Source organism: Mesorhizobium sp. M0808 (assembly GCF_040320025.1).
Classification (GTDB): Bacteria; Pseudomonadota; Alphaproteobacteria; order Rhizobiales; family Rhizobiaceae; genus Mesorhizobium.
Genome location: NZ_JAMYOX010000002.1, coordinates 512,138 through 562,619 on the forward strand (window position 1 = coordinate 512,138; position 50,482 = coordinate 562,619).

At 62.9% G+C, this 50,482-nt stretch carries 45 protein-coding genes, 1 tRNA gene and 1 riboswitch (1 of these 47 only partly in view); of the genes, 23 read left to right on the forward strand and 23 right to left on the reverse strand.

The features are described from left to right. Positions 1-266 carry the 3' portion of a tellurite resistance TerB family protein gene (locus tag NKI25_RS05425; protein WP_023677339.1) on the forward strand. Its footprint begins 145 nt before the window's first position, so the window shows 266 of its 411 coding nt (coding positions 146-411); its start codon lies off the left edge, out of view; its stop codon occupies positions 264-266. A 14-nt stretch (positions 267-280) separates the two neighbouring features. On the opposite strand, the gene NKI25_RS05430 is transcribed toward NKI25_RS05425, so the two are convergent. Next, positions 281-1,132 carry an ABC transporter substrate-binding protein gene (locus NKI25_RS05430; RefSeq protein WP_352826909.1) on the reverse strand — a complete coding sequence of 284 codons (852 nt, stop codon included), beginning with the start codon at positions 1,130-1,132 and terminating at the stop codon, positions 281-283. Positions 1,133-1,403: 271 nt separating this feature from the next. On the opposite strand from NKI25_RS05430, the gene NKI25_RS05435 reads away from it, so the two are divergent. The 3 genes from NKI25_RS05435 to NKI25_RS05445 all read left to right on the forward strand — a co-directional run bounded on the left by NKI25_RS05435 (position 1,404) and on the right by NKI25_RS05445 (position 3,636). Beyond that, entirely contained in the window at positions 1,404-2,135 is a 732-nt protein-coding gene (locus NKI25_RS05435) for a helix-turn-helix transcriptional regulator (protein ID WP_023677341.1), read from the forward strand. 97 nt (positions 2,136-2,232) lie between these two features. Beyond that, entirely contained in the window at positions 2,233-2,871 is a 639-nt protein-coding gene (locus NKI25_RS05440) for an acyl-homoserine-lactone synthase (RefSeq protein ID WP_023677342.1), read from the forward strand. A gap of 15 nt (positions 2,872-2,886) precedes the next feature. Further along, positions 2,887-3,636 carry an enoyl-CoA hydratase-related protein gene (locus NKI25_RS05445; RefSeq protein WP_023677343.1) on the forward strand — a complete coding sequence of 250 codons (750 nt, stop codon included), beginning with the start codon at positions 2,887-2,889 and terminating at the stop codon, positions 3,634-3,636. 24 nt (positions 3,637-3,660) lie between these two features. Here the strand turns inward: NKI25_RS05445 and ppk2 are convergent, their stop codons facing one another. Further along, entirely contained in the window at positions 3,661-4,563 is a 903-nt protein-coding gene (ppk2, locus tag NKI25_RS05450) for a polyphosphate kinase 2 (protein ID WP_352621871.1), read from the reverse strand. 197 nt (positions 4,564-4,760) lie between these two features. Here ppk2 and NKI25_RS05455 point away from each other — a divergent pair, with 197 nt between their 5' ends. From NKI25_RS05455 to NKI25_RS05465, 3 genes are all read left to right on the forward strand, one after another. Further along, positions 4,761-6,023 carry a sensor histidine kinase gene (locus NKI25_RS05455; protein WP_352826911.1) on the forward strand — a complete coding sequence of 421 codons (1,263 nt, stop codon included), beginning with the start codon at positions 4,761-4,763 and terminating at the stop codon, positions 6,021-6,023. 118 nt (positions 6,024-6,141) lie between these two features. Next, entirely contained in the window at positions 6,142-6,867 is a 726-nt protein-coding gene (gene phoU / locus NKI25_RS05460) for a phosphate signaling complex protein PhoU (protein WP_352589138.1), read from the forward strand. A gap of 116 nt (positions 6,868-6,983) precedes the next feature. After that, complete coding sequence (locus NKI25_RS05465; RefSeq protein ID WP_352621868.1) at positions 6,984-7,991, forward strand: magnesium and cobalt transport protein CorA; 1,008 nt, start codon at positions 6,984-6,986, stop codon at positions 7,989-7,991. Between the two features lie 90 nt (positions 7,992-8,081). On the opposite strand, the gene NKI25_RS05470 is transcribed toward NKI25_RS05465, so the two are convergent. Then, positions 8,082-8,606 (reverse strand): GcrA family cell cycle regulator, encoded by a 525-nt coding sequence (locus NKI25_RS05470; protein WP_023677348.1) that lies wholly within the window; start codon positions 8,604-8,606, stop codon positions 8,082-8,084. Positions 8,607-8,961: 355 nt separating this feature from the next. Here NKI25_RS05470 and NKI25_RS05475 point away from each other — a divergent pair, with 355 nt between their 5' ends. From NKI25_RS05475 to NKI25_RS05485, 3 genes are all read left to right on the forward strand, one after another. Next, the gene (locus tag NKI25_RS05475; RefSeq protein ID WP_352826912.1) at positions 8,962-10,161 is read left to right on the forward strand and encodes an aspartate aminotransferase family protein; all 1,200 of its coding nucleotides are present in this window, start codon (positions 8,962-8,964) and stop codon (positions 10,159-10,161) included. A 14-nt stretch (positions 10,162-10,175) separates the two neighbouring features. Continuing rightward, positions 10,176-11,087, forward strand: a complete 912-nt coding sequence (gene argF / locus NKI25_RS05480; protein WP_031211966.1) for an ornithine carbamoyltransferase — start codon at positions 10,176-10,178, stop codon at positions 11,085-11,087. A 162-nt stretch (positions 11,088-11,249) separates the two neighbouring features. Then, a complete protein-coding gene (locus tag NKI25_RS05485; protein ID WP_023677351.1) occupies positions 11,250-12,260 on the forward strand; it encodes an Hsp33 family molecular chaperone in 1,011 nt (336 codons plus the stop codon). A 6-nt stretch (positions 12,261-12,266) separates the two neighbouring features. Here NKI25_RS05485 and apaG read toward each other — a convergent pair whose 3' ends face one another. Further along, positions 12,267-12,659 carry a Co2+/Mg2+ efflux facilitator ApaG/CorD gene (gene apaG, locus NKI25_RS05490; RefSeq protein ID WP_023677352.1) on the reverse strand — a complete coding sequence of 131 codons (393 nt, stop codon included), beginning with the start codon at positions 12,657-12,659 and terminating at the stop codon, positions 12,267-12,269. Positions 12,660-12,885: 226 nt separating this feature from the next. On the opposite strand from apaG, the gene NKI25_RS05495 reads away from it, so the two are divergent. Beyond that, positions 12,886-14,040 carry a glycosyltransferase gene (locus NKI25_RS05495; protein ID WP_352621865.1) on the forward strand — a complete coding sequence of 385 codons (1,155 nt, stop codon included), beginning with the start codon at positions 12,886-12,888 and terminating at the stop codon, positions 14,038-14,040. A gap of 36 nt (positions 14,041-14,076) precedes the next feature. On the opposite strand, the gene NKI25_RS05500 is transcribed toward NKI25_RS05495, so the two are convergent. Then, positions 14,077-15,267, reverse strand: a complete 1,191-nt coding sequence (locus NKI25_RS05500; protein ID WP_352998226.1) for an O-succinylhomoserine sulfhydrylase — start codon at positions 15,265-15,267, stop codon at positions 14,077-14,079. Positions 15,268-15,337: 70 nt separating this feature from the next. Beyond that, positions 15,338-15,415: riboswitch (SAM riboswitch) on the reverse strand. Positions 15,416-15,550: 135 nt separating this feature from the next. Between NKI25_RS05500 and NKI25_RS05505 the strand changes: the two genes are divergently transcribed. Beyond that, positions 15,551-16,645, forward strand: coding sequence for a 2'-deoxycytidine 5'-triphosphate deaminase (locus NKI25_RS05505; protein WP_352826916.1), 1,095 nt, complete (start codon positions 15,551-15,553; stop codon positions 16,643-16,645). Here NKI25_RS05505 and NKI25_RS05510 read toward each other — a convergent pair. The 5 genes from NKI25_RS05510 to chvE all read right to left on the reverse strand — a co-directional run bounded on the left by NKI25_RS05510 (position 16,583) and on the right by chvE (position 22,308). Beyond that, positions 16,583-17,113, reverse strand: a complete 531-nt coding sequence (locus NKI25_RS05510; RefSeq protein ID WP_352756039.1) for a hypothetical protein — start codon at positions 17,111-17,113, stop codon at positions 16,583-16,585. The two genes, NKI25_RS05505 and NKI25_RS05510, sit on opposite strands and share 63 nt — an antisense overlap. A gap of 27 nt (positions 17,114-17,140) precedes the next feature. Continuing rightward, on the reverse strand, positions 17,141-18,133 hold the full coding sequence (gene araD1 / locus NKI25_RS05515; protein ID WP_292659523.1) for an AraD1 family protein: 993 nt from the start codon (positions 18,131-18,133) through the stop codon (positions 17,141-17,143). A 189-nt stretch (positions 18,134-18,322) separates the two neighbouring features. Beyond that, positions 18,323-19,615 carry a multiple monosaccharide ABC transporter permease gene (mmsB, locus tag NKI25_RS05520; protein ID WP_292659525.1) on the reverse strand — a complete coding sequence of 431 codons (1,293 nt, stop codon included), beginning with the start codon at positions 19,613-19,615 and terminating at the stop codon, positions 18,323-18,325. Then, on the reverse strand, positions 19,612-21,144 hold the full coding sequence (gene mmsA, locus NKI25_RS05525; protein WP_352756040.1) for a multiple monosaccharide ABC transporter ATP-binding protein: 1,533 nt from the start codon (positions 21,142-21,144) through the stop codon (positions 19,612-19,614). The genes mmsB and mmsA overlap by 4 nt, the downstream gene beginning before the upstream one ends. 99 nt (positions 21,145-21,243) lie before the next feature. After that, positions 21,244-22,308: a multiple monosaccharide ABC transporter substrate-binding protein gene (gene chvE, locus NKI25_RS05530; RefSeq protein WP_023677360.1), complete on the reverse strand. Its 1,065-nt coding sequence runs from the start codon at positions 22,306-22,308 to the stop codon at positions 21,244-21,246. A 317-nt stretch (positions 22,309-22,625) separates the two neighbouring features. Between chvE and NKI25_RS05535 the strand changes: the two genes are divergently transcribed. After that, complete coding sequence (locus tag NKI25_RS05535) at positions 22,626-23,615, forward strand: LysR family transcriptional regulator (RefSeq protein WP_352448650.1); 990 nt, start codon at positions 22,626-22,628, stop codon at positions 23,613-23,615. 312 nt (positions 23,616-23,927) lie between these two features. Here NKI25_RS05535 and NKI25_RS05540 read toward each other — a convergent pair. Next, positions 23,928-24,001, reverse strand: a tRNA-Gly gene (locus NKI25_RS05540). Between the two features lie 131 nt (positions 24,002-24,132). Here NKI25_RS05540 and NKI25_RS05545 point away from each other — a divergent pair. After that, positions 24,133-24,396, forward strand: coding sequence for a DUF6460 domain-containing protein (locus tag NKI25_RS05545; protein WP_023677362.1), 264 nt, complete (start codon positions 24,133-24,135; stop codon positions 24,394-24,396). A 4-nt stretch (positions 24,397-24,400) separates the two neighbouring features. Here NKI25_RS05545 and NKI25_RS05550 read toward each other — a convergent pair whose 3' ends face one another. Continuing rightward, positions 24,401-25,303 carry a histone deacetylase family protein gene (locus NKI25_RS05550; RefSeq protein ID WP_352826919.1) on the reverse strand — a complete coding sequence of 301 codons (903 nt, stop codon included), beginning with the start codon at positions 25,301-25,303 and terminating at the stop codon, positions 24,401-24,403. Between the two features lie 50 nt (positions 25,304-25,353). Here NKI25_RS05550 and NKI25_RS05555 point away from each other — a divergent pair, with 50 nt between their 5' ends. Further along, on the forward strand, positions 25,354-26,778 hold the full coding sequence (locus tag NKI25_RS05555) for an MATE family efflux transporter (protein ID WP_352826948.1): 1,425 nt from the start codon (positions 25,354-25,356) through the stop codon (positions 26,776-26,778). A gap of 3 nt (positions 26,779-26,781) precedes the next feature. Here NKI25_RS05555 and NKI25_RS05560 read toward each other — a convergent pair whose 3' ends face one another. Continuing rightward, a complete protein-coding gene (locus NKI25_RS05560; RefSeq protein ID WP_352756042.1) occupies positions 26,782-27,858 on the reverse strand; it encodes a quinone-dependent dihydroorotate dehydrogenase in 1,077 nt (358 codons plus the stop codon). Further along, positions 27,855-28,205 (reverse strand): DUF952 domain-containing protein, encoded by a 351-nt coding sequence (locus tag NKI25_RS05565; protein ID WP_352576998.1) that lies wholly within the window; start codon positions 28,203-28,205, stop codon positions 27,855-27,857. The genes NKI25_RS05560 and NKI25_RS05565 overlap by 4 nt, the downstream gene beginning before the upstream one ends. A 126-nt stretch (positions 28,206-28,331) precedes the next feature. Here NKI25_RS05565 and NKI25_RS05570 point away from each other — a divergent pair, with 126 nt between their 5' ends. Next, complete coding sequence (locus tag NKI25_RS05570) at positions 28,332-28,763, forward strand: hypothetical protein (RefSeq protein WP_352756043.1); 432 nt, start codon at positions 28,332-28,334, stop codon at positions 28,761-28,763. A gap of 109 nt (positions 28,764-28,872) precedes the next feature. After that, the gene (locus NKI25_RS05575; RefSeq protein ID WP_502897330.1) at positions 28,873-29,526 is read left to right on the forward strand and encodes a response regulator; all 654 of its coding nucleotides are present in this window, start codon (positions 28,873-28,875) and stop codon (positions 29,524-29,526) included. A 3-nt stretch (positions 29,527-29,529) separates the two neighbouring features. Here the strand turns inward: NKI25_RS05575 and NKI25_RS05580 are convergent, their stop codons facing one another. Continuing rightward, positions 29,530-33,018, reverse strand: coding sequence for a PAS domain-containing hybrid sensor histidine kinase/response regulator (locus NKI25_RS05580; protein ID WP_352756044.1), 3,489 nt, complete (start codon positions 33,016-33,018; stop codon positions 29,530-29,532). 231 nt (positions 33,019-33,249) lie between these two features. Here NKI25_RS05580 and mscL point away from each other — a divergent pair, with 231 nt between their 5' ends. Both mscL and NKI25_RS05590 read left to right on the forward strand, forming a co-directional pair. After that, positions 33,250-33,672 carry a large conductance mechanosensitive channel protein MscL gene (gene mscL / locus NKI25_RS05585; RefSeq protein ID WP_352488570.1) on the forward strand — a complete coding sequence of 141 codons (423 nt, stop codon included), beginning with the start codon at positions 33,250-33,252 and terminating at the stop codon, positions 33,670-33,672. Positions 33,673-33,783: 111 nt separating this feature from the next. Continuing rightward, complete coding sequence (locus NKI25_RS05590; RefSeq protein ID WP_023677370.1) at positions 33,784-34,950, forward strand: pyridoxal phosphate-dependent aminotransferase; 1,167 nt, start codon at positions 33,784-33,786, stop codon at positions 34,948-34,950. Positions 34,951-35,003: 53 nt separating this feature from the next. Here the strand turns inward: NKI25_RS05590 and hemA are convergent, their stop codons facing one another. Beyond that, a complete protein-coding gene (gene hemA, locus NKI25_RS05595; protein ID WP_023677371.1) occupies positions 35,004-36,281 on the reverse strand; it encodes a 5-aminolevulinate synthase in 1,278 nt (425 codons plus the stop codon). 265 nt (positions 36,282-36,546) lie between these two features. Here hemA and galE point away from each other — a divergent pair, with 265 nt between their 5' ends. Together galE and NKI25_RS05605 are read left to right on the forward strand one after the other, a co-directional pair. Next, positions 36,547-37,542 (forward strand): UDP-glucose 4-epimerase GalE, encoded by a 996-nt coding sequence (gene galE, locus NKI25_RS05600; protein WP_023677372.1) that lies wholly within the window; start codon positions 36,547-36,549, stop codon positions 37,540-37,542. Between the two features lie 43 nt (positions 37,543-37,585). Beyond that, positions 37,586-38,836, forward strand: a complete 1,251-nt coding sequence (locus NKI25_RS05605) for a D-amino acid dehydrogenase (protein ID WP_352784748.1) — start codon at positions 37,586-37,588, stop codon at positions 38,834-38,836. A gap of 36 nt (positions 38,837-38,872) precedes the next feature. Here the strand turns inward: NKI25_RS05605 and NKI25_RS05610 are convergent, their stop codons facing one another. The 7 genes from NKI25_RS05610 to NKI25_RS05640 all read right to left on the reverse strand — a co-directional run bounded on the left by NKI25_RS05610 (position 38,873) and on the right by NKI25_RS05640 (position 46,014). Continuing rightward, a complete protein-coding gene (locus tag NKI25_RS05610) occupies positions 38,873-40,243 on the reverse strand; it encodes an FGGY-family carbohydrate kinase (RefSeq protein WP_352589176.1) in 1,371 nt (456 codons plus the stop codon). Further along, complete coding sequence (gene rhaM / locus NKI25_RS05615; protein WP_352448660.1) at positions 40,240-40,557, reverse strand: L-rhamnose mutarotase; 318 nt, start codon at positions 40,555-40,557, stop codon at positions 40,240-40,242. Before rhaM ends, NKI25_RS05610 begins: the two co-directional genes overlap by 4 nt. Next, the gene (locus NKI25_RS05620) at positions 40,557-41,558 is read right to left on the reverse strand and encodes an ABC transporter permease (RefSeq protein ID WP_352589179.1); all 1,002 of its coding nucleotides are present in this window, start codon (positions 41,556-41,558) and stop codon (positions 40,557-40,559) included. The genes rhaM and NKI25_RS05620 overlap by 1 nt, the downstream gene beginning before the upstream one ends. Next, positions 41,555-42,532, reverse strand: coding sequence for an ABC transporter permease (locus tag NKI25_RS05625; RefSeq protein ID WP_352784753.1), 978 nt, complete (start codon positions 42,530-42,532; stop codon positions 41,555-41,557). Before NKI25_RS05625 ends, NKI25_RS05620 begins: the two co-directional genes overlap by 4 nt. Then, entirely contained in the window at positions 42,529-44,070 is a 1,542-nt protein-coding gene (locus NKI25_RS05630) for a sugar ABC transporter ATP-binding protein (protein ID WP_352998227.1), read from the reverse strand. The genes NKI25_RS05625 and NKI25_RS05630 overlap by 4 nt, the downstream gene beginning before the upstream one ends. Positions 44,071-44,153: 83 nt before the next feature. Then, positions 44,154-45,149, reverse strand: coding sequence for a rhamnose ABC transporter substrate-binding protein (rhaS, locus tag NKI25_RS05635; RefSeq protein ID WP_352684493.1), 996 nt, complete (start codon positions 45,147-45,149; stop codon positions 44,154-44,156). 55 nt (positions 45,150-45,204) lie between these two features. Then, on the reverse strand, positions 45,205-46,014 hold the full coding sequence (locus tag NKI25_RS05640) for a DeoR/GlpR family DNA-binding transcription regulator (protein ID WP_023677380.1): 810 nt from the start codon (positions 46,012-46,014) through the stop codon (positions 45,205-45,207). A gap of 187 nt (positions 46,015-46,201) precedes the next feature. Here NKI25_RS05640 and NKI25_RS05645 point away from each other — a divergent pair, with 187 nt between their 5' ends. Next, positions 46,202-48,304, forward strand: a complete 2,103-nt coding sequence (locus tag NKI25_RS05645) for a bifunctional rhamnulose-1-phosphate aldolase/short-chain dehydrogenase (protein ID WP_352784755.1) — start codon at positions 46,202-46,204, stop codon at positions 48,302-48,304. Between the two features lie 179 nt (positions 48,305-48,483). After that, complete coding sequence (rhaI, locus tag NKI25_RS05650; protein ID WP_352784758.1) at positions 48,484-49,776, forward strand: L-rhamnose catabolism isomerase; 1,293 nt, start codon at positions 48,484-48,486, stop codon at positions 49,774-49,776. The last annotated feature ends 706 nt before the right edge of the window (positions 49,777-50,482 follow it).

The following is a 50,482-nucleotide window of genomic DNA, read 5'->3' on the forward strand; positions in this document are numbered from 1 at the left end:
TGGTCGAGGTCGCCCAGGCCTGCCAGAAAATGCTGCATGAAAAGGATGGGCTGGAGGGCGTCCTGGCGCGCGTCGCCGAGGCGCTGCCCGAACGCCTGCGTGACACCGCCTATGCCGCCGCCTTCGAGGTCGCAGCTGTCGATCTCGAAATGCGCCTGGAGGAGGTGCGCGTCCTGCAGCTCGTCCGCCGGGAACTCGACCTCGATGCGCTGACGGTCGCCGCCATTGCGCGAGCCGCCAAGGCCCGCCTTCGCACGCTGACCTGAGCCGGCGGCCAAGCTCAGAAAAAACTGACGGGAAAATAGCGCAGATAGAACTCGGCGAACGTGCCTTTCACCGAGATTTCCTGCAGCGCGTAGTCGAAAGCGGCGGCCAGTGCCGGATCGTCGGCCCTGGTGGCGATTGCCATGCCTGAGCCGAGATATTCGGGCGCCAGATAGGGGCCGCCGGCAAAGCGGCAGCAGCCCGCTGCATCCGAACCGCCGAGCCAGAAGGCGAAACGCATGCCGTCGCCGAAGGCGGCGTCGATCTTGCCGGCTTTCAGCTCGCCATAAAGCTCCTCCGGCTTTGCGAACGGGACGATTTGGACGTCGCCGAAATAATCGCGCAGCATCCGCTCGTGCGCGGAGCCGGCGATCACGCCGACACGCTTGCTGCGCAGCTTGTCGAACATTGGTTCGGTCAGCGCCTGTGTCTTCAACATGATGAAGCGTGCCGGAAATTGCAGGTAGGAGCGTGAAAATGTGTATTTCGACCGCGACTCCGGCGTCGCGGCGATGCCGGCAATGATCGCTTCGCCCTCGCCTTTCCCGAGCGCACCTTCGAGCTCGGCCCAGGGCAGCGCCTGGATCTGGCATTTTTCGGCAATGCCGAGCTCGGCGCAGATGGCGCGCGCCAGGTCGACATGGAAGCCCGACAGCCGGCCTGCCCCATCGAGGAAATTGAACGGCGGGAAATCCGTGGCGGTCAGGAATCGCAGCCGCGGCAGCATCGAAAGGTCCGGCTTTGGCAGCCGCTCCTTGGCGTCCCAGAACACCGGCACCTGCGGCTCCGCGGCGAGCGCAGCAGCCGCAAGCGATTGCGCTCCGATCAATATCGAGATCAATGAAATGGATATGCGCCGAAACGCCACGCGACGACTCCGTCCGGTCTTGCCCCGGCTTTCGTACGAAATAACACAGGTTTTTGTACGAAAAAAACACAGGTACGACGGTTTTTGGTTTCATCATTGCAATTTAGGGATATTGTTTAGTGAGTTTGCAAGTGACTGCGTGATGCCGGCTGAGGAGGAGCAGTAGGACGCACAGGGGAGGCAGCTTTGCAGTCCGGGGTTGATGGCGTGGTGCGGGTTGATCACTGCCATTGGCCTCAAGAGCGGAAGGCAACATGGGGTAGATGTTGCGATGGGTCATTTCGATCGTACGCTGGAGTTGATAGATCAGTTGCAGCACGCCGGCACAGCCGCCGCCGTCTGCGAAAAGCTGCTGGGGGTAACAAGCGGGTTCGGGCTGACGGCGCTGATGGCCGGGACGGTTCCGCAACCTGGCACACCGAGAAACCAGCAAAAGGACCATGTGCTGCTCTGCGACTGGCCGGCTGAATGGCTTGAGCGCTACGTCGCGCGCAACTACGTCGATCACGACCCCGTCGTCAGCCACATGAAGCAGCTTCAAGCGCCATTCCAGTGGCGGGAAGCATCTCAGGGCATCCGCATCGGCAAGAGCGGCGGCGAGGTGATGGGCGATGCCGGCGAATTCAAGCTGCGCGACGGGTTGGCCTTCCCGCTAATCACGCTCGATGGCCAGATCGTCATGGTGTCGCTAGGCGGCGAGGCTGTCGAATTGTCGAGTGCCGAGTTCGGGTTGGTGTCGCTGGTCTCGACTTATGCGATTGGCCGCGCAATGCAGCTCCACACTATGGCGGGCAAAACCATCGATCATGTCGAATTAACGCCGCGTGAGCGCGAATGCCTGCAATGGGCTGCTGTTGGCAAGTCCGAATGGGAGATTTCACAAATTCTCGGCATTTCGGAACACACGTCAGAGAAACACCTTCTTAACGCCAAAAGCAAACTCGGTGCCGTCAACCGGGTCCAGGCCGTCGCGGAAGCGATAAGGCGCGGCTATATTAACTAGGTCGGCCGCGCCGGCCTAGAAATTCTTGCTTGCGTGATCGCGTAATTTTTTTGGGAAAGCACGGCCGTATCTTCCTATTGAAACTAGGAGACGGCAAATGCTTTTTTCCCTCACGACCCAGGAATTGATGGAACGGCCCGACCTCTGGGAGGCAGTTCATCGTTTGCGTTACAGAGTTTTCGTCGAAGAGATGGGATGGACCGATCTGCAGCGCCCTGATGGCCTCGAGATCGATCAATTCGACCACGACGAGGCAGTGCACCAGATCGTCATCCGCAATGGCGAGCTCGCCGGTTATCAGCGGATGCTGCCGACGACCCGGGCACATCTTCTAACCGATGTGCTGGCGGACCTTTATGAGGGAACCCCACCGTCGGGCCCGAATGTCTATGAACTGACCCGCTATGCGGTTGCGCCGGGATTCCGCGACGGTCGGCGCGGCGTGTCGACGGTCGGCACCGAGCTGATCGCCGGCTTCGTCGAGTGGGGCCTGAAGCGCAACGTCAACCAGGTGATCATCGAATTCGAGCCGATGTGGGTGCTTCGCGCGCTGCAGCTGCATTTCCTGGCAACGCCGCTCGGTTACCAGCGTACCTATGGCAACCAGCAGGTGGTTGCCACACTGCTCACCTTCAACGAGCACACGCTCGACGTGGTGCGTTCGCGCCGCAACCATTTTGCGCCGGTGCTGGCCAGAGGGTACCCGGACATGCTCGGACAGAGACGCGCCTCGTGAGATTGGAGAGAGGCCATGAACGTTCACTCAAAAGCAGAATTCCGCAATCACACGCTGATCGTCACGGTATCGTCGGGTGACGGCCGCCCGGTGCTGGACAGGCGGGCCTATGAAAGCCTGGCCAGGACATTCCATGAAGCCGCTGTCGACGACGACGTCCGCGTCGTGGTCCTGCGCGGCTTGGCCGGGTGCTTCTGCCTCGGAGCCGATTTCTCCGAATTTCTCGATGCCACCAAACATCGGCGACTGATCGCCGCCGTCACCGATATGTTCCGCACGCTGGCGACGTTCCCGAAACCGGTCCTTGCCTGTGTCGACGGCGACGCCGTCGGCGTCGGTTGCACCATCCTGTTCCACTGCGACATGGTGATCGCCTCGAGCAAGAGCACGTTTCGGGTGCCGTTCGTCGATTTCGGCCTGGTGCCGGACGCGGCGACCAGCATTCTGGCGCCGCAGAAGCTCGGCTATGCCGGGGCGTTCCGCTTCTTCTGCCTGGGCGACACGCTCGCCGCCGAAGATGCCAGGGCACTGGGCCTTGTCGGCGAGATCGTGACGGACGGCAGCGTCGAGGAAGCCACGTTGGCAAGAGCCAGGCAACTCGCCAAGAAGCCTGTCGCGGCGCTGCTACAGACGCGCGACCTGCTTAGGGGCGACACCGGCGCGCTCTGCGACCGCATCGACCAGGAGATCTCGCTTTTCCAGCAGGCGCTGCAGGACGACACCACGCTGAAGCGACTGCAGCGGATTGCCCGGCTGGCGGCATGAGAGCCGCGTATCGATGAGGTGAGCTTATTTTTCGAGGAAAGTCGGCCCTTCGCCGATGATCTTCTTGTCCTCCTTGCCGATGACGTCGAGGTCGCGGCCGTCATAGGGAAGCGAAAGGAGAATGCGCTGCATGACGGCCAGCCGCGCGCGCCGTTTGTCGTTCGCCCGCACAATGATCCAGGGCGCGAACTCCTTGTGCGTGCGCTCGACCATCAGGTCGCGCGCTTTGGTGTATTCGTCCCATTTGGTGATGCCGGCGATGTCGATTGGCGAAAATTTCCAGCTCTTCAGCGGGCTCCAGCGGCGGTCGTGGAATCGCTCGAGCTGCGTTTCCCGGCCGATGTTCAGCCAGAATTTGAAGAAATGTATGCCCTCGTTGCGGATCATCCGCTCGAAATGCGGAACCTCGTCCAGAAATTGCTCGTGCTGCTCGGGCGTGCAGAATCCCATCACCGGTTCAACGCCGGCGCGGTTATACCAGGAGCGGTCGAAGGTGACGAATTCGCCCGACGTCGGGAAGTGGTCGACGTAGCGCTGGAAGTACCATTGTCCAAGCTCGGTGGGCGTTGGCTTGGTCAGCGCCACGTTGCGCGCCGTGCGAGGGTTCAGATACTGGCGCAAAACGAAGATCGTGCCGCCCTTACCGGCAGCGTCGCGCCCCTCGAACAGCGAAATTACCCGCTTGCCCGTCGACTGCAGCCACGCCTGCGCCTTGACCAGCTCGATCTGCAGCTTCTCTAGCCTCTCGTCATACTCCTCGCTCTTCATCTTCTTGTCGTAAGGGTAACCGCCGGCGGTGAGCTTGCGGTCCTCGACCCAGTCGGGAAGCGCGGGGGCCTCGATGTCGAACGCCCTCTCCTTGCCGTCGATCATGATCTTCAGCGGCCCCGATGAGGGTGCGGCGGGGCTTTCCTTGGCGTTTTTCATCGAGGCGAACCTTTCCAGCTTCCGGACTCGTGCTATTGGGAGCCTTACTGCATCGGCCCGAAAATCGGAATCGATTTTCGGAAAGAACGATGCAGCAGATAAAGTGGTAGAGCGTCCTTTGTGCGCCCAATTGGACGCACTGCGCTCTAGCGCCGGTCCAGCAAGAAGTTCTTGAAGTGGCCGCAGACGGAGCGCAAATGGCCGACATCGGCGCAGAGCGGAGAGGCAGGGCGCAAGCCGTCGCCATGCGGCTGTGGAACAGCCGCTGGCTGCTTGCGGCCGGCCTCGTTGCGGTTCTGATGGTCTATGGTTTTGCCGGCATGTCTGGCTATGTGGTGCTGCTGGCTGGCGCCGTGCTGGTTGCCGCTGCGATGCTGCCGGCCGGCATCGCCCGCCAATCGACCGAAAATGCCGCGGCCATCGAATCGAGCGTGCAACAACTTTCCGGCGAATATCTCGCGGCGGCGGTTGCCGATCCGCTGATCATTTTCGATCGCTCCGCCGCCATCGTCCACGCCAACGCCGCTGCCTTTGCCGCCTTCGGCGGGATTGCCCCCGGCATGTCGCTGTCGCTGAAATTCCGCGCGCCGGAAATGCAGGCCTTGCTGGATAGTATCTTGGCGGGCAACGTCGCTTCGGACAGCGTCGACTACATAGAAAAGCTGCCGGTCGAACGAGCCTATCGGGTGAGCGCGTCTTCAGTCGGCCATGCCACGGATCTCTACGTGCTGGTGTTCAAGGACCAGAGTGAGGCGCGCCGGATCGACAGAATGCGTGCCGACTTCATTGCCAATGCCAGCCACGAGCTGCGCACGCCTCTCGCCTCGATCGCCGGCTTCATCGAGACGCTGCGCGGGCCGGCCCGCAACGACCCCGCGGCGCGCGAGCAGTTCCTGCAGATCATGCAGAACCAGACCAGCCGCATGGCGCGCCTCATCGACGACCTTCTGTCGCTGTCGCGCCTGGAGATGAAGCCCTATCTCAAGCCGGGAACCGAGGTCGACCTGCGCCAGGCCATCGACAACGTCATCGATTCGCTTGGGCCGCTCGCAAAGGAAAACGGCGTCGTCATCGAGCGTGATTTCGCGGAAGGGCCGCTCGACGTGCCCGGCGATCGGGACGAGCTTTTCCAGGTCTTCGAAAACCTGCTGGAAAACGCCTGCAAATATGGTCAGTCGGGCGGACGCGTCGTGGTGTCGATCATACGCAGCGACAGCGATCCCGAACCGGGCATCGACGTCACCATCAGGGATTTCGGCCCCGGCATCCCCGAAGAGCACATCCCGCGCATCACCGAGCGCTTCTACCGCGTCGACGTCGAGAACAGCCGAACCCAGAAGGGCACCGGCCTTGGCCTGTCCATCGTCAAGCATATCCTGACCCGCCACAACGCCAGACTCTCCATCAGGTCGGAGGTCGGCAAGGGTGCGGCGTTCACGGTCCATTTGCCGGCTCGCTAACGTAGTACTATCTCTAGCACATAATGGGCCGTTTCTTTTTTCTGTCATCCGGCTAGCGTATCAGCGGGGATTCGAGGGAACGACTCAACCACGAGATCCCGGGAAAGGCATTTCGTCCATGCAGTCCGTGCATATCGTCAGCGCCTATGACGAGGAGCTGAAATATCTGTCGAAGCGCATCGCGGCGATGGGCGGGCATGCCGAGCGCATGGTCGAGCAGGCGGTCGCGGCGCTGGTCAATGCGGATCCGGGGCTTGCCCAGAAAGTCATTCGGGACGACCTGGTTCTGGATGAGGGACAGCGCGAGATCGACGACAAGGCGATCATCATCATCGCTAAACGCCAGCCGATGGCGACGGATCTGCGCGAGATCGTCGGCGCGATCCGCATCTCGGCTGACCTCGAACGGATAGGCGATCTCGGCAAGAACGTCGCCAAGCGGGTGGTTGCCGTCGCAGACGGGCGCCAGCCGAACAGCCTGTTCCGCGGCCTCGAGGCTTTGGCCAATCTGGCACTGACCCAGCTCAAGGAAGTACTCGACGTCTATGCGTCGCGGTCGGTGGAGAAAATCGGTTTCGTGCGCGACCGCGACGACCAGATCGACGCCATGTACACCTCTCTGTTTCGCGAATTGCTGACCTACATGATGGAAGACCCACGCAACATCACGCCCTGCACACATCTCCTGTTTTGCGCCAAGAACATCGAGCGCATCGGCGACCACGCTACCAACATCGCCGAGACGATCTACTATATCGTCACCGGCGATCAGATGCCGGCCGATCGTCCGAAGGGCGACAAGACGGACAAGATTATTCTTCCCGCAACCCAACCAGCGAAGTGAGTTCTCTCAGCACTGATGCGAATTTCGGATTCGCCACCTGACAGAAAATTGCGCTAAGCTTTCGACGCGCCGACTTCTCAGTTCCGCGATGAAGGCCCCGCCTTCAGGAGGCTGCGATGGAATACGTCCGCGAGTTTGCTCCTGCGCCGCCGATGTCGGGTATAATCGCTTGCGGCGTCTATACGGCTGGGCGGCGCATCGCCGACATTCCGATCGAGGAAGCCGGCGAATGGGCCGGGAAGCCGGGTCACGTGGTCTGGATCGGACTGCTGGAGCCCGACCGCAATTTGCTGCTGCGCGTCCAGGCGCAATTCCATCTGCATGAGCTGGCGATCGAGGACGCCGAGCATCCGCACCAGCGACCGAAGATCGAGCAATATGGTGATGCCCTGTTCATAGTTGCCCGCACGGCGCAGCTGATCGAGAGCCGCGTCACCTTCGGCGAGACGCATCTGTTCGTCGGCGCGGGCTACATTGTCAGCGTCAGGCATGGCCCGTCGACCTCCTACGCCGCCGTTCGGCAGCATTGGGAAAGCTGCCCGCATTCCCTTGCCAAGGGCGAGGATTTCGTCCTCTACGCCATTCTCGATTTCATCGTCGACAACTATATGCCGGTGCTTGAGCAGATCGAAAACGAGGTCGAGGCGATCGAGGACAAGGTTCTGCTGAAACCGATGACCGGCTCCGATATCGAACGGCTTTATATGCTGCGCCGCGATCTCTTGCGCCTGCGTAATGCGGCCCTGCCGCTGGTGGAGGTCTGCCGGCGGCTCACCAGCGCCGATCTGCCGCAAATCCACACAGCCATGCACCCGCTGTTTCGCGACGTCACCGACCACATCCGCACCGTCCAGGAAAAGATCGACAGCCTGCGTGAGGTTCTCGCCTTCGCCTTCGAGGCGAGCCTTCTGGTCGGTCAAAGCCAGGAGACGGCGATCTCCAAGAAGCTTGCCTCATGGGCCGCAATCTTGGCCGTGCCGACGGCATTCGCCGGCATTTACGGCATGAATTTCAGCGACATGCCGGAACTGAGGATGGAATATGGCTACCCGGCCGTCCTGGCGGCAATTGCCCTGATCTGCACGTTTCTTTACTGGCGGTTTCGCAAGAATGGGTGGCTATGAAGTGGGTGAATGGTGAATAGGGCTAGACAAGAGCCTTGCTTTCTTACTCCAAGCTCAGCCCGCCACCATTCACCATTCACCATTCACCATTCACCTGCTCCGCCGCCGCTCCGATGCCGGCTGGAACGCCACGCGGGCGTGGTACTTGCAGTAGGGGCCGGTTTCGGCTGCGTCGTTGCCGCAGAAATGGAAGTCTTCCGAAAGCGGATCGCCGTTCGGCCATTTGCAAGTGCGCTCGTTGAGTTCGACAAGTTGCAGATGCCGCGAGATCGGCACGACGACGTTCTCGACCGGGCGGATATAGTGGCGCGCCACCGGTTCGGCATCGAACTGCGCCTTGAGCGCGGTCGCACCGATCGACATCGAGGTGGTGGCATGGCGCGTGGCGCTTGCTGCCCGGGACACCGATTTCTGGATCGTCGATCCCTGCACCGTCTTCTTCTGGCGTGCCGGTGAGGCGGTCGTGCGTCCGCGACCGGACAGTTTCAGCCGGTGCACTTTGCCGATGACCGCATTGCGGCTGACCCCGCCAAGCTGTGCGGCGATCTGGCTGGCGCTGAGGCCCTCCGACCACAATTTTCTGAGAAGTTCGACTCGCTCGTCAGTCCAGTTCATGAGACCGCGCTCCTGCTGAAACGTGCGGCAATCGGAATCCATTCCCGACCCGGCTTCTGCCGGGCAGACACCACATATATCGGGTGATTAGGTCCGCCGCACGAAATCTAGTTATTTCTCTACTACAATTACCTTATGCGCTGACTCGGTGACAAGAGTCCCAAGGCCAACACGAATCGGTTTTTTCGGTTTTCCCCAACTTGCCCGGTCGCTTATGAGCCGGCGTTATGCTGGGGGGCTTGCCGCGCGACCTTGCGCGACCTTTTCGTTGACTTCACGGCCGAAAAACACGATAAGCCACAAGGGCCGCCGCTTTGGCGGCTTTTTGATTTTTCCGGTTCCGGAGACGCATATAATGAGCGGTTCGGCGCTTTTCGAGACCTTTGTTCGCGCACCCCTGGCTTTCGACCACGGTGAAGGCACCTGGCTGGTCACCGACAAGGGCGAGCGATATCTCGATTTCGCCGGCGGCATCGCCGTGAATTCGTTGGGCTACAGCCATCCGCATCTGGTCGCGGCCCTCACCGAGCAGGCCGCCAAGCTCTGGCACGTCTCCAATCTGTACGAGATTCCTGGACAGAGCCGGCTCGGCGAGCGGCTGGCCGACGCAAGCTTCGCCGACAAGGTGTTCTTCACCAATTCCGGCGCAGAGGCGCTCGAATGCGCCATCAAGACGGCGCGGCGCTACCACTTCGTCAAGGGCCATCCCGAGCGCTACCGCACAATCACCTTCGAAGGCGCCTTCCACGGCCGCACCCTGGCGACCATCGCCGCCGGCGGCCAGTACAAGTATCTGGAAGGTTTCGGCCCCAAGGTCGACGGCTTCGACCAGGTCGGCTTCGACGATGTGGATGCCGCCGAGAAGGCGATCACGCCTGAAACCGCGGCGATCCTGATCGAGCCGGTGCAAGGGGAGGGCGGCATCAGGCAAGTGCCGACGCAATCGCTGAAGCGGCTCAGGCAGCTCTGCGATCAGCACGGACTGCTCCTGATTTTCGACGAGGTCCAATGCGGCGTCGGCCGCACCGGAAAGCTGTTCGCGCATGAGTGGACGGGTGTCACACCCGACCTCATGGCGGTGGCCAAAGGCATCGGCGGCGGCTTTCCGATGGGTGCCTGCCTCGCCACCGACGAGGCAGCGGTCGGCATGACCGCCGGCGTGCACGGCACCACCTTCGGCGGCAATCCGCTGGCAATGGCGGTCGGCAACGCCGTGCTCGACGTGGTGCTGGAAGACGGCTTTCTCGAAGACGTCCGGCGCAAGGCACTGCTGTTGAAGCAGGGGCTCGCTGGCGTCGCCGACGAATTTCCGGATGTTATCGAAAGCATCAGGGGCACCGGCCTGATGCTCGGGCTTAAATGCGCGATGCCCAACACCAAGGTCACGGTGGCACTGCGTGACCAGCATCTCTTGACGGTTCCGGCCGGCGACAACGTTATCCGCCTGCTACCGCCTCTCACCGTCACCGACGCCGAGATCCACGAAGCGCTCGAGCGCATTCGTGCCGGCGCCAAGAGCCTGGCAGATGCCATCGTCGCTGCCGCTGCGAAGTAATCCTGGAATTTCTGATGTCCCTTCGCCATTTCACCGATCTTTCCGCCGTTTCCGAAGGCGATCTGCGCTTCATGCTCGACGACGCAGCGGTGCGAAAGGCAAGGCTCAAGGCCGGCGAACGCAGCAAGCCGCTCGAAGGCAAGGTGCTGGCGATGATCTTCGACAAGCCGTCGACGCGCACGCGCGTGTCGTTCGACGTCGGTATGCGGCAGTTGGGTGGCGAGACGATCATGCTGACCGGCACCGAGATGCAGCTTGGCCGCTCGGAGACCATTGCCGACACGGCCAAGGTGCTGTCGCGCTATGTCGATGCCATCATGATCCGCACCACCTCGCATGACCGGCTGCTGGAACTGACGGAAAACGCTACGGTCCCCGTCATCAACGGGCTGACCGACGAGACCCATCCCTGCCAGCTGATGGCCGACATCATGACCTTCGAAGAGCACCGCGGTCCGGTGGCCGGTAAAACGATCGCCTGGACCGGCGACGGCAACAACGTGCTGCATTCGCTGCTGGAGGCATCCGCGCGGTTCCATTTCAAGCTGAACGTCGCCGTGCCCGAGGGCAGCGAACCGGCCCAGAAGCATGTCGACTGGTCGAAAGCCAATGGCGGCAAGCTGAAATTCAGCCGTTCGCCCGAGGAGGCCGTTCACGAGGCCGACTGCATCGTCACCGACTGCTGGGTGTCGATGGGCCAGGAGCACCGTGCCCGCGGCCACAATGTCTTCCTGCCCTATCAGGTCAATGCGGCACTGATGGCGAAAGCCAAGCCGGACGCGCTGTTCATGCACTGTCTACCGGCGCATCGCGGTGAGGAGGTTACCGACGAGGTCATCGACGGACCGCATTCGGTGGTGTTCGATGAGGCCGAGAACCGGCTCCATGCCCAGAAGGCGGTCTTGGCCTGGTGCCTGGGCGCTTGATACGAGCCGCGGTGATCCGGGCCGGCCTGATCTGCGCCGCCTTGATCTGGGCCGCCTTGATCCGGGAGTTGGTGGTGCCTATCTCAGGCGCATCACGCAAATCGAGCGCGTCTCGTCGCATGCGCCCCGGAGGGCGGCATCGCCGCGCCCCGGAGCTTTGTCATGTTGGAAACTCATCAATTGGCTGAACATAAACCCAAGCTCGGCGAATTCGGCTACGCCGGCGACGACCATGTCGTGCCGTTCGAGGTCGGCCCGCTCGACGTGCGCGGTCGCACCGTCCAGCTCGGGCCGATGCTCGATGCTATTCTCAGCCGCCACGACTATCCCGAGCCGGTCGCCCGGCTCCTGGCTGAAGCCTGTGTGTTGACGGTATTGCTCGGAACTTCGCTGAAGTTCGAGGGCAAGTTCATTCTGCAGACCCGCACCGACGGGCCGGTCGACATGCTGGTCGCGGATTTCTCCACGCCGCACGCGCTGCGCGCTTATGCCCGCTTCGATGCCGACCGGCTGCAGGCTTTGACTTCTGCCGGCGAGACGTCACCGCAGACGCTGCTCGGCAGCGGCGTCCTGGCGCTGACCATCGACCAGGGCGCTCACACACAACGCTACCAGGGCATCGTCCAGCTCGACGGCGTCACACTGGAAGATGCCGCACGCACTTATTTCCGCCAGTCGGAGCAGATTCCGACCGACCTCCGGCTTTCGGTTGCCAAGCTTCTGACGCCCGGCGTCGGCGGTGCCCGCGAGCAATGGCGGGCCGGTGGCCTGCTGGCACAATTCCTGCCGCAGTCGGCGGAGCGCATGCGCGTACCCGACCTTCCCGGTGGCGACGGCGATCCGCGTGAGGAAATCCACGACCCGACCGACAATTCCTGGCAGGAGCTGCTGGCGCTGGTTGGTACTATTGAACCGACCGAGCTGATCGATCCGACGATCGGCGCCGAACGGCTGCTTTACCGGCTTTTCCACGAGCATGGCGTCCGCGTGTTCGGCGGGGTGCCGGTCGCCGACCAGTGCTCATGCTCGAGGGAGAAGATCCACGGCATCCTCGAAGGCTTTTCCGCCGAGGAGATCAGGGACAGCACCGAGGATGGCAGCATTCACGTCGCCTGCGAATTCTGCTCGAAGCAATATGACTTCGACCCGGCGGAGTTTGCAGCGGCCGGATGACGGCCGTCAATTGACGGTGCGCCGCATTCCCGGCAAGTCGAGCGAGAAGGCGGGGATGGCGACGTCGAACGTCTCGCCCCGCTTGTTGCGCATGGTGTAGTGCCCGACCATGATGCCGGACGGCGTCGAGAGCGGGCATCCAGACGTATACTGATAGCTGTCGCCGGGGTTGAGTCCGGGTTGCTCGCCGACGACCCCGGGGCCGCGCACTTCCTCGACCTTGCCGGTGCCGTCGGTAATGTGCCAGTAGCGCGACAGAAGCTGCACGAACTCATCCGACTGATTGTCGATGGTCACCTGATATCCCCAGACATAGCGGTTTTGCGGCGGGTCGGAGTGATCCTCCAGATAGAACGGCCTGACCTGCACTTCGATGTTGCGGGTGACGGCGCTGTACATAAACTGCTCCAAAGCAATGTAGATGGAACTTCGACGCTCAGCGCAGTTTGATCAACGATGCGCGTCATCTCCTTGCCCGACTCGAGCGCAGGTGCCGAAAAACAATGTCATTTAAGTGACACATGACAATGATGGTGTGCAGGCTTGTGCCGGGCGACTCAGCGTTCTGTCGAATTGTTGAAAACGGCCGTCATGCGGCCGGCACTTCTGGAGTGACCAGATCTCGATGGAACCGACATTCGCAGCCGCCCTCCTTTCCATAGCCCTCCTTCTTTCAAATCTCGCCAGCATCCTGTTAGCTTCGCTGAAGCTGAAGCGACCAGGCAGGATCGCACCGCCCGCGGCCAACGCGCCGCCGGTATCGATCGTCATCCCGGCGCGCGGCGTCGAGCCGTTTGCCGAAGAGACGCTGGAGCGCGCCTTCTCACTCGACTGGCCGCGCTACGAACTCATCTTCTGCGTTGCCCATGCCGACGACCCGGTGGTCAAGCCGATCACCGCCGCAATGGCGCGCTTTCCAGCTATTCGCGCCCGTCTTCTAGTCGGTGACGACCGCATCAGCGGCAATCCAAAACTCAACAATTGCGTGAAGGGTTGGGAAGCGGCGCATTATAGCTGGGTCATCCTTGCCGATTCCAACGTGCTTATGCCGAGCGACTACGTCCAGCACCTGATGGCGGCGTGGCGGCACGACACCGGCCTCGTCTGCTCGACGCCGATCGGCTCGCGGCCGGACGGCTTCTGGGGGGAGGTCGAATGCGCCTTTCTCAACACGCTGCAGGCACGCTGGCAGTACGCCGGAGAGGCGCTCGGCCTCGGCTTCGCGCAGGGCAAGAGCATGTTGTGGAATAAGCCGATGCTCGACGCCAATGGCGGCATCTGCGCGCTTGCTGCCGAGATCGCCGAAGACGCCGCCGCGACCAAGCTGGTCAACGGGTTCGGACTGCGGGTCAATCTTGTCGCCTCGCCCTTCGAACAGCCGCTCGGCCGGCGCACGTTTGGCGAGATCTGGTCGCGGCAGGCGCGCTGGGCGCGGCTGCGCCGCGTCACCTTCGCGCTGTTCTTCGCCCCCGAGATCCTGATCGGCGCAGCGCCGCCGCTGGTGCTTGCGCTGATCGCGGCGGCTGACGCCGGCGTCAGCCTGCCGGCAACCGCCATCGCCGTGCTGGTCGCGGCCTACCTGCCGGAATGCGCCTTGGCCTCGGCCAAGGGATGGCACCTGTCGCTGCGCACCATCCTGGCGATGATGGCGCGAGACCTGATGCTTCCCGCCATTTGGGCGCGCGGATGGCTGAGCGGCGCCGTCGACTGGCGCGGCAATGTGATGACTATCCAGACCAAGGCCGTCGCGGAGCTGGAAGAGACCCCGTCCGGCGCCTGATCGGCGCGTCCCCGCTCGCCTCTGTTCGGCCAGCCCTTATCCGGCAACTCTCAGTGCCTGCTCGATGTCTTCGAGCAGGTCGTCGGCGTCCTCAAGGCCAACTGACAGCCTGAGCGTTCCCGGTCCGATGCCGAGCTCGGCGCGGGCCTCATCGGTCAAGTTCTTGTGCGTCGTCGTCGCCGGATGGGTGATCAGGCTCTTGGCGTCGCCGAGATTGTTGGAAATCAGCACGACGTCGAGTGCGTTCTGGAAGGCAAAGGCCGCCTGCTTGCCGCCCTTCACATCGAGGCAAATCAGCGTCGAGCCGCCCGACATCTGCTTCTGGATCACGGCCGCTTGCGGGTGGTCGGCGCGGCCGGGATAGATGACGCGGGCGATTTGCGGGCGCTCGGCCAGGAAATCCGCGATGCGGCCGGCACTTTCCGTCTGCTGGCGTACGCGTAGCGGCAGCGTCTCCAGGCCTTTCAGCAGCGTCCAGGCATTGAAGGGCGAGAGGCTTGGGCCGGTGTGGCGGAAATAGTCATGCAGGTTCTCGTCGATCCATTTCTTGTCCGACAGAACGATGCCGCCAAGACAGCGCCCCTGGCCGTCAATATGCTTCGTGGCCGAATAGACGACGATGTGGGCGCCGAGCTGCAGGGGTTTCTGCTGCAAGGGCGTAGCGAAGACATTGTCGACGATCAGCCTGGCGCCGATCGAATTGGCAAGTGCCGCGACGGCGGCAATGTCGACTACCTCCAGCGTTGGATTGGTAGGGCTTTCCAGGAAAAACAGTTTGGTGTTGGGCTTGACCGCCTTTTCCCAATTGGCGATGTCGGTGCCGTCGACCAGCGTTGCCTCAATGCCGTATTTCGGCGCCAGCGTCTCGACCACCCAGCGGCAGGAGCCGAACAGCGCGCGCGCCGCCACGATATGGTCGCCCGCCTTGGCGCTGCACAGCAGTGCTGCCGTCACCGCCGCCATGCCGGATGCCGTGGCGCGCGCGTCCTCGGCTCCTTCCAGCGCGCACATGCGTTTCTCAAACATGTCGACCGTCGGATTGGCATAGCGCGAATAGATGAAGCCCGGCTCCTCGCCCTTGAAGCGGGCCTCCGCCGCTTGCGCCGTCTCGTAGACATAGCCTTGGGTGAGATACATCGCCTCGGAGGTCTCGCCGAAGCCGGAACGCAGCGTCCCGGCATGCACGAGTGCGGTCTGAGGCTTCCAGCCGCGCTTCTTGGTCATCATTCCATCCAAACACCAAAATTGGTCCAAACAACAAAAAACCGGTCGCGAAAGTCGCAACCGGTCCATATGGCCTTGCGGCCCGACGGTCCTTTAGCGACTTGTTTAACGTGGCTGCAAGCCGACCGGCCAAATCACCACGGGATAACGAGCTTTAGACCCGCGCCACGCTTGCGTCAATTGCCGGCATGATTAAGAGGGTTGTACCAAGCAGGTGCCAAAGGCGTCCACGGTCGGACCTGCGACAGAACAAGACCTCGCCCGGCGTTCGAACGGAGCCAGACCCTTGCGGCAGACAGGCATTCTTCCCGATCAGGATATTTCCACGCTGTTCCAGACGGGCGCGCTGAAATCGCCGCGCACGCTCGATGCCGATCAGATCCAGCCGGCCAGCCTTGACCTCAGGCTCGGCGACAAGGCCTGGCGGGTGCGTGCTTCCTTCTTGCCCGGCCCGGACCACAGGGTTGTCGACAAGCTCGACCGGCTGAAGCTGCACGAGATCAACCTCGCCGAAGGTGCCGTGCTGGAAACCGGCTGCGTCTACATCGTGCCGCTGCTCGAAAGCCTGGCGCTGCCCGCGCACATTTCCGCCTCCGCCAACCCGAAAAGCTCGACCGGACGGCTCGATATCTTCACCCGGGTAATGACCGACCGTGGCCACGAGTTCGACAAGATCGCCGCCGGCTATGAAGGCCCGCTCTATCTGGAGGTCAGCCCGCGCACTTTCCCGATCGTCGTGCGGACCGGCTCGCGGCTGTCGCAGATCAGGTTCCGCACCGGCAATGCGCTCTTGTCGGAAAGCGAGCTGCACGAGTTGCACCGCGCCGAGATGCTGGTCGCCACCGAACCGCCCAACATCTCAGGCGGCGGCATCGCGCTGTCGATCGATCTCGACGGCGACAAGGACGGGCTGGTCGGCTATCGCGGCAAGCACCACACCGGCCTGGTCGACGTCGACAAGCGCGCCGCGCAGGATGTGGTCGATTTCTGGGAGCCGCTCTACAAGAGCGGTGCCGGCGAGCTGGTGCTCGATCCGGACGAATTCTATATTCTGGTGTCGCGCGAGGCGGTGCATGTGCCGCCACTCTACGCCGCCGAAATGACGCCTTTCGACCCGCTGGTCGGCGAGTTCCGCGTCCATTATGCCGGTTTCTTCGACCCGGGTTTCGGCCATTCGGCGTCGGGCGGCACCGGCAGCCGGGCGGTGCTCGAGGTGCGTAGCCACGAAGTGCCGTTCATCCTCGACCACGGCCAGATCGTCGGACGGCTGGTCTACGAGCACATGCTGAAACGGCCGCAGGCGCTCTACGGCACAGATCTAGGCTCGAACTATCAGGCGCAGGGCCTGAAACTGTCCAAGCATTTCCGCACCGCGCGCTGAGCTTGGTCGCAAGACGTCAGCTGCGAAACAGATATTCTTTCGCGGCGCCAAGGCAGCCATGAAACTGACCGACAAAGAGCAGTTCTCGCACTGCCAATCGCTTCTTCCCCCAAATCCTCTGGTTTGCTTCTCGTCGTCAAGTGAGGCGCTTGAGCTGGACTGCAAGGGGAACAACTGCTTGCCGAGACATCCCAGCACATGGGCTCTGGCGGAGTCGATACCGCAGGCTCTGCCATTGTCGTTCAGTCTGTCAGCGCGGAGTGCGGACGTCATGCGATCCGCGTTGCGCATCAGAAAGCTCACTTGCGATTTCGAATAGCCGGTGGCCAGAAGCCGGTTAGTCATCGACATCCGGGCTTCGCGATAGGATTTTGCGCTGCATTGTCCGGCGCTGTAAGCCGCCGGGGAGAAATAGGCGAGGAACAGGACTAAACTTACGGACACAGTGCCAATCCGCAGGCCGTTCATTTTTCGCTCCTGAATTCTGTCACCAGTTTACAACGCCTTCACCGCCACCTTCACCGGCTGCTCGATTTCAAGCGGGTTGCGCAGCGGCAGGCCGAAATCCTGCGCCTCGATTTCGAATACGTCGCCGGCCTCGGTCCTGATGCCGTCGGCGAAGGACAGCGTCGCCGTGCCGAACATGTGTACATGCACGTCACCCGGCTGGCGGAAGGCCGAGTATTTGAAGTGATGATGCTCGAGATTGCCAATGGTGTGCGACATGTTCGCCTCGCCCGACAGGAACGGCTTTTCCCAAAGTAGCTTGCCGTCGCGCAGGATGCGTGAAGCGCCGCGGATATCGGACGGCAGGTCGCCGATCAGGATCTCCGGGCCGAACGAAGCGTTGCGCAGCTTGGAATGGGCGAGGAAGAGATAGTTCACACGCTCGGTGACGTGGTCGGAAAACTCGTTCGACAGGGTGAAGCCGACACGGAACGGGGCGCCGTCGTCGCCGATCACATAGATCCCGGCGATTTCCGGCTCCTCGCCGGCATCCTGGGCGAAGGCCGGCGACATAAGCGCCGCACCGGGCGCCACCGCCATGGTGCCGTTGCCCTTGTAGAACCATTCCGGCTGCACGCCGGTCTGGCCCTTCGCCGGCTTGCCGCCCTCAAGCCCCATGCGGAACATCTTCATGGAATCGGTCAGCTGTTCCTCGCCGTCCGTGCTGAGCTTCTTGTGCATGGAATCGCGGGTCGCGGCGGAGCCGAGATGCGTCAGCCCGGTGCCGGTGAGATGGAGATGCGCCGGATCGGGATGGTTGATCGGCGACAGCAGCCGGCCCTTCTTGTAGGCTGCGTCGAGATCGACGGTTTCGCCGAAGCCCTTGCGCTCGATCAGGGCGACAAGCCCGCTGCCGGTACGCGCGGCTTCCATCGCCAGCGAATAGACGCTGCGGGCGCCGTTGATGACGCGGGTCTTGCCGCCGTTGCGCGCAACGACGCGGATCGTCTCGGCGTCGTCGAGGATTTGTGAGATCAGCATGGTAACCCTCTCTGAATTGTGGGCTGGCCTGCCCTTTCTCGGCAAACCCTGCCCTGCGCGGCCCGGACCCTGTCCGCGCCTCGGTTGAAATTCTCGTCCGGATTGCGCTCGCGGATCAGGTCCCTCGGGGGACTTCTTTGCGCCGCCCGGCAGCGCCGCGATGTGACCCGTATGCCTCCTGGTTGCCTCTCAAGCCTTGTTCTTGTTGTAGACGTCGAAGACGACGGCGCCGAGCAGCACCAGGCCTTTGACCACCTGCTGCCAATCGACATTGACGCCCATGATCGACATGCCGTTGTTCATGACGCCCATGATGAAGCCGCCGACCACCGCGCCGATCACCTGGCCGACGCCGCCCATCGCCGAAGCGCCACCAATGAACACCGCGGCGATGACGTCGAGCTCGCTGCCGAGGCCGGCCGCCGGCACAGCCTGCCCCAGGCGCGCTGCGATAATCAGGCCGCCGAGTGCCGACAGCACGCCCATATTGATGAACACCATCAACGTCAGCCGTTCGGTCTTGATGCCCGATAGCTGGGCTGCCTTGGCATTGCCGCCCATCGCATAGATGCGACGGCCGATCGTCATGCGTTTGGTAACGAAGACGAACAACGCGATCAGCACGCCCATCACCATGAGAACGATGGGGAGGCCCCTATAGGTGGCGAATTGGTAGACGAGAAACAGCGCCAGCGCGCTGATCACCAGGGTCTTGACGACGAACAGCGAGAAGGGCTCGGCTTCGTAGCCATGCTTTTCGCGGGTGCGCCGTGCCCTGAGCCCGAAATAGGCATAGGCGAGCACGGCGACGAGGCCGATCACGATCGTCGTCAGGTGCAGCGTCAGGCCGCTGCCGACAATGGTTTTGCCGGCGGCGTTCACGGTTGGCGGTATCAGCGTCAATGGGCCGATCAGGTCCGGAATGAAGCCGGAACTGAGCGCCTTGAAGCCCACGGGAAGCGGCCCTACGGAAGACCCGCCACCCAGCAGCGCCTGGCAGATGCCGCGGAAGATCAGCATGCCCGCCAGCGTGACGATAAAGCTCGGTATTCGGTGATAGGCAATCCAGTAGCCTTGTGCCGCGCCGATCGCACCACCGACGATCAGGCAGATGATCGACACCACCAGCGGATTGCTCAATGGGCCAAGCGGCCAGATGACCATCATCATCGCCGCCAGTGCGCCGATGAAGCCGGCGACGGAGCCGACGCTGAGATCGATGTGACCCGAAACGATCACCAGAAGCATGCCCAGCGCCATCACGATGATGAAGCTGTTCTGCTGCACGAGATTGCTGAGGTTCACCGGCTTGAACAGCGTTCCGGACGTGGTGAACTGGAAGAACACCATGATTGCGATCAACGCCAGCACCAACCCGTATTCGCGCAGGTTGGTGACCAGCGCCGAGACGGCAATGCGAGGTCCCTGTTGTAGATCCTGGGCAACGCCGGTCTGCGGCCCGGGAGCGCTTTCGGTGCTCATGATGCTTTTCCTTCTCCGCGGACGATGGCGCGCATTATCTTTTCCTGGCTGGCGTCGCTTGCCGCCATTTCGCCGACGATGCGTCCTTCGTTCATTACGTAGATGCGGTCGGTGATGCCGAGCAGTTCGGGCATTTCCGACGAGATGACGATGATTGCCTTACCCTCGGAGGCGAGACGCGCGATGATCGTATAGATTTCATACTTGGCGCCGACGTCGATACCGCGTGTCGGCTCGTCGAGGATCAGCACTTCCGGATTGGCGAACAGCCATTTCGACAGCACCACCTTCTGCTGATTGCCGCCAGAAAGGTTGCCGGTCATCTGGTAGACGCTCGAGGCGCGGATATTGGTCCTGCCGCGATAATCGTTGGCGACCGAAAGCTCGCGCAAATCGTCGATCACGCCGTGGCGCGACACGCCGGGCAGGTTGGCCAGCGTGATGTTGTGCTTGATGTGGTCGATCAAGTTGAGACCGTAGGTCTTGCGGTCCTCGGTAACGTAGGCGATGCCGTGTTCCACCGCCTTGCTCACCGAAGAGACGTCGATCGGCTTGCCGTTGAGGAACACCTCGCCGGTGATGCGACGGCCATAGGACCGGCCGAACAGGCTCATGGCAAACTCGGTCCGGCCGGCGCCCATGAGCCCGGCAATGCCGACCACTTCGCCCTTGCGGGCGTTGAGGTTGATACCCTTGATGACCTGCCGCTCGGCATGGATGGGGTGGTAGACCGACCAGTTTTTCACTTCGAGAACGGTCTCGCCGATCCTCGGCTCGCGCGGCGGATAGCGGTCGTCGAGCGAACGGCCGACCATCGAGGTAATGATGCGGTCCTCCGAGATGTCCTTCTTGGCCAGCGTCTCGATGGTCCGCCCGTCACGGATGATGGTGACCTTGTCGGCGACCCGGTTCACCTCGTTGAGCTTGTGCGAGATCAGGATCGAAGTGATGCCTTGCCGCTTGAATTCGAGCAGCAGATCGAGCAGCGCCTGGCTGTCCTTTTCGGACAGGCTCGCGGTCGGCTCGTCGAGAATGAGCAACTTCACTTCCTTGCTGAGCGCCTTGGCGATCTCGACCAGCTGCTGCTTGCCGACGCCGATATTGGTGATCAGCGTGTTGGGGTCCTCCTTGAGGCCGACCTTCTTGAGCAGGGCGCTGGTGCGCGCCTCATTGGCATTCCAGTCGATGACGCCGTATCTGGCGTGCTCGTTGCCGAGAAAGATGTTTTCGGCGATCGATAGCATCGGCACCAGCGCAAGCTCCTGGTGGATGATGACGATGCCCTTGCGCTCGCTGTCATGGATGCCTTTGAAATGGCACTCATCGCCGCGATAGATGATCTGGCCGTCATAGGTGCCGGACGGATACACACCCGACAGCACCTTCATCAGCGTCGACTTGCCGGCGCCGTTCTCGCCGACCACGGCATGGATCTCGCCTTCCTCGACCATGAGCTTGACGTTCGACAGCGCCTTGACGCCGGGAAACGTCTTGGTGATGTCGCGCATCTCCAAAATCGTCGATGCCATTGAGAATACCACTCCTGCGAGGTCCGCAAACAATACCGGGCTGGCTCGCCAACGAAAAGGGGCCCTGCCTGCGCAGGACCCCAGGCTTTGTAACCGCGATTACTTCAGCTCTTCGGCCTTGATGTAGCCGGAGTCGACCACCAGGGCCTGATAGTTCGACTTGTCGACGTCGTGCGGTGTCAACAGGATCGAGGGAACGACCTTGACGTCGTTGTTGTAGGTCGTGGTGTCGAGGCCTTCCGGCTTGCCGCCCGAGAGCACCTTGTCGACGAGTTCGACCGTCGCCTTGGCGAGTTCGCGGGTGTCCTTGAACACGGTCGAATACTGTTCGCCGGCGATGATCGCCTTGACCGAAGCGGTCTCGGCGTCCTGTCCGGTGACGATCGGCCATGGCTGATCGGCGGTGCCGTAGCCTACGGCGCGCAGCGAAGCGATGATGCCGCGCGACAGGCCGTCATAGGGCGAGAGCACGCCATCGACGCGGCTGCCGTCCGAGTAGTTGGCGGAGAGCAGATTGTCCATGCGGGCCTGGGCGGTTGCCGCCAGCCAACGCAGCGTGCCGACCTTGTCCATGCCCATCTGGCCGGACTTCACGACGAGGGTCTTGTCGTCGATCAGCGGCTGAAGAACCGACATGGCGCCGTTATAGAAGAAGAACGCATTGTTGTCGTCCGGCGAACCGCCGAACAGCTCGATGTTGAACGGGCCCTTCTTCTCGGGATAACCGAGACCCTTGAGCAGCGATTTGGCCTGGATGACGCCGACGCCGAAATTGTCGAAGGTGGTGTAGTAGTCGACATTTGGCGTCTTCTTGATCAGGCGGTCGTAAGCGACGACGACAACGCCGGCGTCATTCGCCTTCTGCAACGCATCGCCCATCGTGGTGCCGTCGATCGAAGCGATGATCAGCGCCTTCGGGCCCTTGGTGATTTCGTTTTCCAGCTGGCTGAGCTGGTTCGGAATGTCGTCCTGCGCGTACTGCAGGTCGACAGTGTAGCCCAGAGCCTCGAGCTGGGACTTGACGGCGTCGCCGTCGTTGATCCAGCGCTGCGAGGTCTTGGTGGGCATCAGCACGCCGATCAGGCCTTCGCCCGCCTGCGCCGGCAGCGTCATGGCCGCGATGCCTAGGGCCGCAACGGCGGCCAGTGTCTTGACAATCTTCACATTAACTCTCCCTGGTTGATGGACGCGTACCCTTGGGTTTCGTGGGCCGCGCAATCGTGCAGGAGCGCCAAACGCGCCGCTGCCGTCAATCGATCTCCGGTATCCTCCCAATCGGCCCCGAGACTCTGGTTTCAATCGATACGAGTTTTCCCTCGTCACCGACCGTCAAGCCTCAGGACGCGCGAAGGGTGTGTCGCTTTGCCATAACTGTCAAATGCGATCTTTGATGGTTGCTATATCGAGACTGATATGGCTTAGGCTAGTGACGACGCTGCCGGATTTTGCCGGGGCGCCGGGCGTAAGAGTAGGGAAGAATCATGGCGGCGCTGCGAAATCCTGATGGAATATCAGCCAGTTACGATGAAATTCCGGGTGATGGCGGAACCTTGCTGCGCAGCGGCTTGAGCCTGCGTCACATGCGCATGATCGCAGCCCTCGACGAGCACGGCCGGGTGAGCGCCGCGGCCCAGGTAATGAACATCTCGCAGCCGGCGGCCTCGCGCATGATCGCCGAGATGGAGGCCGTGCTCGACGTCAAGCTCTGCGAAAGGCTGCCGCGCGGCATCACGCTGACACCCTATGGCAAGGCGTTGGCACGGCGCGCGCGATCGATCCTGCTCGAGATGCGCGAGGTCGACCGCGAGATTTTCGAGCTCAAGGCGGGCAAAGGCGGCTCGGTGTTCCTGGGCGCGGTGACAGCACCGGCGATCGAGCTGGCGGTGCCGGCGATCCGCGAAATCCGGCGCCTTTATCCGCGCATCGAAATCACCATGCAGGTCGAGACCTCGAACGTCCTGGCGCGCGAGCTGATCGCCTCGCGCCACGATTTCATCATCGCCCGCATCCCCGACGACCTCAATCCGCGGCTGTTCGAAGCGCGCGTCATCGGCGTCGAGAAAGCCTGCCTGATCGTGCGCCGCGGCCACCCGCTGACCAAGGGCAAGGCGGTGCGGCTGGAAGACACCGCCGCCTATGACTGGGTTTTCCAGTCGGGCGGCTCGCCGCTGCGCCAGGCGATGGAGAGTAACTTCCTGAACCGAAACATCGCGCTGCCGGACCGCATCCTCAACACCAGCTCGCTGCTATTGACTCTGGTCATGGTCGCGCAATCCGACGCCATCGCGCCGGTGTCGATCCAGGTCGCGAAGTTCATCCAGAACCCCGAAGGCCTGGCCGGCGCTATCGATGTCGTCCAGACTGAATTCGACATCGAGGTCAGGCCCTACAGCCTGATCACGGTGAAGAACCGCGCGCTGTCACCGGCAGCCAAGATGCTGCACGATTTTATTTTGCGAGAGGTGGGCTGAGGGTTGGAGCGGGTAGCGGGCGCATCCCGTGGCCGGCCAGACGACCGGACAGGCCCGCCAGCAGCGGCGCCGATGCACGTCGGCCACTACTGCCTGATGCTCAAAAAAGCCCGCCAGCAGAAGCCAGCGGGCAAAGGGTAGACTTTCCGGTTGGGGTCATTCGAGGCCCCGCCGACCCTCAATGTGAGATATTCCACAAACTGGCACATCGGCCAAACAGATGAAAGACGGCCAGCCGGGCTGTAAAACTGCCTATAAATCCGCTGGTTTTCAGCTTGGCCAGAACAAGTGCAATGCACCGGGGGCAAAAGCTGGAGCGGGTAGCGGGAATCGAACCCGCGCGTTCAGCTTGGGAAGCTGACAAGCTACCATTACATCATACCCGCGCTGGTTCCTCCGATATCATGGCCCGGCGCCGATGCGCAATCCGGTTTGAGGGCTCGGCTTGATGCAGGGCTATCAACTGCGTATTTCTAGGCATGTGCCCGAATCGCGGCACCCGACTGTGGAGACAGGCTTGTCCGCACTGAACCGCTTTCTCGGCGATACGCCGCTCCGGGTGATCCTGAAGCTGCTTGTGGTGTCGTTCCTCGTCGGGCTGGTCATGAATGCCTTCGGCTGGTCGCCGATGGATGTGCTTTATGGCATTCGCAAATTCTTCATCGACCTGTGGAATTTGGGCTTCCACGCCATCGACCGCTTTCTCGGCTACATCCTGCTCGGTGCCGCGATCGTCGTGCCGGCCTTCATCCTGCTCAGGATCGCTAACTACCGGAAGTGAATTTTCAGGCGTAGCCCGCCGCCACCTCGAACAGGATGGCGTGCCGTGCAGCAAGTGCTGCGACATCCGTCGAATAGCCTCCGCCGATAACGCCGCATACCGGTATGCCAAGCGTGCGGAAATGGCGGATCACCATATCGTCGCGGGCGCGCAGCCCGTCATCCGTGAGCGACAACCTGCCGAGCCGGTCCTCGACATGGACATCGACGCCGGCATTGTAGAAGACGAGGTCCCAGCGCCTTCGCGCCGACAGCTCCGGCAGGATGGCGTCCAGCAGCTCCAGATAGGCTGCATCGCCGGCGCCGTCGGGCAGGGCGACATCGAGATCGGAGGCGATCTTGCGCGCGGGGTAGTTGCGGTCGCCATGCATGGAGAAGGTAAACACGCGCGGCTCGTCGTTCAGGATATCCGCCGTGCCGTCGCCCTGATGCACGTCGAGGTCGACGACCAGGATGTTTTGGACAGCAGCTTCGGCGAGCAGCACCAGCGCGGCAACGGCTACGTCGTTGAAGGTGCAGAAGCCGGCGCCTTGCGCGCGCCGTGCATGATGGCTGCCGCCGGCGGTGTTGCAGGCGATGCCGTTCAGCAACGCCAGCCGCGCTGCCAGCACCGTGCCGGCCGTTGCGAGCTGCGCCCTCAGCGAAACCCGCGGTCCCACGGGAAAGCCGATCTCGCGCTCGATCGCCACCGGCACTTCGCAGTCAAGCACCTGGTCGACATAGTCGACCGCGTGGGCAAGCTTCAGCCATGATGGCCGCGCCGCCTCCGGCATGTTGAGCGCTTCGGGCTGCGCCAGGCCGCGTGCCCGCAAGGCATCCATCAGCAGCGGATATTTGCTCATCGGGAAGCGGTGGTTGACGGCGAAGCCGGCGTCGTAGTCGGGATGATGAACGATCTGCAAGGGCATGGGACGGGCGGTGCGCCAGAGGCGGGTTTCGGTTGACCATAGCGGGGTGGATGGTTGCGCGAGGTCCGCAAACTGGGGCACATCGGCTAGCCGATCAAGCCGCAACAGGAAGCAACACGCGTTTGGAGCAGGCTTTACCCACCGAAGTCCACGCCACCGAAGCCAGGGCCTTCGTCGTCACCAACCGCTTGGTGCTCGCCATCGCCGTGCCGATGACGCTTGCCTATCTGACGACGCCGTTGCTCGGAATTGTCGACACGGCGGTGGTTGGGCAGTTCGGCGACGCCGCCCTTCTCGGCGGCCTGGCGGCCGGCGCCCTGATCTTCGACGTCGTTTTCACGACCTTCAACTTCCTGCGCTCCGGCACCACCGGCCTCGTCGCCCAGGCCTTCGGGCGCGGCGATGCGCTGGAGGAGCAGGCGGTGTTCTGGCGCGCCGTGCTGATCGCGGTCGTCGCCGGCGTCGTGCTTGCCGCGCTTGCGCCGCTGGTCTCCACCGCCGGGCAATGGTTCATAGGCGCCGAACCACGCGTCAGCGCGGCGATGGACGTCTATATCCGCATCAGGATGCTCGCAGCACCGTTCTCGCTGATCAATTACGCCATCCTCGGTTACGTGCTTGGGCGCGGCGAGGGCGGGCTCGGGCTGATGCTGCAGTTGATACTGAACGGCATCAACATCGCCCTCTGCTTCCTGCTTGGCCTGGAGCTCGGCTGGGGCGTTGCCGGCGTTGCCTGGGCAACGGTCACCGGCGAATTCGTCGCCATGCTGCTTGGTCTCGCCATTGTCGGCCGGCGCTTTTGGGCGGCGCCCAAGCTGCCGCGCCGCCGCGTCCTCGATCTGCCGGCATTCCTGCGCATGATGTCGCTCAATCGCGATATCATGATCCGCTCCTTTTCGCTGCTCGCCGCCTTCGCGCTGTTCACGCGCCAAGGCGCGCAATTCGGCACTCTGACGCTGGCCGCCAACGCCGTGCTGATGAACCTCTTCCTGGTTGCCGGCTATTTCCTCGATGGTTTCGCCACCGCCGCCGAGCAGCTCGCCGGGCGCGCCATAGGCGCCCGTGCCGCCACGGCGTTTGACCAGGCGGTGCGGCTGACGCTGCTTTGGGGGCTCGGGCTGGCGGGCGCGGCGACGCTCTTCTTCCTGCTGGAGGGCACCGATCTCGTCGCCCTGATCACGACCGCGACGGACGTCCGCGCCATTGCCGACATCTACTTGCCCTGGGCGGCGTTCACCGCGCTCAGCGGCGCGCTGGCTTTCCAGATGGACGGGGTTTTCATCGGCGCGACGTGGTCGCGCGACATGCGCAACATGATGCTGTTGTCGTTCCTGGCGTTCAGTGCCGCGCTGCTGATCCTGGCGCCGGCCTTCGGCAATCACGGCTTGTGGGCGGCGTTGCATGTCTTCCTGCTTGTACGCGGCTTCAGCCTGCTCGCCATATTGCGGCTGCGGGTGCGCGCGGTCTTTGGCTGATCGCTAAAACGGTTTCGCCGCCCATTGATCGAGGCGGCTGTCGCGAAGCTCGCGCAGCGACTTCAGCCGTTGACTGTCCATGAAACGGACCATGCCGGAAAGAATACGCCCCGGCAGCGCAGGCCCGGCATAGATCATGCCGGTGTAGAGCTGCACGAGGTCGGCGCCGGCACGGATCTTTTCCAGCGCCGTCTCGGTGGAATCGACGCCGCCGACGCCGATGATGGTGGGATCCGGGCCAAGCAGTTTTCGCATCTTAGCCAGCATGATCGTCGAGCGTTCGAACAAGGGTTTCCCCGAAAGCCCGCCGGTCTCGCCGGCAAAGCCGGCGCTGCTCAGGCCGGCTCGCGCGATCGTTGTGTTGGAGACGATGACGCCGTCCATTTGCTTATCGCTGATCTCGGCGGCGATGTCCTCAAGCTCGGCCTCGACCAGATCCGGCGCGATCTTGAGGAACACGGGCGGTTTTGCCGGTGCCGCCGCACGCGCGGCCATGACCCGCGACAGGAGGTCGCCAAGCTGTTCGCGTGCCTGCATGTTGCGCAGGCCCGGCGTGTTCGGCGAGGAGATGTTGATTGCCAGATAACTGGCATATCGCGCGAACCGGACCACGCCGCGTTCATAGTCACTGACGCGGTCGGTGCTGTCCTTGTTGGCGCCGATGTTGACGCCGACGATGCCGGCACGGCCCATGCGGGCGGCAAGGCGCTTTTCCGCGGCGTCGTGGCCCTCATTGTTGAAGCCCAGCCGGTTGATCACCGCCCCGTCCGAAGGCAGCCGGAAAATGCGCGGCTTCGGATTGCCGGTCTGCGGCAGCGGTGTGATCGTGCCGACCTCGGCGAAGCCGAAGCCGAGGCCGAGCAGCGCGTCCGGCACTTCGGCATTCTTGTCGTAACCCGCGGCCATGCCGAGCGGGTTCGGGAAATCGAGTCCGCAAAGGCTGACCTTTAGCCTGTTGTCCTGCGGCGGACGACGGGCGACCGGCAGCCCGCATCTCAGCGCGGCAATCGACAGCCCATGCGCGGTTTCCGGATCGAGCGTGAACAGCAGTTTCTGGCCGATCCGGTCGAACGCGCTCATTCGGCCTCCAGCGCCGGGAATTCATGCCGGCCGTCAGCGCCGAGCGGCAATGCCTGCACCGAAACGACCGCATCGAGGCCGAGCCCGCCATAGAGATGCGGGAACAGGGCGCCGCCGCGCGAGACCTCATATTTCAGCGCATCGCCGAGGCGCGCGCTATCGACGGCGACCAGCAGCAACCGGCTTTGGCCGGCGAAATGTTTGGCCGCCGTTTCCCGAACCTGCCCGGCGGTGGAAAAATGGATGAAGCCGTCGGCGACGTCGATCGGCGCGCCGGTGAAGCCGCCTTCTCTTTCAGCCTCGCGCCACAACACCTCGGGAACTATCTTGTAGATGATCTCGGACATCGTTGCGCTATAGTCCGAACCGACCACGCGGGGAAGGGCAGGCCCGTGTTCTTCCCCATTTCAGGTTCGTCCCCATTTCAGGCGCAAACTGTGATAGATTGCGCTGACTGGCTCATGGAGGAAAACATGCGTCTGAAACACGTCTTGATCCCCGCAGCACTGGTGTCGCTTGTCGCGGCGTCGGCCTTTTCCGAGGAAGCCGATCGCTACCGGTTGGAGAAATCGGCCAATGGCTATGTCCGCATGGATACACAAACCGGCGCCATGTCGCTCTGCGAGGAACGCTCCGGCCAGCTCGTCTGCAAGACGGCGGCCGACGAACGTGCCGCCCTCCAGGATGAGGTCGACCGGCTGCAAAATTCGGTGAAGGCGCTCGACGAACGCGTCGCCAAGCTCGAAAATTCGCTTGCCGCGCGTTTCGAATCGACTTTGCCCAGCGAGGAGGATTTCAACAAGACGATGGGCTACATGGAGCGCTTCCTGCGCAGCTTCATGGATATTGTCAAGGACATGGACAAGGACGAAGACGGCGCCAAGCTCAATTCGCAAAAGACCTGAGGACCTGGAATCGCCTACGGCATGCCGCTCGAAACAGCTGGCGCCGCCGCATAAGTTCAGGTCCCGTAAGGCGGAAATCGCCTATGGGATTCGGGGAGGAATACCACTGTTGGGCTATACATTCGTCATTGCCGACGATCACCCGCTTTTTCGCGGTGCATTGAGGGAGGCACTCGCGGGCATCGGAGATGTTGCCGCCATTCACGAGGCTGGCGATTTCGAAAGCGCCAAGGCGCTGGTCCTGGCCAATGAGGATGTCGATCTGGTGCTGCTCGATCTCTCGATGCCGGGGGCAAGCGGTCTTTCCGGCCTGATTTCGTTGCGCGGCATCCATCCGGCGGTGCCGATGATGGTGGTCTCGGCGCATGACGATCCGGTGACGATCCGGCGCTCGCTCGATCTCGGCGCCTCCGGCTTCATCTCCAAATCGGCCAGCATGGAGGAGATCCGCAATGCGGTGCAGTCGGTGCTCGCAGGTGATATCGCGGCACCCGCCGGGGTCGATCTCGGTGTCGAGCGCGATCCCGAGATTTCCGACCTGATCAAGCGCCTGCAAGCGCTGACTCCGCAGCAGACGCGCGTGCTCGGCATGCTGGCTGAGGGACTGCTCAACAAGCAGATCGCCTATGAGCTCGGGGTCTCCGAAGCGACGATCAAAGCGCATGTCTCGGCCATCCTGCAGAAGCTCGGCGTCGACAGCCGCACGCAGGCGGTGATCCTTTTGTCCAAAATCGGCAGCGACCCGCTGGAGGCGGCCGGCTGATTCCTATTCGGCCGCCGGCGCCAGCGGCCTGACCCTGGCCATCATCGAGCGCAGCATCGCCGGTTTCAGTGGTTTGCTGATCACCGGCACGTCGAGCCTGCCGGCAGCGGCGCGAACCTCGCTGGAGCGGTCGGCGGTGACCAGCACGGCCGGCAGGTCCTCGCCATGGATCGCACGCAACTGGGCGATCAATTCGAGGCCGGTCTTGTCGTCGAGATGATAGTCGGCAAGCACGATGTCCGGCCGATGCATGCCGGATCTCTCGAGATCCTCCGCGCCGGAAAGCGTGTCGACGCTGCAGCCCCAGCCCTCGAGCAGCAGCCGCATGCCGTCGAGGATGCGGGCGTCGTTGTCGATGCAGAGCACATGGAGCCCGGCAAGCGAGGCCGCGGCACGGGCAGGCGGCTTCGCCTCGGCCTCGCGCCGCGGTGCCTGCACGGCCACCACCGGCAGCAACACGGAAAAGCGTGTGCCCTTGCCTGGGTTGGAGAAGATCCGGATTTCGAGGCGCAGGACGCGGGCGATGCGGTCGACAATGGAGAGCCCAAGGCCGAGGCCTTCCGCCTCGCGTGCGCCCTCGTCCAGCCGGGTGAATTCGCGAAACACGGTGTTCAGCTGGTCGCCGGCAATGCCGATGCCGGTGTCGATAACCTGGATCTCTGCCAGTTCGCCGCGCCGCCGCGCGCCGACCAGGATGCGGCCACGGCGCGTATACTTGATGGCGTTGGAAACCAGGTTCTGGATCAGCCGGCGCAGCAGATTGCGGTCCGTCATGACGCTGAGCGACGACGGCATGATCGAGAGTTCGAGCTTCTTTTCGGCGGCAAGCGGCCGGAAGTCGTTGCCGATCTGGCGCAGCAGCCCGTCGAGGCCGAAGCTCGTATCGTCCGGCTTCATCGCGCCGGCATCGAGGCGCGAAATGTCGAGCACCGCGCCGAGGATGGTCTCGACCGATTCCAGCGACGATTCGATGTTCATCGCCGCCTTGCCGGCAGGTCCCTTGCCGGTCTTCTCGATCAGCGACGAGCAATAGAGGCGGGCGGCGTTCAGCGGCTGCAGGATGTCGTGGCCGGCGGCAGCGAGGAAGCGGGTCTTGCCGAGATTGGCCTCCTCGGCCAGCATCTGCGCCTGAGCCAGCTCCTCATTGACGCGGGTGAGCTCGGCGGTGCGGCTCTTCACTCGCTGTTCCAGGGATTCGTTGGCGCGCTTCAGCGCCAGATCCTGCTCGACACGTCCGGAAATGTCGGCGTAGGTGGCGACGATGCCGCCGTCCGGCATCGGATTGGAGCGCAATTCCAGGATGCGCCCGCTTGTCTTCAGCTCCATCTGCCATGGACTGACGAAGCTGGTCAGGCGGTTGAGCATGGTGACGCGCTGGTCTGCCGGTATGTCACCGCGCTCGGCAAGGTGGCGCAGGATACGATCGAGTGAGACGCCGACCTGGCCCATCTCGTCGGGCAGGTCGAACAGCGCCCGGTACTGGCGGTTCCAGCAAATCAACCGGAAATCGCGGTCGAAGACAGTGATGCCCTGTTCCATCTGGTCGAGTGCGATCTGCAGCAGATCGCGATTGTGCTGCAGCGCCTCGGTGGCATCGTCGAGCAGGCGGAAGGCGTCCTTGGATTCGCGGTCGTTGCGGCGCAGCAGCAGCGACAGGATCAGCCGCGCCGAGGATGAGCCGACGGCACTGGCCAGAAGCTGCTCGGAGAAGCGGATGACATCCATGCTGGCCTGTTCGTTGCCGAGCAGTGAAGTGCCGCTGCTCTTTTCGAACGACTGAAAGGACCGCTCGGTCCGTTCGACACCGAGATAGCGCGCGATCGTGTCCTTGAGGTCGTTGACGGTAATGGTGGTGCGGAAGCGGCGCAGGCTGGGCAGCGGACCCGCTTCGCGCGGCACGAAGATCGACGCCTGGATGCGTTCCAGCGGCACAGAGGCGCGCGACAGCGAGCCGAACACAAAAAAGAGCGTGTTGATCGATAGGCTCCACAGCACGCCATGGTTCAGCGGCTCGGCGACGGTGCCGAAAAGAGCCTGCGGCCGCAATGCATCGAAGCCGAACAGGCCGTGGACGAGGATGCCGGTATCGGGCGCGACGAGCGAGGGAAGCAGCAGCGTATAGCTCCAGACGACGATGCCGGCGACCATGCCAAGCGCCGCACCCCGGCCGTTGGCGCCGCGCCAGACCAGGCCGCCGATCATTGCCGGCGCGAACTGTGCGATCGCGGCGAACGACATCAGGCCGATCGAGGACAGCCGCGCGCTGTTGGTGCTCTCGCGGTAGTAGAGAAAGGCGATGAACAGCATGATGAAGATCGCCGCCCGCCGTACATTGAGGATGAGCGTCGACCAGTCCTCGTTCTCGGATGTCGTGGTCCGCAGAAGCCGGCGCACGAACAGCGGAATGACCAGGTCGTTGGAGATCATGATCGACAGCGCGACGCTTTCGACGATCACCATTGCGGTCGCCGCCGACAGCCCGCCGATGAAGGCGGCCATGGCCAGCACGTCGTGGCCGCTGAACAGCGGCAGCGACAGCACGTAAAGGTCGCTGCTGGTCCTGGGGCCGACCAGTTCCAGGCCGGCCAATGCGATCGGCAGCACGAACAGGTTGATTGCCACCAGATAGAGCGGAAACACCCATGTCGCGGTGCGCAGCTCGGCCTCGCTGCGGTTTTCGACGATGGTGACGTAGAACTGGCGCGGCAGCATGAGGATGGCAAAGCCGCTCAGGCATGTCAGCACCAGCCAGGTAGCGAGCGAGGTGTTGTAGCCCATCGCCTTGCGCACCTGCGTGTTTTCGGCGAGCTGGTCGAACATATCGCCTGGCCCGCCGAAGATCAGGAACGTGACCATCAGGCCGATCGCCAGGAAGGCGGCGAGCTTGACCACGGTCTCGACCGCCACAGCCAGCACCAGCCCGTCCTGGTGCTCGGTGGCATCGGCATGGCGCGTGCCGAACAGCACCGCAAACAGCGCCAGCAGCATGGCCACGACCAGCGAGATGTCACTGACGAACGGATCGAACGACGGCGGCGAGCCGGTATAGTGCTCGACCATCAGGCTGACCGAGCCGGAGATTGCCTTCAATTGCAGCGCGATATACGGCACGGCGCCGATGGTCGCGATCAGCGTGGCGATCGCCGCGACAGCGAAGCTCTTGCCGTAGCGGGCACCGAGAAAGTCGGCGATCGAGGTGATCTTCTCGGTCTTGGCCAGCCTGACGATGCGCTGCAGCAGCGGAAAGCCGAACACGAACACCAGGACCGGTCCGATATAGATGCCGAGGAACTCCAGGCCGCGCTCGGAGGACAGGCCGACCGAGCCGAAGAAAGTCCAGGAGGTGCAGTAGATCGCGAGGCTGAGCGCATAGATGAACGGCCGGGCGCGGCCGGGCCCGGTTGAAGTCGAGCGGCGGTCGCCCAGGCTGGCGATGACGAACAGCAACGTCACATAGGCGATCGCGATGATGACGATGAACCAGCCTTGCACGGCTCGAACTTCCTCCCTGCGCCGGCTTTTTCATCCGGCCTTCCAGACGCAATCACAGCTTGGCGACCGAGTCCATCGCGGCTTTCGGCGTATTATATCGGCTGCGTCGGGCAATCGTGACCGGCTGAAACCAGCTTTTGCTCCTGTTGCAACCGCAGGTTTTTGCTATTCTGCCTGCCGGTCGATGCCGGAGGAGCGGCAGAACGGCCGGTCAAGACAAGGAGGCGTCGAATGCTGAAAGAGTTTCAGGAATTCATTTCCAGGGGCAATGTGATGGACCTGGCCGTCGCCGTCATCATTGGCGCTGCCTTCGGCAAGATCGTCACCTCGCTGGTCGACGACATCATCATGCCGGTCATCGGGGCGATTTTGGGCGGATTGGACTTCAACAACTACTTTCTGCCCTTGTCCTCGGCCGTTAACGCCACATCGCTGGCTGAGGCAAAGAAACAGGGCGCGGTCTTCGCCTATGGCAGCTTCATCACCGTGGCGCTGAACTTCCTTATCCTCGCCTTCATCATCTTCCTGATGGTCAAAGCGGTGAACAATCTGCGCCAGCGGCTGGAGCGCGAGAAACCGGCCGCCCCGGTTGCCCCGCCGCCGGCCGATGTCGCGCTGCTCACCGAAATTCGCGATCTCCTCGCCAGAAAGTAGCGCCTGCGGTAACTTTCTGGACCAAAACCCCGGTCGCTTGCGGCCGGGGTTTTCTGTTTTCGTCCGCCCTGAAACACGCTAGCAGTCGAGCAAACGAAAACGGACCCATCCATGACCCTGATCGATACTCTGCGCGCCGAAGCGCGGGCGGCGCCTGAAAGCGGCATTGTCGCCGTCATGAATCGCGGCCGCGGCCGCGACGGCATGATCCCGCTCTGGGCCGGCGAGGGCGACCTGCCGACGCCTGCCTTCATCACCGATGCCGCCGCCAAGGCGATGGCTGGCGGCGAAACCTTCTACACCTGGCAGAGGGGCATTCCTGAACTCAGGCAGGCGCTCGCCCGCTACTACACCAGGCATTTCGGCAAGACTTTCGCCAACGAGGAATTCATCGTCACCGGCTCCGGCATGCATGCCATCCAGATGGCCATCGATGCGGTGGCCGGCAAGGGCGACGAACTCGTCTACCTGTCGCCGGCATGGCCGAACTTCGCCGCCGCCGCCGGCATCGCGGGCGCCGTTCCAGTCGCGGTCACGCTCGATCAGTCGGGCAATGGCTGGTCTTGCGATGTCGACAAGATCGCAGCGGCGATCACGCCACGGACCAAGGCGCTGTTCGTCAACACGCCGTCCAACCCGACCGGCTGGACCGCCGACAAGGAGACGCTGCAGGCGATCCTCGATCTCGCCCGCGAAAGGGGCCTGTGGATCATCGCCGACGAGATCTACTCGCTGTTTCATTACGGCCATGGCCGCGCGCCGTCCTTCATCGACATCATGGCCGATGAGGATCGCATCCTGTTCGTCAATTCCTTTTCCAAGAACTGGGCGATGACCGGCTGGCGCATCGGCTGGATCAAGATCCATCCCGCCTTGCAGCAGGTGTTCGAGAACCTGGTCCAGTATTCGACTTCCGGCGTTGCGCAGTTCATGCAGCGCGGCGCCGTCGTCGCCCTCGACGAAGGCGACGCCTTCATCGTCGAGCAGGTGGAGCGGGCGAGGGCGGCGCGCGACCTGGTCTGCGGCATTCTCGCTACCACCGGCAGGGCGCGGTTCACAGTGCCGCAGGGCGCATTCTATTTGTTCTTTGCGGTCGACGGCATCACCGATTCCCGCGCTGCCGCCTTCGACATGGTCGACCGCGCCAATGTCGGCCTGGCGCCCGGCACCGCCTTCGGCCCCGGCGGCGAAGCCTTCCTCAGGCTGTGCTTCCACCGCCGCCTCGACCAGCTCGAGGAAGCGGCAAATAGGCTGGCGAAATGGATGAAGACTGTCTGAGCGACTTCGCTCTGACGACCAAATGGTTCTCGGCGTAGAGTTTTAAACGACCTTCAGCCGCCCGACTTCGGCACCAGCAGCGGAATGACGCGATCGCTTTTGGCGACCGACGGTCGGCCGGCGGACCCGTACGGAATCCCCAACGCGTCCCATGTCTCGACCAGTGCGTCCTGCAGCGACGCGATCAGCGCGTCCGAATGGAACGGTGTCGGCGTGATGCGCAGCCGCTCGGTGCCGCGCGGCACTGTCGGGTAGTTGATCGGCTGGATGTAGATGCCGTGCACACCGAGCAGGCGGTCGGTGGCCATCTTGCAGAGCTCGGGATCGCCGACCAGAAGCGGCACGATGTGGGTAGGCGACTCCATCACCGGCAGGCCGGCCGCGGCCAGCACTTGCTTGGTCCGTGTCGCCTGACGCAGCTGCGCATCGCGCTCGGCCTGCGAGCGCTTGAGATGGCGGATCGAGGTGGTTGCCGCGGCAGCGATCGCCGGCGGCAACGCCGTGGTGAAGATGAAGCCCGGCGCATAGGAGCGCACCGCGTCGATCACCGCAGTGTTGCCGGCGATGTAGCCGCCAAGCGTGCCGAACGCCTTGGCCAGTGTGCCCTCGATGATGTCGATGCGGTCGGCCAGCCCTTCGCGCTCGGTGATGCCGCCGCCGCGCGGCCCGTACATGCCGACGGCGTGGACCTCGTCGATGTAGGTCATGGCGTTGTAACGCTCGGCGAGATCGACGATCTGCTTGATCGGCGCGATGTCGCCGTCCATCGAATAGACGCTCTCGAAGACAATCAGCTTGGCGCGCTCGCGGCCGGCCGTCTGCAGCAGGCTTTCGAGATGCGCGACGTCGTTATGACGGAAGATCTTCTTCTCGGCGCCTGAGCGCCGCACGCCCTCGATCATCGAAGCGTGGTTGAGCTCGTCCGAGATGATCAGGCAATTGGGAAGCAGCTTTGCAATGGTCGAGATCGACGCCTCGTTGGAAACGAAGCCGGAGGTGAAAACCAGTGCGGCTTCCTTGTCGTGCAGGTCGGCCAGCTCCAGTTCGAGCTCGACCAGCGGGTTGCTGGTGCCGGAGATGTTGCGGGTGCCGCCGGCCCCCGACCCCATCTTGCCTGCCGCCTTCTGGAACGCGGCAATGACGTCGGGATGCTGGCCCATGCCGAGATAGTCGTTGGAGCACCAGACGGTGATTTCCTCGGCGCGGCCATTGGCGCGCCAGATGGCGCGCGGGAATTTCCCGACAATACGCTCAAGGTCGGCGAAGACGCGGTAGCGACGCTCCGCATGGAGCTGGTCGATCGCTTCCTCGAAAAACCGCTGATAGTTCATGTCGCCTTCCCAGTTTTGTGCGGGATCATAGTCATTGGCCCATTCGTCGTCCACCTGGCCTTTTTGGTCAAAATGCCACGCCCCGAGCCTGTTCCTAACGACCACGGAACGTGGCCTATTCCCTTGATGTGGATCAATCTTGTTTCACGACAATGCCACGCGCCGATGAGACTGGTTACCGCAGGTTTTAATGGCCTGGCGGCGAGTTTTCCAGTACGGCGACGATTGAGACAGTTCCGATAAATCATGAATAGCGAGGATGCGGATGACGGTTTTGGTGACAGGCGGTGCCGGCTATATCGGTAGCCATATGGTCTGGGAATTGCTGGACACGGGCGACAACGTCGTCGTCCTCGACCGGCTTTCTACCGGCTTTGAATGGGCGGTGGCCCCGGAAGCAAAGCTCGTCGTCGGCGACGTCGCCGACAGGGAACTGGTCGCCTCGATCATTCGCGACAATAAGGTCGACGCGATCATCCATTTCGCCGGCTCGATCGTGGTCCCCGAATCGGTCGCCGACCCGCTTGCCTATTACGAGAACAATACCTGCAAGACGCGCACCTTGATCGAGACTGCGGTGCGCGAAGGCGTGCCCAATTTTATCTTTTCCTCGACCGCCGCCGTCTATGGCGGCGCCGGCCTGGAGCCGGTGCGCGAGGATGCCCGGCCTGCGCCGGAATCGCCCTATGGCCTGTCCAAGCTGATGAGCGAATGGATGCTGCGCGACGCGGCAATTGCCCATGGGTTGCGCTATACGGCGCTGCGCTATTTCAACGTCGCCGGCGCCGATCCGAAGGGCCGCACCGGCCAGTCGACGCCCGGTGCCACGCATCTGATCAAGGTCGCTTGCGAGACGGCGCTCGGCAAGCGCCCCTTCATGCAGGTGTTCGGCACCGACTATCCGACGCCGGACGGTACCTGCATGCGCGACTATATCCACGTCAGCGACCTGGCGGCGGCGCATCGGCTGGCGCTTCAGCGGCTGCGTGCCGGCGGATCGAGCCTGGTCGCCAATTGTGGTTACAGCCACGGCTATTCGGTGCTCGAGGTCATCGACAGCGTCCGCCGCGTCTTCGGCCATGATTTCGAGGTACGGATGGGCGATCGCCGCGCCGGCGACGCCGCCGCGGTCGTCGCCAATTCGGAGCTGGCGCGCGGCGAGCTCGGCTGGACCCCGCAGCGCGACAACCTCGACCGGATCGTTGCCGATGCGCTTGCCTGGGAGCGCATCCTGACCAGCAAGAATTCGGCTCTGGGGTGAAGTGGGCTCTCCGCAAAGGTTGGTTCAGCGCGCTGGGGGCGGAATGAAAATCCTGGTGCTTGGGGCGGGCGTCGTCGGTACGGCGGCGGCCTATTATCTGGCCAGCGACGGCCATGAGGTGACGGTGATCGAGCGCCATCCGGCGGCGGCACGCGGCACCAGCCGGTCGAATGCCGGCCTGGTGTCGCCCGGAGACGCCACCGCCTGGGCCTCGCCAGCCGCGCTGAAGACGTTCCTGCGCGGCCTCTACAACCACGATCTCGGCATCAAGGTGCGGCTGCGCTTCGATCCGTATTTTTTCGCCTGGAGCCTGCGCTTCCTGCGCCAGTGCACGCATAAGCGCATGCGCGCCAACACCGACGTCAAGCTGCGTCTGGCGCTCTATTCGCGCGACTGCATCAACGCCGTCTCGGCCGAAACCGGCATCCACTATGACGAGCGCAAGAAAGGCATTCTCTATTTCTTCCGCTCGCAGCAGAGCTTCGATACCGGCACCGACAATTATCGCTATCTCGGCGAACACGGCCTGCCGATCGAGATCGTCGGCCGCGACCGGCTGGTCGAGCTCGAGCCCGGCCTTGCCGGCGCCAAGGACAAGATAGCCGGCGGCGTCTATTCGCCGATCGACCAGACCGGCGACTCCAGCCAATTCACGCAGCGCCTCGCTGCCTATGCCGCCGAGAAACTCGGCGTCCAATTCCTCTACGGCACCACGGTTGAAGGCCTTGACATCGACGGCGACCGGGTGCGCGCGGTGATGACCTCGGCCGGCCCGATAATCGGCGACGCTGTGGTTATCTCGATGGGGCCGGAGAGCGGTCTGCTCGGCCGCCGCTACGGCATCGACCTGCCCGTCTATCCCGTGAAGGGCTATACCGTGACTGTTCCGCTGGAAGATGAAAGCAAGGGGCCGATCATGGGCGGCGCCGACGAGGACCGGCTGATCGGCTATTCCAGGCTGGGAAATCGGCTGCGGATGTCCTCGACGGCGGAGTTCACCGGTTTCGACCGCACGTTCAAGCCACGCGATTTCAACTCGATCCTGAACACCGGCAAGGACCTGTTCCCCGGCGCTTTCGACGAGAGCAAGGCTGAGCTCTGGGCTGGACTTCGCCCGATGATGCCGAACTCCGTGCCGGTCATCGGACGGGCGCGGTACGACAATCTCTATCTCGACACCGGCCACGGCCATCTCGGCTGGACCATGGCCTGCGGTTCGGGAAAATTCCTTGCTGACGTGGTCGCCGGCCGCAAGCCGGAGATCGATCCGCAAGGATTGCTCTACAGGAACTAGGCATCTCCAGACATCAGGGCGCCATGAGCTCGGCGGTCAGGCTCGTTCGTCGACCGCCGAACGCCAGGAGCGCACGTAACTTGTCCAGAGTGGATCGGCCGACGGTTCGGTCCTTTCGCCTCTGCCTTGCGGTGTCCCCTGGTCCGACGCCAGCAAGGCGGCGCCGATGCTGGTGCCTGTCGCAGCCTCGGAGGCAATGACGGCGCGCGCCGCCGCCGCAGCCAGCATGCGGGTGAACAGCCGGTTGCGGGCGAAGGGTCCTTCGACGATGGTGGGACCGTCCGCGCCGATCAGGTCGAGGCAGGTCGCGGTCATCAGCGCCAGGTAGAACGAGATGGCGACAAAGCGATGGCCGACGCTCATACCGTCCGCGTTAAGCCATGATGCGGTATGATACGGAAACGGCCCCGAACCCTGTTGGGTCGAGGGCAATAGGGACGTCTTGCGCGCCAGCACCGTGGCAACATCGTCTTCCGTCCAGTTCTCCGATTGGCCCTCGGTCAGCACGGAAAACTCGCGGCCACCCATGAAGCGCGCCGAGGGCACGGGATCGCCGAGCGCGTTGACATTGACCAGCGTGTCGCGTGCCGGGTCGAGCGCGATCTTGTTGCCGCCAACCGCCATCGACACCACCCAGGTGCCGGTCGAGACCACGGAGAAAGGCGGCTTGTCGGACAGGAGATGCGGCATCAGCGAGGCGTTGGAATCGTGCAGGCCGCAAAACACCGGCGTTTGCGGGTCGAGGCCGGTTTGCCGCGCGAGAGCGGGCAGGATCGGGCCCAGGCGGTCCTTGGCCGGCCGCACCGGCGCCATTAGCCGGCGCCATTCCAGCCGGTCGACCAGCGACGAAAAATCCGCTTTCCACGGGTTCCACAGATCGGTGTGGCAGCCGAGCGAAGTCACCTCGCTGGCGGCGATGCCGGTCAGGCGCAAGGCCCAGTATTGCGGATACATCAGGATCGCTGCGGTTCTGGCGAAATCCGCCGGAAAGCGCTTCTGCTGCCAGAACAGCTGCGCGCCGAGATTGAGGCCGGCCGGCAGGTGCGGCGTGCCGGTCTCGGAGAACGCCGGACGGATCGTGTCATAGTCCCCGGCAAGGGCATCCGGCCCGTCGAATTCGTAGTCGAGCACCGGCAGCGCCAGTTCGCCTGATGCGTCGACCAGCACGCCCGTAGCGCCATGGGTGGTGATCGATATCGCATCGATGCGCTGCTCGCGATCGATCTCGGCCAGGCTGCCAAGGATAAACGCCCATAACCGCTCGACGTCATGGTGCGGGTACGGGCCTTGCCGAACCGGCTCGTTCACCATCCTGCGCAGCGCGACTTCGCTTGCTGCGGCAAGATCGACCAGCGCCACCTTGGCGTTGGTCTTGCCGATATCGATGACGGCGACGTGGCGGGTCATTCCATATGGAACATTGTTTCCAGCGGCACCGCCACCGGCTCGTTGTTCGGCTTGGTCTCCATGATGTCCGCCATCTCGGCCCACCAACGCTGCATCACCGGATGCTTCGGCAATTCGTCCATGCCGTGGTCGTCACGGCGCCACAGCACGCCGAACAAGGTGTTGGTCTCTTCGTCGAGATGGATCGAGTAATCGGAGATACCGGCCTGTTTGAGCAGCGCGACCAGCGACGGCCAGATGTCGTCGTGGCGCCTCTTGTATTCGGCCTTCATGCCCGGATTGAGCTTCATCTTGAACGCGTATTTCTCCGGCATCAGGCAAAGCGCTCCCGCCGCACTCGCCGCCACAGGATCGGCAGCGCGATAACGATGATCAGCAGCAGGCCGATGAAGATCGACATAACGATCCCCGGCACGTTGAGCAGGCCGAGGCCGAAGGTCACCAGTCCCATGATGAAGGCGGCCAGCACCACACCCAGAATGCTGCCGGCGCCGCCCAGGATGCTGACGCCGCCGAGCACCACCATGGTGATGACTTCCAGCTCGTAGCCCTGTGCGATGGACGGCCGGGTCGAGCCGAGCCGCGATGTTATCAGCACCGAGGCGATGCCCGCCATCAGGCCGGTCAGGCAAAACAGGATGAATTTGATACGGCCGACGCGTACGCCGGAAAACTGCGCCGCGACCGGGTTGTTGCCGATGGCAAAGACCCGGCGGCCGAAGCTCGTCCGGTGCAGAAGGAACCAGTAGACGACTGCCGCGACCAGGAAAAGCGTCAGTTCGAACGACACCACCCACCAGACATAGCCCTGGCCGAAGAAGGCGAAGCTCGCGGGATAGCCCTTGTAGGCCTGGTCGCCCAGGATGATGAAGGCAATGCCGCGAAACAGGCTCATCGTGCCGATGGTGACGACGATCGACGGCAAGCCGAGCCTGGTGACGAGCAGTCCGTTGAAGGCGCCGCAGCCGAGCCCGACGACGAGGCCGATTGCCACCAGTTCAGGCATGCCGGCGCCGGCCTGCACCGCCATGCCCATCATTGTTGACGCCAGCGCGATGATGGCGGCCACCGACAGGTCGATTTCGCCGGAGATGATCAGCAGCGCCATGGCCAGCGCGATCAGCGCCTTTTCCGTGAAGTTGAAGGTCAGGTCCGACAGAGACCACGCGTCGAGGAAATAGGGCGAGGCAAAGCTGTTGACGGCAAAGATGGCAACCGCCACGACGACCAGCAGCGCCTCCCATGAGAAGATCGCCGACGTCAGCGGCTTGTCGAGCCGGTCGGGAATATGGCGTGGGGCAGGGGTGTCGGTCATGCCGCTTCCGCCTTCTTGAGGATGATGCGGCCTTGCCGGCGTTCGCCGCGCGCGTTGAGCACCACGGCCAGGATGATGGCGCTGCCTGAAATCGCCATCTGCCAGAAGGGCGAGATATTGATGACCGGCAGCGCGTTGGAGATGATGCCGAGGAACAGCGCGCCGAGCACCGCGCCGCCGACCGAGCCGATGCCGCCGGCGATCGAGATGCCGCCGATGACGCAGGCAGCGATGATATTGAGCTCATAGCCGTTGGCGACCTCGACCGAGGCGATGACGTAGCGCGAGATCCACAGATAGCCGCAGAGGCCGCCGATCATCCCCGAAATGCAGAAGACGGTGAATTTCGTCCGGCCGACATCGATGCCGGCATAGACCGATGCGGTCGGGTTGACGCCGATGGCATAGATCGAGCGGCCGAGCGCGGTGCGCGTCATCACGAGGAAGAACAGCGCAATAACCAGCAGGGCGATCCACGACAGTACCGGAATGCCGAGGAAAGCCGCGCGCTGCAACCCGATGAAATCAGCGCTCATCTGGTCGGCGTTGACCCAGGCGCCGCCTGAAATGACGAACGTGGCACCGCGGTAGATGGTGAGGGTGCCGAGCGTTACCACGATCGAGGGAATGTTCAGCCGCCATACCAGCAGGCCGTTGATGGCGCCGAGCACCAGGCCGACCAGAAGTGCGATGACGATCAGCAGCGGGATCGGGATCGCCGGATGCGCGGCGTTCAGCATTGCCACCACCATGCCGGTGAAGCAGAGATTTGAAGCCATCGACAGGTCGATCGAGCGGGTCAGGATGACGACCATCTGGCCGAGCGCCAGGATCATCAGGATCGACGTGTCGTTGAACACCTGGCGCAGGTTGGCCGGATCGGAAAAACCTGGAAACCGCGTGGAGATCAGCCCGATCAGCACGACGATTGCCGCCAGCAGCCAGACCTCGCGGTATTTGAGAAGAGCCTTCATGCCGCGATCCCCGCTGCCGTCCGGACCAAGGTTTCGGCGTCGAGCCCTTTATTGTCGTAGACCGCGGCAATGCGGCCCTCGCGCATAACCACGACGCGGTCCGACATGCCGAGGATTTCCGGCAATTCGGACGACACCATGATCACCGACAGGCCTTGCGCGACGAGCTCGGCCATGAAGCCGTGCACGGCCGCCTTCGAGCCGATGTCGATGCCCTTGGTCGGCTCGTCCAGGATGATCACCTTGGGCGCGGTCGCCAGCCATTTGGCGATGACGATCTTCTGCTGGTTGCCGCCCGACAGCGTGCCGACGTCCTGGCTGAGCGAGGAGGCGCGCAGATCGAGCCGCTCGGTATAGGAGCGAGCCAGCGCGAACTCTTCGGCCAGCCGCAATATGCCGGATTTGGATGTCCGTTTGAGCGAGGGCAGCGAGACATTCTGGAAGATCGGCAGGCCGATCACCACGCCTTGCTTGCCGCGCTCCTCCGGCACATAGACGATGCCGGCGTAGATCGAATCCGCCGCCGATTTCGGCGCGATTGCCTTACCCTCCAGCGTGATCGTGCCGCCGCTGGTGCGGGTGATGCCTGATATCGCCTGCATCACCTCGCTGCGCCCGGCGCCGACAAGGCCGTAGAAGCCGAGGATTTCGCCCCTGTGCAGCTCGAAGCCTATGTCGTCGAACTCGGTCGGGTGCGACAGGCCGGAGACGGCCAGCACCGGCGCGCCGATCTCGGCCTTGCGCTGCGGAAAGATGTGATCGACCGAGCGGCCGACCATCATGCGCACGATCTGGCTCTGGCCGGCGTCCTTGATCAGGCCTTCGCCGACCATCTCGCCGTCGCGGAACACGGTATAGCGGTCGGCGATGCGGTAGATCTCATCGAATTTGTGGCTGATGAACAGGATCGCCTTGCCGTCGCTCTTGAGGAATTCGATCAGCAGGAAAAGCTCTTCGATCTCCTTCATCGAAAGCGCTGCCGTCGGCTCGTCCATGATGACGATCCGCGCGTCGATGGACATGGCGCGGGCAACCGCAACCAGGTGCTTGTTGGCAATGCCGAGATCCTTCAGCCTGGCGTCGGCGTCGATATGGCCGGCGCCCATCGTGTCGAGCACCTCGCGGGCATTCTTGCGCATGGTGCGCCAGTCGATGGTTTTGAAACGCGTGCGCGGCGCATGGCCGAGGAAGATGTTTTCGGCCACCGTCAGGTCGTCGAACAGCACGGTTTCCTGGTGGATGGCGGTGATGCCGTGCCCGAACGCAGCGTGGGCGCTGGGCAGTGTGACCGGCTGGCCGTCGATGCTGATCGTGCCAGCATCCGGCTGGTAGATGCCGGTCATGATCTTGACCAGCGTCGACTTGCCGGCACCGTTTTCGCCGATCAGCGCGGTTACCTGGCCGGCATAGAGCGACAGGCCGACATTGTGCAGCGCCCGCACGCCGGGAAAGCTTTTCGAGATGCCGGACAGCGTCAGGCGCGGTCCGGATGACAAAGGCGCTTCATGTGCCACTTCGTGCTGGGCTGTCGTGTCCATAATCGTATCAAGCCCTGTAGCAAGGTTCGTTTGAAAGCGCGGCGGAACCTGAGCCCCGCCGCACCGTTTCGAAGGTCCCAGGATCAATAGATCTTGGAGAACTTTTCGATGTTCGACTTGTCGAACTGGAAGGGCGGAGCCATCGCAGCCGAGTTGGTGTCGTCGAGCGTGACCTTGCCGACGCGGCCGATCGACAGCGTAGCACCGGGCTTGGCCTCTTCCTTCTTCACCGCCAGGTCGTGGGCGAGGTAGACGGCGGAGTAGCCGAGATCGATCGGGTTCCACAGCGCAACCGCCTGGCTGGCGCCATTGTCGATGAACTTTTTGAACTCCGACGGCAGCGCCAGGCCGGTGACGTTGACCTTGCCGATCAGGCCCTCGTCGGTCACCACCTGCGCGGCGGCAACGACGCCGACCGTGGTCGGTGCGATGATCGCCTTGAGGTTCGGATAGGACTTCAGCAGGCCCTTGGCTTCGTCCGTGCTCTTGGCCGAGTCGTCGTCGCCATAGACGGTGGCGACGAGCTTGATCTTGGGGAACTTCTCCGGCAGCACCTTCTTGGCCGCGTCGATCCAGGCATTCTGGTTGGTCGCGGTCGAAGAAGCCGACAGGATGGCGACATCGCCGCCTTCCGGCAGGTAGTCGGCGGCCAGCTTGATGATGGTCTCACCGATCAGGTTGGTATCGGAGGGGTTGAGGTGAAGCTGGCGTCCTTCCGGCGCGACGCCTGAATCCCACGAGATGACGGTAATGCCGCGCTGCATCGCCTTCTTCAGCACTGGCACCAGCGCGTCGGCGTCGTTCGCCGAAATGGCGATGGCATTGACCTTCTGGGCGATCAGCGAATTGACCACTTCGATCTGCGCTTCGGCGGTCGCCTTGGTCGGGCCGGTGTAGATGATGTCGACATCGCCGAGCTCCTTGGCCGCCTCTTCGGCGCCCTTGTTGGCGGCGTCGAAGAAGCCGTTGCCGAGCGACTTCACCACCAGCGCGATCTTGACGTTTTCGGCGTAGGCGGCATTCACGAACAGGGCGGCGGAGAACGCCGCCGTAACCATCAATTTCTTCAGAAAGCTCATCGAATATCCTCCCTTGAGCGTTGCATTCCATCGCCGCTGCGGGCGTGAGTGGTTCTCAGGCCTGCAGCGAAGATTCTTCCTTGTTGGTTGCCGTTGTGCGGGCGATGATCAGCGTCACGCCGGCGGTCTCCAGCATCTTGGCTTCGCGATCCTCGATGGCGTCGTCGGTGATCACCGTGGCGATGCGCGACAGGCCGCACAGGATCAGGCTCGAGCGTTTGCGGAACTTCGAGGAATCGACCAGCACCACCAATTCGTCCGCCTGGTCGATCAGTTTCTGCTCGGCCTGGATCAGCAGCGGGTCGCCTTCCATAAGGCCGAGCGGCCCCAGCCCTTGCGCGCCCATGAACATGCGGCGCGCGTAGAAATTGCGCGTCACGTCATTGTCGAACGGCGACAGGATGATGTTCTGCTCGCGGTAGATGGTGCCGCCCGACAGCATCACCGTGTTCTTGGAGTGCCTGAGCAAGTGCTCCGCGATCGGGAAGGAATTGGTGAAGATCGGCATGCGGCGGCCGGTCAGGAAATGCACCATCTGGAAGGTGGTGGTGCCGCCATTGATGATGATCGGCTCGCCGTCCTTGCACAGATCCACGGCTTCCCGCGCGATTGCCCGCTTCTGCGAAGCGTTGATGGTCTCGTTGACGGAAAAGGGCCGGCCGGCTAGGCCGATGAACTGCGGCGGCGAAAGCGCCTCGGCGCCGCCGCGCACCCGGCGCAGCCGTTTTTGCACATGCAATGCCGCGATGTCGCGCCGGATCGTCGCCTCCGACGACTCCGTCAGGTCGACCATCTCCTGCACCGTCACCACAGGCTTTTCCTGGACGGCGGACAGAATGATCCTGTGGCGCTCTTTCTCGTGCATGGTTCCTCCCTGCCGGAGCATCTAGTCACCCAAAGCGCGCAGTGTCAATCATTTCCGATCAGATAATTTCATTGTGCAATGCAATATGACTGATATTGATCGTTTGTGATTGACAAGGCCGCCGCTTGCGTAGAAATTCGTACAAAAGGGACCCGCGCCGTTTGCGTGTCCCAAAGGGAGGATACCTATGCTCGACAAGCGCTCCGGCACGCGCCTCGCCAATCTTTGGAATGACGCAAAAGCGCAAGCAATGAGCGAGCCCGAACGTCTGGTCTATCGCTCGAATGTTCTTGGCTCCGACAAGCGCGTCACCAATTATGGCGGCGGCAACACCTCCTCCAAGATTTGGCAAAACGATCCGCTCACCGGCGAGAGCGTGGAAGTGCTGTGGGTCAAGGGCTCGGGCGGCGACAGCGCCTCGATCAAGCTCGACGGCTTCGCCACGCTCTACATGGACAAATTGCGCGCGCTGAAAGGTCTCTATCGCGGCCTCGAACATGAAGACGAGATGGTCGGCTATCTGCCCCATTGCACCTTCAACCTCAACCCGCGCGCGGCTTCCATCGACACGCCGCTGCATGCCTTCGTGCCGAAGCCTTATGTCGACCATATGCATCCCGATGCCATCATCGCCATTGCCGCCGCCAAGGATTCGCAGGCGCTGACCAAGGAGATCTTCGGCGACACGATCGGCTGGCTGCCATGGAAACGGCCGGGCTTCGAGCTCGGCCTGTGGCTGGAGAAATTCTGCCGCGAAAACCCCGAAGCCAAGGGTGTCGTACTGGCCAGTCATGGCCTGTTCAGCTGGGGCGACACGCCGAAGGAATGCTACGAGACGACGATCTCGGTGATCAACCAGGCGATCGACTGGTTCGAGCGCAAGAGCCAGGGCAAGCCGATTTTCGGCGGCGAAGTCGTCAAATCCCTCGATGCGCCTGCGCGTCGCACCGTGGCCGCAAAACTGATGCCGAGGATCCGTGGCCTGATCTCGGAGAACAGCCACAAGCTCGGCCATTTCGACGATTCCCCTGCCGTGCTCGAATTCGTCAATTCCAGGGATTTGCGGCCGCTGGCGGCACTCGGCACGTCCTGCCCGGACCACTTCCTGCGCACCAAGATCCGGCCGCTGGTCATCGAGTTCGACCCCCAAAATCCCGACGTCGATGCCGTCATTGCCCGTCTTGCCGATGATGTGGCGGAGTATCGCGTCGGCTATCAGGCCTATTATGACCGCTGCAAGCACGCGGATTCGCCACCGGTGCGCGATCCGAACGCCGTCGTCTATCTGATGCCCGGCGTTGGCATGTTCACCTTCGCCGGCGACAAGGCGACGGCGCGCATATCGGGCGAATTCTACGTCAACGCCATCAACGTCATGCGCGGTGCCTCGACGGTCTCGACCTATGTCGGCCTGCCCGACCAGGAAGCCTTCGACATCGAATACTGGCTGCTCGAAGAGGCAAAGCTGCAGCGCCTGCCGAAACCAAAGGCTCTTGCCGGCCAGATTGCGCTGGTCACCGGCGGCGCCGGCGGTATCGGCCGGGCCACCGCCAACCGGCTGCTGCGCGAGGGCGCGTGCGTCGTGCTGGCCGATATCGACGAAGCAGCCCTTGCCAGCGCCAATGACGAGCTTGCCAAGGCCTATGGCAAGGATTTCGTGCGGCCCGTAGTCATCAACGTCACGTCCGAGGATCAGGTGATCTCCGGCTTTGCCGAAACGGCGGTCGAATTCGGCGGCATCGATATTCTGGTCTCCAATGCCGGCCTGGCCTCCTCGGCGCCGATCGAGGACACCACGCTGACGCTGTGGAACAAGAACATGGACATCCTGTCGACCGGCTATTTCCTGGTTTCGCGGGAGGCGTTCCGGCTGTTTCGGGCGCAGAAGATCGGCGGCAACGTCGTCTTCGTCGCCTCCAAGAATGGGCTTGCCGCATCGCCAAACGCCGCCGCCTATTGCACTGCCAAGGCCGCCGAAATCCATCTGGCACGCTGCCTGGCGCTGGAAGGCGCGGAAGCGCAGATCAGGGTCAATGTCGTCAACCCCGACGCTGTGCTGCGCGGCTCGAAGATCTGGACCGGCGAATGGAAGGAACAGCGCGCCGCCGCCTACAAGATGTCGACCGACGATCTCGAGGAGCACTACCGCTCGCGTTCGATGCTGAAGCGGTCGGTGTTCCCCGAAGACATCGCCGAGGCGATCTATTTCTTCGCCTCCGATATGTCGGCCAAATCGACCGGCAACATCATCAACGTCGACGCCGGCAACGCACAGAGTTTTACGCGATAAGCGACCGTCTTTGAGGGTTGCGCTGCCCCTCATCCGCCTGCCGGCACCTTTCTTCCCGTATAGTGACGGGGAGAAGGGAAGCGCTACAACGCCGGTGATCCTCCTCTCCCCGTGTTTTTACGGGGAGAGGGTAAGGGTGAGGGGCAGCGCCGACCAACGCAAATTGGGAGGAAACCACCATGTCCGAAACCATCATCTCCGCCGACCTCGTCGACAGGCACAATGCCGCGCGCGATGCCGACCTCAGACGCGACTACGAGTCTCTCGGCGAGCGCCTCGACCGCCGCGGCATCGCCATCGACGCCATCCGCGACAAGGTCGAGAAATTCGCCGTCGCCATCCCGTCCTGGGGCGTCGGCACCGGCGGCACCCGCTTTGCCCGCTTTCCCGGCGCCGGCGAGCCGCGTGACATTTTCGACAAGATCGAGGACTGCGCCGTCATCCGGCAATTGACGCAGGCGACGCCGACCGTCTCGCTGCATATTCCCTGGGACAAGGCCGATCCGAGCCGGCTGAAGCAGGCGGCATCCCGCTTCGGCCTCGGCTTCGACGCCATCAACTCCAACACCTTCTCCGACGCCAGCGACCAAAAACTTTCCTATAAATTCGGCTCGCTGTCGCATGCCGATGCAGCAACACGCCGGCAGGCGGTCGAGCACAATCTCGAATGCATCGAGATCGGCAGGACGCTGGGCTCCAAAGCGCTGACGGTATGGATCGGTGACGGCTCGAACTTTCCCGGCCAGGTCAATTTCGCCAAGGCATTCGAGCGCTATCTCGACGCGATGAAGGAGATCTATGCCGGACTGCCGGACGGCTGGAAACTGTTCACCGAGCACAAGATGTACGAGCCGGCCTTCTATTCGACCGTCGTGCAGGATTGGGGCACCAATTACATCATCGCCAAAGAGCTTGGCGACAAGGCGTTCTGTCTGGTCGACCTCGGCCATCACGCCCCCAACGTCAACATCGAGATGATCGTGTCGCGGCTGATCCAGTTCAAGAAACTCGGCGGCTTCCATTTCAACGATTCGAAATATGGCGACGACGACCTCGACGCCGGCTCGATCGATCCCTACCGGCTGTTCCTTGTCTTCAACGAACTCGTCGATGCCGAGCTTTCAGGTGCAGAAGGGTTCGATCCGGCTCACATGCTCGACCAGAGCCACAACGTCACCGACCCGATCGAAAGCCTGATGCTGTCGGCAATTGAGGTGCAGCGCGCCTATGCTCAGGCGCTGCTGGTCGACCGCAAGGCGCTCGAAGGTTTCCAGCATGCCAATGACGCGCTGATGGCGACGCAGACGCTGAAGACAGCCTATCGCACCGACGTCGAGCCGATCCTTGCCATGGCGCGGCTGAAGACCGGCGGCGCCATCGATCCGGTCGCCGCCTACCGCGCCGCCGGCTACCGGGCGAAGCTTGCAGCGGAACGGCCGGCCGTGGCGAGCGTCGGCGGCGGGATTGTTTGATGTTGGTGAAAATGAAAACCCGCCACGAAGGGCGGGTCGTTGGAGCCAATTAGCACCACAGCCAGATTAATAGCATAGCTGCCGGCACAAAGCAAGAACAAAATTGCTGTAACGTGAAAATTCTGGGAGCCGCGATGAAGCGTGGCCTTGCTACCAACGCTGCGGCGCTCAGAAGTTACGGCATGGATCCTAGGGTCTCCGCTACGTCGCTTCGCTCCTGCTCCGCCCTAGGATGACGAACGCGTGGTGGTACAAGAACCAGTCGCGGACGTTGGAGATTGGCGGGAAGCGTCACCTCGCTTCGTCATCCTAGGGCAGAGCGAACGCGAAGCGCAGCGCAGACCCTAGGATCTATATGTGGACGGCGCCTGCCTGCAACGGTTGTTTTGCGTCGTTTTCGATCGCTTGCGTCCATATGTCCGGCCTTTGAGCACGGTCCTTGCGGCCGCTGGCCAAGGTGGGGTTCGCGACGCCCGTTCCAATCATGCCAGCGGTTTCGTTGGCCAATGGATCCCTCGGAGTTTCGCGCGTCACGGATCGATCGATCACGCCATCTTCCTTCCGTTGCAAGAGCTTGTGTTCGGTGTTCCTCCGTTGCGGCCTATCCGGGCATGTCAGCGCCGTGCTGAGCCGCGGTCAGGGCTGGCCGCAGGCCACCGCCGTAGGCGGCGCGAAGCGGCCTTGAGGGCGGCGAGGAGGCGTCAGG

Excerpts from the sequence above, each read along its gene's own strand:
- NKI25_RS05470 (WP_023677348.1), bottom strand. The coding sequence starts at position 8,606 with ATGAACTGGACTGACGAGCGAGTCGAACTTCTCAGAAAATTGTGGTCG.
- apaG (WP_023677352.1), bottom strand. The coding sequence starts at position 12,659 with ATGTACAGCGCCGTCACCCGCAACATCGAAGTGCAGGTCAGGCCGTTC.
- NKI25_RS05535 (WP_352448650.1), top strand. The coding sequence starts at position 22,626 with ATGGCGGCGCTGCGAAATCCTGATGGAATATCAGCCAGTTACGATGAA.
- rhaS (WP_352684493.1), bottom strand. The coding sequence starts at position 45,149 with ATGAGCTTTCTGAAGAAATTGATGGTTACGGCGGCGTTCTCCGCCGCC.
- NKI25_RS05445 (WP_023677343.1), top strand. The coding sequence starts at position 2,887 with ATGAACGTTCACTCAAAAGCAGAATTCCGCAATCACACGCTGATCGTC.
- NKI25_RS05465 (WP_352621868.1), top strand. The coding sequence starts at position 6,984 with ATGGAATACGTCCGCGAGTTTGCTCCTGCGCCGCCGATGTCGGGTATA.
- NKI25_RS05620 (WP_352589179.1), bottom strand. The coding sequence starts at position 41,558 with ATGACCGACACCCCTGCCCCACGCCATATTCCCGACCGGCTCGACAAG.
- rhaI (WP_352784758.1), top strand. The coding sequence starts at position 48,484 with ATGTCCGAAACCATCATCTCCGCCGACCTCGTCGACAGGCACAATGCC.
- NKI25_RS05510 (WP_352756039.1), bottom strand. The coding sequence starts at position 17,113 with ATGAACGGCCTGCGGATTGGCACTGTGTCCGTAAGTTTAGTCCTGTTC.
- ppk2 (WP_352621871.1), bottom strand. The coding sequence starts at position 4,563 with ATGAAAAACGCCAAGGAAAGCCCCGCCGCACCCTCATCGGGGCCGCTG.
- NKI25_RS05485 (WP_023677351.1), top strand. The coding sequence starts at position 11,250 with ATGTTGGAAACTCATCAATTGGCTGAACATAAACCCAAGCTCGGCGAA.
- NKI25_RS05500 (WP_352998226.1), bottom strand. The coding sequence starts at position 15,267 with ATGATGACCAAGAAGCGCGGCTGGAAGCCTCAGACCGCACTCGTGCAT.
- mmsA (WP_352756040.1), bottom strand. The coding sequence starts at position 21,144 with ATGGCATCGACGATTTTGGAGATGCGCGACATCACCAAGACGTTTCCC.
- NKI25_RS05610 (WP_352589176.1), bottom strand. The coding sequence starts at position 40,243 with ATGACCCGCCACGTCGCCGTCATCGATATCGGCAAGACCAACGCCAAG.
- mmsB (WP_292659525.1), bottom strand. The coding sequence starts at position 19,615 with ATGAGCACCGAAAGCGCTCCCGGGCCGCAGACCGGCGTTGCCCAGGAT.
- phoU (WP_352589138.1), top strand. The coding sequence starts at position 6,142 with ATGCAGTCCGTGCATATCGTCAGCGCCTATGACGAGGAGCTGAAATAT.
- NKI25_RS05645 (WP_352784755.1), top strand. The coding sequence starts at position 46,202 with ATGCTCGACAAGCGCTCCGGCACGCGCCTCGCCAATCTTTGGAATGAC.
- araD1 (WP_292659523.1), bottom strand. The coding sequence starts at position 18,133 with ATGCTGATCTCACAAATCCTCGACGACGCCGAGACGATCCGCGTCGTT.
- NKI25_RS05630 (WP_352998227.1), bottom strand. The coding sequence starts at position 44,070 with ATGGACACGACAGCCCAGCACGAAGTGGCACATGAAGCGCCTTTGTCA.
- NKI25_RS05590 (WP_023677370.1), top strand. The coding sequence starts at position 33,784 with ATGACCCTGATCGATACTCTGCGCGCCGAAGCGCGGGCGGCGCCTGAA.
- NKI25_RS05605 (WP_352784748.1), top strand. The coding sequence starts at position 37,586 with ATGAAAATCCTGGTGCTTGGGGCGGGCGTCGTCGGTACGGCGGCGGCC.
- NKI25_RS05435 (WP_023677341.1), top strand. The coding sequence starts at position 1,404 with ATGGGTCATTTCGATCGTACGCTGGAGTTGATAGATCAGTTGCAGCAC.
- hemA (WP_023677371.1), bottom strand. The coding sequence starts at position 36,281 with ATGAACTATCAGCGGTTTTTCGAGGAAGCGATCGACCAGCTCCATGCG.
- galE (WP_023677372.1), top strand. The coding sequence starts at position 36,547 with ATGACGGTTTTGGTGACAGGCGGTGCCGGCTATATCGGTAGCCATATG.
- NKI25_RS05560 (WP_352756042.1), bottom strand. The coding sequence starts at position 27,858 with ATGAGCGCGTTCGACCGGATCGGCCAGAAACTGCTGTTCACGCTCGAT.
- argF (WP_031211966.1), top strand. The coding sequence starts at position 10,176 with ATGTCCCTTCGCCATTTCACCGATCTTTCCGCCGTTTCCGAAGGCGAT.
- mscL (WP_352488570.1), top strand. The coding sequence starts at position 33,250 with ATGCTGAAAGAGTTTCAGGAATTCATTTCCAGGGGCAATGTGATGGAC.
- NKI25_RS05455 (WP_352826911.1), top strand. The coding sequence starts at position 4,761 with ATGGCCGACATCGGCGCAGAGCGGAGAGGCAGGGCGCAAGCCGTCGCC.
- NKI25_RS05640 (WP_023677380.1), bottom strand. The coding sequence starts at position 46,014 with ATGCACGAGAAAGAGCGCCACAGGATCATTCTGTCCGCCGTCCAGGAA.
- NKI25_RS05550 (WP_352826919.1), bottom strand. The coding sequence starts at position 25,303 with ATGCCCTTGCAGATCGTTCATCATCCCGACTACGACGCCGGCTTCGCC.
- NKI25_RS05440 (WP_023677342.1), top strand. The coding sequence starts at position 2,233 with ATGCTTTTTTCCCTCACGACCCAGGAATTGATGGAACGGCCCGACCTC.
- NKI25_RS05475 (WP_352826912.1), top strand. The coding sequence starts at position 8,962 with ATGAGCGGTTCGGCGCTTTTCGAGACCTTTGTTCGCGCACCCCTGGCT.
- NKI25_RS05570 (WP_352756043.1), top strand. The coding sequence starts at position 28,332 with ATGCGTCTGAAACACGTCTTGATCCCCGCAGCACTGGTGTCGCTTGTC.
- NKI25_RS05495 (WP_352621865.1), top strand. The coding sequence starts at position 12,886 with ATGGAACCGACATTCGCAGCCGCCCTCCTTTCCATAGCCCTCCTTCTT.
- NKI25_RS05555 (WP_352826948.1), top strand. The coding sequence starts at position 25,354 with ATGGTTGCGCGAGGTCCGCAAACTGGGGCACATCGGCTAGCCGATCAA.
- rhaM (WP_352448660.1), bottom strand. The coding sequence starts at position 40,557 with ATGCCGGAGAAATACGCGTTCAAGATGAAGCTCAATCCGGGCATGAAG.
- NKI25_RS05565 (WP_352576998.1), bottom strand. The coding sequence starts at position 28,205 with ATGTCCGAGATCATCTACAAGATAGTTCCCGAGGTGTTGTGGCGCGAG.
- NKI25_RS05625 (WP_352784753.1), bottom strand. The coding sequence starts at position 42,532 with ATGAAGGCTCTTCTCAAATACCGCGAGGTCTGGCTGCTGGCGGCAATC.